The sequence below is a fragment of the Catenulispora sp. GAS73 genome (assembly GCF_041262085.1).
Lineage (GTDB): Bacteria > Actinomycetota > Actinomycetes > Streptomycetales > Catenulisporaceae > Catenulispora.
This window is the reverse complement of sequence record NZ_JBGCCM010000008.1, coordinates 1-57,533: the sequence shown is the minus strand read 5'-3', so window position 1 is coordinate 57,533 and position 57,533 is coordinate 1. Positions and strand designations below refer to the sequence as shown.

At 71.1% G+C, this 57,533-nt stretch carries 51 protein-coding genes and 1 pseudogene (1 of these 52 running past the window's edge); 24 read left to right on the top strand and 28 right to left on the bottom strand.

Features of this window, described 5'->3' with window-relative positions:
• The 4 genes from ABH935_RS13845 to ABH935_RS13830 form a co-directional block, all read right to left on the bottom strand.
• Positions 1-405: the start of a PDZ domain-containing protein gene (locus ABH935_RS13845; protein WP_370378268.1), read on the bottom strand. It extends 666 nt beyond the left edge of the window; the window shows 405 of its 1,071 coding nt (coding positions 1-405); its start codon is at positions 403-405; its stop codon lies off the left edge, out of view.
• Positions 406-500: 95 nt separating this feature from the next.
• Positions 501-689 (bottom strand): hypothetical protein, encoded by a 189-nt coding sequence (locus tag ABH935_RS13840; RefSeq protein ID WP_194910167.1) that lies wholly within the window; start codon positions 687-689, stop codon positions 501-503.
• A gap of 40 nt (positions 690-729) precedes the next feature.
• Positions 730-1,209 carry a molybdenum cofactor biosynthesis protein MoaE gene (locus ABH935_RS13835; RefSeq protein ID WP_370378267.1) on the bottom strand — a complete coding sequence of 160 codons (480 nt, stop codon included), beginning with the start codon at positions 1,207-1,209 and terminating at the stop codon, positions 730-732.
• A complete protein-coding gene (locus tag ABH935_RS13830; protein WP_370378266.1) occupies positions 1,206-2,312 on the bottom strand; it encodes an NAD-dependent epimerase/dehydratase family protein in 1,107 nt (368 codons plus the stop codon). Before ABH935_RS13830 ends, ABH935_RS13835 begins: the two co-directional genes overlap by 4 nt.
• Before the next feature lie 97 nt (positions 2,313-2,409).
• Here ABH935_RS13830 and ABH935_RS13825 point away from each other — a divergent pair, with 97 nt between their 5' ends.
• On the top strand, positions 2,410-3,990 hold the full coding sequence (locus ABH935_RS13825; RefSeq protein ID WP_370378265.1) for a zinc-dependent metalloprotease: 1,581 nt from the start codon (positions 2,410-2,412) through the stop codon (positions 3,988-3,990).
• 80 nt (positions 3,991-4,070) lie between these two features.
• Here the strand turns inward: ABH935_RS13825 and ABH935_RS13820 are convergent, their stop codons facing one another.
• Positions 4,071-4,613, bottom strand: a complete 543-nt coding sequence (locus ABH935_RS13820) for a M48 family metallopeptidase (RefSeq protein ID WP_370378264.1) — start codon at positions 4,611-4,613, stop codon at positions 4,071-4,073.
• Positions 4,614-4,777: 164 nt separating this feature from the next.
• Positions 4,778-5,581 carry an enoyl-CoA hydratase/isomerase family protein gene (locus tag ABH935_RS13815; RefSeq protein WP_370378263.1) on the bottom strand — a complete coding sequence of 268 codons (804 nt, stop codon included), beginning with the start codon at positions 5,579-5,581 and terminating at the stop codon, positions 4,778-4,780.
• Between the two features lie 105 nt (positions 5,582-5,686).
• On the opposite strand from ABH935_RS13815, the gene ABH935_RS13810 reads away from it, so the two are divergent.
• The 3 genes from ABH935_RS13810 (at position 5,687) to ABH935_RS13800 (ending at position 9,543) form a co-directional block, all read left to right on the top strand.
• On the top strand, positions 5,687-5,845 hold the full coding sequence (locus ABH935_RS13810; protein WP_015796484.1) for a DUF5679 domain-containing protein: 159 nt from the start codon (positions 5,687-5,689) through the stop codon (positions 5,843-5,845).
• 158 nt (positions 5,846-6,003) lie between these two features.
• Positions 6,004-7,257 carry a hypothetical protein gene (locus ABH935_RS13805; protein WP_370378262.1) on the top strand — a complete coding sequence of 418 codons (1,254 nt, stop codon included), beginning with the start codon at positions 6,004-6,006 and terminating at the stop codon, positions 7,255-7,257.
• 141 nt (positions 7,258-7,398) lie between these two features.
• The gene (locus tag ABH935_RS13800) at positions 7,399-9,543 is read left to right on the top strand and encodes a hypothetical protein (RefSeq protein ID WP_370378261.1); all 2,145 of its coding nucleotides are present in this window, start codon (positions 7,399-7,401) and stop codon (positions 9,541-9,543) included.
• Between the two features lie 60 nt (positions 9,544-9,603).
• On the opposite strand, the gene ABH935_RS13795 is transcribed toward ABH935_RS13800, so the two are convergent.
• The 5 genes from ABH935_RS13795 to sigE form a co-directional block, all read right to left on the bottom strand.
• The gene (locus ABH935_RS13795; protein ID WP_370378260.1) at positions 9,604-10,689 is read right to left on the bottom strand and encodes a hypothetical protein; all 1,086 of its coding nucleotides are present in this window, start codon (positions 10,687-10,689) and stop codon (positions 9,604-9,606) included.
• 107 nt (positions 10,690-10,796) lie between these two features.
• Positions 10,797-11,591, bottom strand: a complete 795-nt coding sequence (locus tag ABH935_RS13790; RefSeq protein ID WP_370378259.1) for a hypothetical protein — start codon at positions 11,589-11,591, stop codon at positions 10,797-10,799.
• 6 nt (positions 11,592-11,597) lie between these two features.
• Entirely contained in the window at positions 11,598-12,029 is a 432-nt protein-coding gene (locus ABH935_RS13785) for a sec-independent translocase (RefSeq protein ID WP_194916008.1), read from the bottom strand.
• Positions 12,030-12,227: 198 nt separating this feature from the next.
• Positions 12,228-12,770, bottom strand: a complete 543-nt coding sequence (locus ABH935_RS13780; protein ID WP_370378258.1) for an anti-sigma factor — start codon at positions 12,768-12,770, stop codon at positions 12,228-12,230.
• Positions 12,767-13,573 carry an RNA polymerase sigma factor SigE gene (gene sigE / locus ABH935_RS13775; RefSeq protein WP_370378257.1) on the bottom strand — a complete coding sequence of 269 codons (807 nt, stop codon included), beginning with the start codon at positions 13,571-13,573 and terminating at the stop codon, positions 12,767-12,769. The genes ABH935_RS13780 and sigE overlap by 4 nt, the downstream gene beginning before the upstream one ends.
• A 358-nt stretch (positions 13,574-13,931) precedes the next feature.
• On the opposite strand from sigE, the gene ABH935_RS13770 reads away from it, so the two are divergent.
• Positions 13,932-14,567, top strand: a complete 636-nt coding sequence (locus tag ABH935_RS13770; RefSeq protein ID WP_370378500.1) for an O-methyltransferase — start codon at positions 13,932-13,934, stop codon at positions 14,565-14,567.
• 223 nt (positions 14,568-14,790) lie between these two features.
• On the opposite strand, the gene ABH935_RS13765 is transcribed toward ABH935_RS13770, so the two are convergent.
• Positions 14,791-14,958, bottom strand: coding sequence for a DUF3117 domain-containing protein (locus ABH935_RS13765; protein ID WP_015796491.1), 168 nt, complete (start codon positions 14,956-14,958; stop codon positions 14,791-14,793).
• Positions 14,959-15,145: 187 nt separating this feature from the next.
• Here ABH935_RS13765 and ABH935_RS13760 point away from each other — a divergent pair, with 187 nt between their 5' ends.
• Positions 15,146-15,931: an enoyl-CoA hydratase-related protein gene (locus ABH935_RS13760; RefSeq protein WP_370378256.1), complete on the top strand. Its 786-nt coding sequence runs from the start codon at positions 15,146-15,148 to the stop codon at positions 15,929-15,931.
• Positions 15,932-16,067: 136 nt separating this feature from the next.
• Here ABH935_RS13760 and ABH935_RS13755 read toward each other — a convergent pair whose 3' ends face one another.
• Entirely contained in the window at positions 16,068-16,580 is a 513-nt protein-coding gene (locus ABH935_RS13755) for a DivIVA domain-containing protein (RefSeq protein WP_370378255.1), read from the bottom strand.
• A gap of 175 nt (positions 16,581-16,755) precedes the next feature.
• Here ABH935_RS13755 and folP point away from each other — a divergent pair, with 175 nt between their 5' ends.
• Complete coding sequence (gene folP / locus ABH935_RS13750; RefSeq protein WP_370378499.1) at positions 16,756-17,571, top strand: dihydropteroate synthase; 816 nt, start codon at positions 16,756-16,758, stop codon at positions 17,569-17,571.
• A 280-nt stretch (positions 17,572-17,851) separates the two neighbouring features.
• Positions 17,852-19,804, top strand: coding sequence for a cell wall-binding repeat-containing protein (locus tag ABH935_RS13745; RefSeq protein WP_370378254.1), 1,953 nt, complete (start codon positions 17,852-17,854; stop codon positions 19,802-19,804).
• Positions 19,805-19,943: 139 nt separating this feature from the next.
• Here ABH935_RS13745 and ABH935_RS13740 read toward each other — a convergent pair whose 3' ends face one another.
• From ABH935_RS13740 to ABH935_RS13725, 4 genes are all read right to left on the bottom strand, one after another.
• Positions 19,944-20,717 carry a TIGR00730 family Rossman fold protein gene (locus ABH935_RS13740; protein WP_370378253.1) on the bottom strand — a complete coding sequence of 258 codons (774 nt, stop codon included), beginning with the start codon at positions 20,715-20,717 and terminating at the stop codon, positions 19,944-19,946.
• Positions 20,718-20,822: 105 nt separating this feature from the next.
• The gene (locus ABH935_RS13735; RefSeq protein WP_370378252.1) at positions 20,823-22,001 is read right to left on the bottom strand and encodes an alpha/beta hydrolase; all 1,179 of its coding nucleotides are present in this window, start codon (positions 21,999-22,001) and stop codon (positions 20,823-20,825) included.
• Positions 22,002-22,167: 166 nt separating this feature from the next.
• A complete protein-coding gene (dapE, locus tag ABH935_RS13730; RefSeq protein ID WP_370378251.1) occupies positions 22,168-23,283 on the bottom strand; it encodes a succinyl-diaminopimelate desuccinylase in 1,116 nt (371 codons plus the stop codon).
• A gap of 20 nt (positions 23,284-23,303) precedes the next feature.
• Complete coding sequence (locus ABH935_RS13725; RefSeq protein ID WP_370378250.1) at positions 23,304-24,155, bottom strand: 2,3,4,5-tetrahydropyridine-2,6-dicarboxylate N-succinyltransferase; 852 nt, start codon at positions 24,153-24,155, stop codon at positions 23,304-23,306.
• 91 nt (positions 24,156-24,246) lie between these two features.
• Between ABH935_RS13725 and ABH935_RS13720 the strand changes: the two genes are divergently transcribed.
• From ABH935_RS13720 to fxsT, 7 genes and pseudogenes are all read left to right on the top strand, one after another.
• Positions 24,247-25,191 carry a hypothetical protein gene (locus tag ABH935_RS13720; protein ID WP_370378249.1) on the top strand — a complete coding sequence of 315 codons (945 nt, stop codon included), beginning with the start codon at positions 24,247-24,249 and terminating at the stop codon, positions 25,189-25,191.
• A gap of 16 nt (positions 25,192-25,207) precedes the next feature.
• Positions 25,208-25,831 (top strand): annotated as a pseudogene (locus ABH935_RS13715) (HAD family hydrolase); the annotation flags it as partial.
• 136 nt (positions 25,832-25,967) lie between these two features.
• Positions 25,968-26,720, top strand: coding sequence for a hypothetical protein (locus ABH935_RS13710; protein ID WP_370378248.1), 753 nt, complete (start codon positions 25,968-25,970; stop codon positions 26,718-26,720).
• Positions 26,721-27,042: 322 nt separating this feature from the next.
• Positions 27,043-27,240 carry a hypothetical protein gene (locus tag ABH935_RS13705; RefSeq protein ID WP_370378247.1) on the top strand — a complete coding sequence of 66 codons (198 nt, stop codon included), beginning with the start codon at positions 27,043-27,045 and terminating at the stop codon, positions 27,238-27,240.
• 14 nt (positions 27,241-27,254) lie between these two features.
• A complete protein-coding gene (locus ABH935_RS13700; RefSeq protein ID WP_370378246.1) occupies positions 27,255-29,630 on the top strand; it encodes an FxsB family cyclophane-forming radical SAM/SPASM peptide maturase in 2,376 nt (791 codons plus the stop codon).
• Positions 29,631-29,744: 114 nt separating this feature from the next.
• Entirely contained in the window at positions 29,745-30,917 is a 1,173-nt protein-coding gene (locus ABH935_RS13695; RefSeq protein WP_370378245.1) for a TIR-like protein FxsC, read from the top strand.
• The gene (gene fxsT, locus ABH935_RS13690; RefSeq protein WP_370378244.1) at positions 30,907-34,890 is read left to right on the top strand and encodes an FxSxx-COOH system tetratricopeptide repeat protein; all 3,984 of its coding nucleotides are present in this window, start codon (positions 30,907-30,909) and stop codon (positions 34,888-34,890) included. The genes ABH935_RS13695 and fxsT overlap by 11 nt, the downstream gene beginning before the upstream one ends.
• A gap of 396 nt (positions 34,891-35,286) precedes the next feature.
• On the opposite strand, the gene ABH935_RS13685 is transcribed toward fxsT, so the two are convergent.
• Positions 35,287-36,186, bottom strand: a complete 900-nt coding sequence (locus ABH935_RS13685) for an alpha/beta fold hydrolase (RefSeq protein WP_370378243.1) — start codon at positions 36,184-36,186, stop codon at positions 35,287-35,289.
• A gap of 97 nt (positions 36,187-36,283) precedes the next feature.
• Here ABH935_RS13685 and ABH935_RS13680 point away from each other — a divergent pair, with 97 nt between their 5' ends.
• The gene (locus ABH935_RS13680; RefSeq protein WP_370378242.1) at positions 36,284-37,006 is read left to right on the top strand and encodes a hypothetical protein; all 723 of its coding nucleotides are present in this window, start codon (positions 36,284-36,286) and stop codon (positions 37,004-37,006) included.
• A gap of 101 nt (positions 37,007-37,107) precedes the next feature.
• Here the strand turns inward: ABH935_RS13680 and ABH935_RS13675 are convergent, their stop codons facing one another.
• The 5 genes from ABH935_RS13675 to ABH935_RS13655 all read right to left on the bottom strand — a co-directional run bounded on the left by ABH935_RS13675 (position 37,108) and on the right by ABH935_RS13655 (position 41,523).
• On the bottom strand, positions 37,108-38,307 hold the full coding sequence (locus ABH935_RS13675) for an ATP-grasp domain-containing protein (RefSeq protein WP_370378241.1): 1,200 nt from the start codon (positions 38,305-38,307) through the stop codon (positions 37,108-37,110).
• 235 nt (positions 38,308-38,542) lie between these two features.
• Positions 38,543-39,640 (bottom strand): succinyldiaminopimelate transaminase, encoded by a 1,098-nt coding sequence (dapC, locus tag ABH935_RS13670; RefSeq protein WP_370378240.1) that lies wholly within the window; start codon positions 39,638-39,640, stop codon positions 38,543-38,545.
• Positions 39,641-39,695: 55 nt separating this feature from the next.
• Positions 39,696-40,025, bottom strand: coding sequence for a ferredoxin (gene fdxA / locus ABH935_RS13665; protein WP_194913919.1), 330 nt, complete (start codon positions 40,023-40,025; stop codon positions 39,696-39,698).
• Between the two features lie 111 nt (positions 40,026-40,136).
• Complete coding sequence (locus ABH935_RS13660; RefSeq protein ID WP_370378239.1) at positions 40,137-40,841, bottom strand: phosphatase PAP2 family protein; 705 nt, start codon at positions 40,839-40,841, stop codon at positions 40,137-40,139.
• A gap of 103 nt (positions 40,842-40,944) precedes the next feature.
• Complete coding sequence (locus ABH935_RS13655) at positions 40,945-41,523, bottom strand: TetR/AcrR family transcriptional regulator (RefSeq protein WP_370378238.1); 579 nt, start codon at positions 41,521-41,523, stop codon at positions 40,945-40,947.
• Positions 41,524-41,751: 228 nt separating this feature from the next.
• On the opposite strand from ABH935_RS13655, the gene ABH935_RS13650 reads away from it, so the two are divergent.
• The gene (locus ABH935_RS13650) at positions 41,752-43,125 is read left to right on the top strand and encodes an MFS transporter (protein ID WP_370378237.1); all 1,374 of its coding nucleotides are present in this window, start codon (positions 41,752-41,754) and stop codon (positions 43,123-43,125) included.
• Between the two features lie 56 nt (positions 43,126-43,181).
• On the opposite strand, the gene ABH935_RS13645 is transcribed toward ABH935_RS13650, so the two are convergent.
• From ABH935_RS13645 to ABH935_RS13635, 3 genes are read right to left on the bottom strand one after another with little or no spacing between them, the layout of a single operon-like run.
• Positions 43,182-43,772 carry a 2'-5' RNA ligase family protein gene (locus ABH935_RS13645; protein WP_370378236.1) on the bottom strand — a complete coding sequence of 197 codons (591 nt, stop codon included), beginning with the start codon at positions 43,770-43,772 and terminating at the stop codon, positions 43,182-43,184.
• A 2-nt stretch (positions 43,773-43,774) separates the two neighbouring features.
• Entirely contained in the window at positions 43,775-44,815 is a 1,041-nt protein-coding gene (gene trpS, locus ABH935_RS13640) for a tryptophan--tRNA ligase (RefSeq protein WP_370378235.1), read from the bottom strand.
• 4 nt (positions 44,816-44,819) lie between these two features.
• Entirely contained in the window at positions 44,820-46,397 is a 1,578-nt protein-coding gene (locus tag ABH935_RS13635) for a hemolysin family protein (RefSeq protein ID WP_370378234.1), read from the bottom strand.
• Between the two features lie 153 nt (positions 46,398-46,550).
• Between ABH935_RS13635 and ddaH the strand changes: the two genes are divergently transcribed.
• From ddaH to ABH935_RS13615, 4 genes are all read left to right on the top strand, one after another.
• Positions 46,551-47,393, top strand: coding sequence for a dimethylargininase (gene ddaH / locus ABH935_RS13630; protein ID WP_370378233.1), 843 nt, complete (start codon positions 46,551-46,553; stop codon positions 47,391-47,393).
• A gap of 122 nt (positions 47,394-47,515) precedes the next feature.
• Positions 47,516-48,697, top strand: a complete 1,182-nt coding sequence (rocD, locus tag ABH935_RS13625) for an ornithine--oxo-acid transaminase (RefSeq protein ID WP_370378498.1) — start codon at positions 47,516-47,518, stop codon at positions 48,695-48,697.
• 206 nt (positions 48,698-48,903) lie between these two features.
• Positions 48,904-50,178: an MFS transporter gene (locus tag ABH935_RS13620; RefSeq protein WP_370378232.1), complete on the top strand. Its 1,275-nt coding sequence runs from the start codon at positions 48,904-48,906 to the stop codon at positions 50,176-50,178.
• A gap of 9 nt (positions 50,179-50,187) precedes the next feature.
• Positions 50,188-50,628: an Lrp/AsnC family transcriptional regulator gene (locus ABH935_RS13615; RefSeq protein ID WP_370378231.1), complete on the top strand. Its 441-nt coding sequence runs from the start codon at positions 50,188-50,190 to the stop codon at positions 50,626-50,628.
• 117 nt (positions 50,629-50,745) lie between these two features.
• On the opposite strand, the gene ABH935_RS13610 is transcribed toward ABH935_RS13615, so the two are convergent.
• Entirely contained in the window at positions 50,746-51,735 is a 990-nt protein-coding gene (locus tag ABH935_RS13610; RefSeq protein ID WP_370378230.1) for a malate dehydrogenase, read from the bottom strand.
• Between the two features lie 279 nt (positions 51,736-52,014).
• On the opposite strand from ABH935_RS13610, the gene ABH935_RS13605 reads away from it, so the two are divergent.
• Positions 52,015-52,812 (top strand): VOC family protein, encoded by a 798-nt coding sequence (locus ABH935_RS13605; protein ID WP_370378229.1) that lies wholly within the window; start codon positions 52,015-52,017, stop codon positions 52,810-52,812.
• Between the two features lie 60 nt (positions 52,813-52,872).
• A complete protein-coding gene (locus ABH935_RS13600; protein ID WP_370378228.1) occupies positions 52,873-54,096 on the top strand; it encodes a M20 family metallopeptidase in 1,224 nt (407 codons plus the stop codon).
• A gap of 89 nt (positions 54,097-54,185) precedes the next feature.
• On the opposite strand, the gene ABH935_RS13595 is transcribed toward ABH935_RS13600, so the two are convergent.
• Positions 54,186-56,201, bottom strand: a complete 2,016-nt coding sequence (locus ABH935_RS13595; protein ID WP_370378227.1) for a PIG-L family deacetylase — start codon at positions 56,199-56,201, stop codon at positions 54,186-54,188.
• A 139-nt stretch (positions 56,202-56,340) separates the two neighbouring features.
• On the opposite strand from ABH935_RS13595, the gene ABH935_RS13590 reads away from it, so the two are divergent.
• Complete coding sequence (locus ABH935_RS13590) at positions 56,341-57,411, top strand: hypothetical protein (RefSeq protein WP_370378226.1); 1,071 nt, start codon at positions 56,341-56,343, stop codon at positions 57,409-57,411.
• The last annotated feature ends 122 nt before the right edge of the window (positions 57,412-57,533 follow it).

The following is a 57,533-nucleotide window of genomic DNA, read 5'->3' as shown; positions in this document are numbered from 1 at the left end:
GGTGATCGCCTGGTCCTCGGAGTCGTCGAACATCGCGGTGTTCTGCTGGGTCGCCTCCTGCGCGGTCTGGCCCGCAGGGTAGATGACCGTGCGCGGGACGACGATCTTGTCGCTGGACAGCCAGCCGGACAGGACCTCGACGCTGTTCGGCTTGTAGTCCGCGCGGGACACCTCGACGGTGACCATGCGCAGCTGCCCGCCGCTGCTGTGCGGGAAGGTCTGGGTGCCGCTGATGTCGATGACCGGCTTGGCCGGCTGCCCGGAATCCGTGGAGTAGCTGCCCAGCGTGTCGTACGTCGGTCCTGGCGACATCTCCGCGTAGGGCGTCGGGATCAGGAATGCCGACGCCGTGAGCAGGGCGACCGTCGTTCCGGCAAGACTCAGGGTGAGGGCACGGCGCTGCATTCCACAGATGCTATCTGTTGCAGTCTGAAGCGGCGCTGAGACCGGGGTCACGGCCTGCGCGGCAGCGTGCGCACTGTCCACACGGGACGCGCGGCCTACACGGGAGGTGCGGCCTCAGCCACCGCGATCGGGTCCTCGTTGGAGATGGCCTCGCGGAAACGCCGGTAGGCGTGAATCGTGTCGTCGTCGCTGGGCCGTCGCACGCGACGGGCAAGGGCGGACACAGCCGCCGCCAGGACCACGGCGCCGACCGGGATCGCCCACCAAGCCAGGATCGACAGCACACCGTGACTTTAACCTACGGATCCGTCACCCGCAGTGAACCTAGCAGCCGACCCACTCATGGTCGCCGTCGGCGAACTCCTCGCGCTTCCAGATCGGCACCTGCTCCTTGAGCGTGTCGATGAAGGCGCGACAGGCCGCGAAGGCCTCGGCCCGGTGCGGCGCGGAGGCCCCGACCACGACCGCGAGGTCGCCGACGTCCAGTGCGCCCACTCGGTGGATCGCGGAGAGCGCGACTACGTCCGGATGGGCTGCGGCGACGTCCTCGGCGACTTTCCTGAGCAGTTCCGCGGCGGAAGGATGCGCGCTGTAGTCCAGAGAGGTGACGCTGCGGCCATGGTCGTGGTCGCGGACGACCCCGAGGAACAGCGCGATGCCGCCGGCGGTCTGGTGCGAGACCGCGGCGACGACCTCGTCGACGGACAACGGCTCCTCGCGGACGTCGGTGTGGATGGCGGTGTTCAGGGCGGTGCCTTCCGCCGCCACGGCCGATTCCTTCTCGTCGATCACGTTGTCGATCACGTCACTGATCCTCCCCCACGGCGCTTGCGCCGTGCCCGCCGCACCAGCGCCGCGGTGCCGACCAGCGCGACGGTGGCGCCGGCCGCGCCGAGTCCGGCCGCGGCGTCCTTCTTGCCCAGGCGCCGGGCCAGCGCGGCGTGGTGGCCGTCGATGTCTTCGAGCAGCTGGCCGAACGCTTCCTCGTTGGTGAAGACAGGTTCCCACCCGGCTTCACGGAGCTTCTTGTTCGAGACTGCCCAAGGATGCATCACGTACTGCAGGTCGCTCGCGGGAGCCGGAGTGAGGTGCAGCCGGTGCAGTCGCTCGGCGGCGCCCACCGCGAGGCCTTCGGGGAGCTCCATCCGGCGCATCCCGGAGATCTCCTCGATCTCCTCCTGCGTGAGCCAGCCGTCGGAGGCGACCGGGACGACCCCGTTCACCTTGCCCAACGCCGCGTACTCCAGGGCCGAGAGCAGGTCGTCGATGTGGCAGAACTGCCAGACCGGCTTCGTCCCGCGCACCACCAGCAGGCGCGGCGCCTCGAAGTGCCGCGTCAGATAGGTGTCCACGCCCGGACCGACTATGGCCGCCGGGCGCAGCACGGTGACGGTGAGGCCGGGGTGTGCGCGGGGGGCGATCGCCGCCAGCCGCTCGATCTCCAGCAGGTCGCCGACCAGGGTGCCGTCCGGGGTGGCGCGCAGCGGGGCGTCGTCCTCCAGCGGGAGCGGGTTGTCCGGCAGCGCGCCGTAGACCATCGCGGTGGACAGCAGGACCACATGGTGGACGCCGGCGGCGGCCGCCGCGGTGATCGCGGTCTGCGCGGCGCGGACGTTGCGCGCGGTCCGCTCACGGGGTTCGGAGTTCAGGTCGGAGTCCACCGCCAGGTGCACCAGCGTGTCCACCCCGGACAGGCGTTCGGCCAGGTGGGGGTCGGTGACGTCGCCCAGGCGCCAGGTCGCCGGGGCGGCCCCGCGCTCGGCGTCCAGCCCCACCACGCGGCGCACTTCGCCGCCGAAAGCGAGCTTGCCGGTCAGCGCCTCGCCCAGCCGGGCGGCCGCGCCGGTGACGGCGATGGTGGGCTTGCTGGTGCGGCCGGGGCGCTTGCGGTCCGGCGAGGAACTCACTGAGGCTCTCCTGTGGTTACGTTAGATGTATAGAGGAAGTCAGTCTCCGCGCTGTTAAACCGATCCTTCTCCCCCGTCGTCCGTGAGGTCGCCCGCCGTGAACAAGAACCCCGAAGACCACAACCCCTCGGACGACGACGAGTCGCAGAACCAGGGTAAGCGCCCCGACGGCCCCGTTGATCCGTTGGGGGCCATGTTCCAGCAGATGTTCGGCGGAACCGGGGCGCAGTCCCCGGGTTCGAACATCCCGGGCATGCCGGACCCGCAGATGCTGCAGATGGTGTTCAGCCAGATCCAGGCCCTGATGACCGGCGGCGGCGACGGCGCCGTGAACTGGGACCTGGCCAAGACCATGGCGCGCAACGCCGTGGCCTCCGCCGGCCCGGACCCCTCGCCCACCGACGGCGAGCAGCGCACCTACGACGGCGCCGTCCAGCTCGCCGAGCACTGGCTGGACCAGGTCACCTCGCTCCCGGCGGGCACCGCGGGCACCCGCGTGTGGTCGCGCGCGCAGTGGATCGAGGAGACCCTCCCGGTCTGGAAACAGCTGGTCGAGCCGGTCGCCGAGCGGATCACCGCGGCGATGGGCGAGGCCGTCGGCGGCGCGGTCGGCGAACTCGGCATGCCGGAGAACCCGGAGGCGGCGGGCCTGCCGCCGGGGATGGGCGACATGCTGGGCAACCTGTTCGGCGGCGGCACGGCCCCGGGCACCGGCTCCGAGGCCGGCCAAGCCGGCGGCGCGAACCCGCTCGGCGGCATGCTCAAGCAGATGGGCACCGCGATGTTCGGCTCCCAGGTCGGCCAGGCCCTGGCCTCGCTGGCCGGCGAGGTGGTGTCCGGCAGCGACATCGGCCTGCCGCTGGGCCCGGAGGGCAAGGCGGTCCTGCTGCCCGCGAACGTCGACGCCTTCGCCGAAGGCCTGGAGATCGACATCGAGCAGGTCCGCCTCTACCTGGCGCTGCGCGAGGCCGCCTACCAGCGCCTCTTCTCGCACGTCCCGTGGCTCAAGCCCCGCCTGCTCGGCGCGGTCGAGGAGTACGCGCGCGGCATCACCGTCGACGCCTCCAAGTTCAGCGAACTGGCGCAGCAGGCCGAACAGATGGACCTGACGAACCTGGACCCCTCCCAGCTGGAGAACATGCTGGGCGGCGGCGGCCTGTTCACCCCGGTCGACTCCCCGGCCCAGAAGGCGGCCCTGGCCCGCCTGGAGACCCTGCTCGCCCTGGCCGAGGGCTGGGTGGACGCGGTGGTGCACGCCGCCGCGGCCCCGCAGCTGTCGGCGGCGGACGCGCTCCGCGAGACGCTGCGCCGCCGCCGCGCGGCCGGCGGCCCGGCGGAGCAGACATTCTCGGCCCTGGTCGGCCTGGAACTGCGGCCCCGGCGACTCCGTGACGCGTCCCGCCTGTGGGCATCCCTGACCGACGCCCGCGGCCTGGAGGGACGCGACGCGGTGTGGTCGCACCCGGACCTGCTGCCCACCTCGGCCGACCTGGACGACCCGGACGGCTTCGTGCACGGCCGGGACTCCGAGGACGGACTGGAGTTCGACTTCTCCGGGCTGGACGAGCTGCTGGGAGGCGGGACCGGGGACGAGGGCGAGGCGAAGGGCGACGACAAGGAGTCGAAGGAGTCGGACGAGGGCCCCGGCGCGGACGGCGAGGACAAGCCGAAGCAGTAGACGAGCCCGCCCAACTTAAAGACTGAGCTTAAAGACTGAGCGCGCGACGCCGACCAGACGGCTTCGCGCGCTCGGTTGCGTCAGTCCGCGTCATCCCCAGCCGCCCCGCCACCCGCGCTCGCGAACCCCTCCAGAAACCCGCGAGCCCGCTCCGTCTTCGGATACACGCTCATCAGCCCCCAGAACCGCGGCCCGTGGCTGGGCACCAGCAGGTGCGCGAGCTCGTGCAGCAGGACGTAGTCCAGGACGTACTCCGGCATGCCGCGTACCCGGTCGGAGATCCGGATGGTTCCATCCACAGGTGTGCACGAACCCCACCGGGTCTGCTGGTTCGCGACCCAGCGCACGCTCGAAGGCACGGCGCGGCCGTCGAAGTAGCGGATCGACAGGTCACGGGCGCGGCGGGACAGCTCTTCGTCGTCCGGCCTGCGTTTGCGCTCCTGGCCGGCGAGGCGGGCGAGCATCTTGTCGACCCACTGCTTCTCCTCCGCGCGCGTCATCTGCGCGGGGATCAGCACCACGGTCTTGTCGCCGTCGCGGTACGCGGTGACGGTGCGCCGCCGCCGGTTGCTGCGCCGCACCTCGATCTGGGCGCCCTGGTGGGGGGCTTCGTCGAGTCCCACGGCAAGGGACCCTAGCGTGTGGCACCCCCTCATGGCGTTACCGGAATGACATCACGGGGCGTCGGGAACGGCGGAAATCGGATTGTCCACATGCCATGCACAGGTTATCCACAGAGTTATCCACAGGGAGCTCGATGCTGTGGGTTTCCTAACACAAAGGGTGGTCACCGGCCGGTGAAGCGTGGCGCCCGGCGCTCACGCTGGGCCGCGAGACCTTCCTGGAGGTCCTCGGTGGCCATCGTGATCGGCTGCGCCAGAGCCTCCCAGCGCAGCGCCGCCTCGAAGGACTCGTGGCCGGCGCCGATCAGCGCCTGCTTGGTGAGCTTCACCGCGACCGGGGCGCCGGCGGCCACGTCGGAGGCGATCCGCTCGATCTCCCCAGGGAAGTCCCCGGCCGGGAACACCCTGTTGTAGACGCCGAGCGCGACCGCTTCGGCCCCGCTCACAGCGCGGTTGGTGTAAAGCAGTTCCCGTGCGTTGGCCATCCCCACGACCTCCGGCAGCAGCCACGTCGCGGCCATCCCCGGGTGCATGCCGAGCTTGGTGAACGGCACCGCGAACTTCGCGGTGTCCACCGCGTACCGCAGGTCGCAGGCCAGGGCCAGACACGCGCCGGCGCCCACCGCGGGCCCGTTCACCGCCGCGACGGTCGGCACCGGCAGGTCCCGCAGGCTCAGCCAGATCCGGTAGAACGGCAGCATCTTGTCGCGGAGTTTTTCCACAGGCGCGCCCGGCTCCGCGCCGATCCACCCGAGATCGCCGCCCGCACAGAAGGCGGAGCCGGAGCCGGTGACGACCACACAGCGCACTTCCTCGTCCTGCGCGATTTCCTGCATAAGCCGCTTCCACGACTCCGTCATCGGCGCGGTCATCGCGTTGCGCCGGTCCGGGTCGTCCAACATCACGGTCAGCACACCATCCGACGTGCGGTTAACGGCCAGGAGGGGATATTCGCGCGACTCAGGCATGGCGTCAGCGTAGCGGTGCGGTTTGGGCCCCTCGCTGCCGTATGGTGTTCCGCGTTCGGGGTGAAAGGTACGTATGGCCTCAGATACGGAAGGTAGTGACAAACCATGGCGGAGTCGTACACCGGGGACGCCTACTGCGTGAAGTGCAAGGAGAAGAAGAACTTCACCGGCGAGGTGAAGGTCAGCGACTCGGGCCGGCGGATGGCACAGGGCATCTGCCCGACCTGCGGGACCAAGCTCAACCGGATCCTGGGCAAGGCCTGAGGTTCGGCGCACGCAGGCGGCGGCCGGTCCACCGGCCGCCGTACGGGTGAATTAGAGAGCTGACAGGTGCGGGGACCGGGGCGGGTGCCGCAGGCTGGAAGGCAGCGGGTGAGTACGGCGAGGCGAATGCTTGGACTGGCACGGTGGGAGGTCGGGGCGTGCGTCCGGTGCTGAAGGCGGGGCTGCGCAGACTGTGGCGGCCCGGCGGCGCGCTGCAGGTGGGGGTGACGCCGGGGCGGTCGTTGCTGCTGAACGGACTGGGCCCGGCCGCGACCGCGTTCGTGGGCGCGCTGGACGGCCGCCGGGACATCGCCGGGCTGCTGGCCCTGGCCGAGGAGATCGGGCTGCCCGGGGCGCAGGCCACGACGCTGCTCGACGTGCTGGCCCGGGCCGGATTCCTGGACGACGCCGGCTACGATCCGGGCCCCGCGCTGCGCGCCCTGGACGTCGCCGAGACCGACCGGCTGGCCCCGGACATGGCGGCGCTGGCACTGGGCTACCTGGTCCCGGGCGGCGCGGTGCGCGCGATGACGCGGCGGCGCACGGCGGTGATCGCCGTGTACGGATGCGGACGCGTCGGCGCATCGGTCGCGCACATGCTGGCCGCGGCCGGAGTCGGGTGCGTGGTGCCGATCGACGGCGGAAGGGCACGGCCCGCGGACGCGGCGCCGGCCGGGTTCGGCAATCCGCGAGGGCTGAGTCACCGGGACGAACGGGAGGTTCCGGGTCCGCGGCGGGGACGTACGACACAGGCGTCCGGCAGGACGGCCGCCTCAGCAGAAGCTGACACCAGCCCTGGTCTCGCCGCCGAATCCGCTGAATCCGCCGAATCCCCCCTCGCCGCTCCCCCACCGCGTCGCCAGGATCTCGTCCGAGCCCTGATCCGCGCCACGGCCCCCTCGACCCGGACCACGCTGCCGACCAACCGCCAGCACCCCGACGTCGCGATCCTGGCCCCGATCGCCGACGGCTACCCCGCGCTGGCCGCCTCGCTCCAGTCCGACGGCGTCCCGCACCTGTCGGTCGAGGTGCACGAGACCACCGGCGTGCTCGGGCCGTTCGTGCAGCCGGGGCGGACCTCGTGCCTGCGCTGCCGCGATCTGTACCGCACGGAGCGTGACCCCGGATGGCCGCGCGCGATGGTGCCGTTCGGCGGCGTGGACGCGGTGCCGGCTGTGGAGGACCGCGCGTGCGACGTCATGCTGGCCACGCTGGTGGCGGTCCAGGCCGCGCTGCACGTCCTGGCCTTCGTCGAGGGCGACCCGCCGCCGACGGTGAACGCCACGCTGGAAGTGGTGCCGCCGTTCGGCGCGCAGACCCGGTACGACCGGCCGCCGCATCCGGACTGCGGGTGCCTGGTCACCGGAGCCGACGCGGCGTCGGCCGCGCCCACGCCGCTGGTCCACCGATGACGCGGTTCACTCGTCCACAGTTGCCAGGGAATTCATCTCGCCGCAGTAAGTGGACACCTGTCAGTATCTGAGCCCTGTCATTACTCTCCGACGTGTTCATGGTCCGACTCAGGCACTTCGCGACGGAGGGGAAAAACACAGATGCGCAGAAAGCGCAGCTACGCGGCCGCGGCCGCGCTGGCCGTGGTCGCGGCGACCGCCGGCAGCACGGCGGCGATGACCGGCACGGCCCAGGCACACACCATCGGCGGGGGCGGGGCCGGCGGCTGCCAGCTCGGTGCCGGCGGCTCGGCGGTGAAGCATGTGATCTACCTGCAGTTCGACAACGTGCACTTCACGCGGGACAACCCGAACGTCCCCAGCGACCTGGAGCAGATGCCGCATCTGCTGAACTTCCTGGAGTCGCAGGGCACCCTGGACGACAACCACCACACCCCGCTGATCGCGCACACCGGCAACGACATCCTCACGTCGCTGACCGGCGTCTACGGGGACAAGCACGGCCAGCCGATCGCGAACTCCTACCGGTACTACAACCCGGCCGGGGTGTCGCAGGCCGCTGGGACGTTCGCGTACTGGACCGACGGTGTGGACGACTTCAACACCAGCAATCCGACGGACACCACGCCGACGATGGTCGACCAGAACGGCAAGATCGCCCCGGCTCCGTGGGCGGCCTACACCCGCGCCGGCTGCGACTTCGGCGCGGTCGCGACGGCGAACACCGTGCTGGAGAACACCGGGCCGGACGTGCCGAAGGTGTTCGGGGCCAACTCCCCGGAGGCCGCCGAGGCCGCCGACTCGACCAACAAGAACCTGGCGCAGACCGACTTCGTGGGCGTCGGCGTGCACTGCGCGAAGGACTCCAAGCTGTGCGCCGCGGCCGGCAAGAACGCCAAGCCGGACGTGCTGCCCGACGAGCCCGGCGGCTACACCGGCTACGACGGCCTGTTCGGGGCGAAGTACACCGACCCGGTGATCGACCCGAAGGGCCCGGTCAAGGACGTCTCCGGCGGCACCACGATCGCCGACAGCCTGGGCCGTCCCGGGTTCCCCGGCTTCGACGGCATGTCGGCGGCGAACTCGCTGGGCTACGTCGCGCAGATGCAGGAGGCCGGGGTCCCGGTCACGTACGCCTACATCTCCGACGCGCACGACAACCACGCGGTCGGCGGCAGCGCCTACGGGCCCGGCGAGGCCGGGTACGTGGCGCAGCTGAAGGCGTACGACACCGCGTTCGGCCAGTTCTTCCAGCGGCTGGCCAAGGACCACATCAACGCCTCGAACACGATGTTCGTGGTCACCTCGGACGAGAACGACCACTTCGTCGGCGGCAAGCCGAGCCCGGCGAACTGCGACGGCGTGACCGTGCCGTGCACCTACACGCAGACCGGCGAGCTGAACGCGAACGTCAAGGGGCTGCTGGCGACGCAGACCGGCGACAAGACCGTGTACGGCATCCACGCCGACTCGGCGCCGAACTTCTGGGTGAACGGGAACCCGGCGGCGGACGCCCCGCAGACCCGGAGCTTCGAGCACGACCTCGCCGGGCTGACCGCGGACAACCCGCTGACCGGCAAACCGCAGATCATGGCGAACTACCTGGCCGACCAGACCGAGATGAAGCTGCTGCACATGGTCACCTCCGACCCGCTGCGCACGCCGACCGTCACCGAGTTCGCCGACCCGAACTACTACGTGTACTCCGGCGCGCCGAACTGCTCGTCGCCGTGCGTGCAGGAGGAGAAAGGCTACGCCTGGAACCACGGCGACTTCTCGCCGGACATCAACACGACGTGGGCGGGCTTCGTCGGGCCGACGTTCCGGAAGCTGGGCGTGACGAACGCGGTGTGGTCCGACCACACCGACCTGCGCCCGACGATGCTGACGGCGCTGGGGCTGCGGGACGACTACGTGCACGACGGGGTCCCGCTGGTGCAGTTCATCCGCGGCAACGCCCTGCCGAGCGGCCTGCACGGCGACAAGGTCACGGACCTGGAGGCGGCGTACAAGCAGCTGGACGCGAGCGTCGGCGCCTTCGGCTCGGACACGCTGAAGGCGGCGACCGCGGGCATCGAGTCGACCACGCCGAACGACGCGAAGTTCAAGGCCACCGAAGCGGCGCTGACGAAGCTCGGCGCACAGCGCGACGCACTGGCACAGCGCATCGCGGACACGCTGGACCGCGCGGCGTTCCACCACGGGCGCGTCAACGGCGCCGAGGCGTGGGTGCTGACGGCGCAGGCGGAGTGCTTGCTGGCGCAGGCGCACACGCTGGCCGGCTGAGCTCGCTGAGGAAGTAGCGAGGGCCCCGCTCCGGGTGGAGCGGGGCCCTTCTTTGATGGTCTAGAGGACACCGCCGACGACGAGGACACCGATGACCAGGAGCGTGGCGGCGGTGAGAAGGGTGGCGCGCTCCTCGATCCAGGGCGCTGTGAGGCGGCGGGCCCCGGTGGCGGCGGCGAGGGTGAGGCCGACCATGACGGCGACGGTCGCGAGGGCGAAGGCGGCCAGGACGCCGAGCGCGGGGCCGACGCCGAGCGCGCCGGCGGTGAGGAAGAGCGGGAGGATGGTGAGGTCGGGGCTGGCGGCGGCGCCGAAGGGGGCCAGGGCGGTGAGCCGGTGGCGGCGGCGGGGCGGGGCGAGGGCGGCGGGGCTGGTTGGTGCGCTGCGGTAGCGCGGCACTTCGGGCAGGAAGTCGGCTGAGGCGCGGGGCAGGGTCGGCAGGGTGCGGCGGCGGTGGGGGTCGGCGGCGAAGGTGACGGCTGCGCCGGGTGAGGGCGACAGGGAATCGGTCGCGGGCAGTGCCGGAACGGGTAATAACGGCAGGTCGCGGCGGGGTGCATGGTCCACAGAGCGCGATGCCCGGCCGGGCAGTGGCAGCAGGCTGCGGCGGGGTGCGCGGGTCGCGGAGTGTGCTGCCGGGCCGGGCAGCAGCAGCGAGCTGCGGTGCGGTTCGGGTTCGGGTTCGGGTTCGGGTTCGGGTTCGGGTGTGGCGATCGGTCGTTCGAGCACTGCGGTGCTGCGGCCGGATCGGTGAGCGGCTTGGATTGGCAACTGCAGTGCCGCGGTAGCGGGCGCGTCGGCGTGGTCGTGCTCGTCGTCGCAGGTGTGCGCATGCTGATGCCCGTGCCCCACAAACTCCAGCACCGCCAGCACCACCCCCGTCGCCACCAGTACCCCGCCGACCGCCAGGCCGGCGTGGCGCGCCACCGTTTCGCGGAAGCGCAGACCTACCGCGGCCAGAGCGGTGCCGAGCAGGACCGACACCACCACGTGCGTCACCGCCGCGGCCAAGGCCAGGCGGGCTGTGCGGCGGGGTGGGTAGTTCCTGGTGCGGGCGAGGAGTGCCAGGGGCATCCAGTGGTCGGGGAGAATCGCGTGGCCGATGCCGATGCCGGTGGCGGCCAGGAGCATGGGGAGGATCGTCACGGCTGCCCCTTGGTGGTCGTCTTCGCCTGGGCGGGGACGCGATGGCGTGCGGGATCGGGAGTCGGGAAACTGGTCCCGGCAGTGCGTAGGCGTCGGGCCGCGCCGGGTCAGCGCGGCAGCGCTTCGTACGCCTCCCAGGCGTCCAGGGTGACTTGTTCGAAGCCGAGGCCGTAGGCCGTCACGCCGCGGCCGTAGGCGCCGAGCCAGCATTCGCGCAGCTCCGCCGCCAGGACCCAGCCGTATTCGCTCTCGCGGTAGCGGAAGCGGGTGGGCTTGCCGTCGACCGGGAGTTGGACCGCGCGCCAGGGGGCGTCATCGAGGTTCTCGGCGACTTCGTAGGCGAGTTCGGTCTGCTGGTGCAGCCAGTCGCCGCGCAGTGCCTTGTCCACGGCCCAGGGCCAGGCGTCCGACAGCAGGCCCAGGCCCGCGACGGCGGCGAGGGTGGACAGGGTGGTCGGCTCCAGGACGGTCGCGCCGCCTCCGGGGCGGCGGTCCAGGCGGGCCATCGTCACCACGCCGCAGAAGCGGCGGGGGGACAGGTCGTCGGGGCGGCGGGCCGGGTGGTCGCCGTGGCCCAGGGTGCCGTATTCGGCGACGCCGTCGGGGCCGAGCATGATCGAGCCCAGCCAGCGGTCGCCGGACCAGGCCTCGTCCAGGCCGTACCACGGGACCGCGGTGCGCTGGCCGGGCCAGGCGTCGGGTTCGGTGGCGGCCAGGGCCGCGGCGGAGATGGAGGCGACCGGCGGACCGGGGACGTAGTCGTCGTCGTCGGCGGCGGGCGTCGCGCGCTCGGCGCCGCGCTCGGCCGGAACGCCCGCGCCAGCGGCCGGCGCCACAGAGCCCGGCTGCGAGGCCGGGCCGACGGGGTTGGGGAAGTCTTCAGTTGAGATGGTGCTGCTCATGGAACCTCACGTCGCATCCGCGTCAAACGGCGGGCGCTCGCCCGCGGCCAGGCGCGGGGCGGGGGCCCGGTAGAGGGCATCGTCCGGGGTCGCGTCGTCCGCGGCGAGGGGCCGTCGGGCTCCCTCGGCCGCACCGCGTATCTCGCTGTTGAGCGAGTCGGTGATGTCCCTGATCTCGCGGAAGTCGCCGTCTTCGGGTCCGAGCACGTGCTTGCGCACGAAGTTCTTCGGGTGCAGGTCGGTCAGCTCCAGGTCCTGGAACTCCGGACCCAGTTCCTTCTTCAGGTCGTTCTGCGCGTTGCGGGTGAACTCCCGGAACTGCCGCAGCGTGCGTGCCAGGCCCTGCACCGCGCTGGGCAGCTTGTCCGGGCCGAACAGCATGACGGCCAGGGCCAGCAGCGCGATCAGCTCCAGCGGGCTGATGTCGAGAAACGGCACGGTGGGGGGCTCCTGCTCTGGCGGGCGCGGCCGGGGGCTTTTCCGGCGCTAGCGCTAGCGTAACTCCCGGCCGGGCGGATGCTGGACCCCCGGCGGGTGGATATTCGTCGATCCTTACACGTCAAGGCTCGGCAATGCCGAGCCTTGACGTCAAGAGCTAGCGCTCGATCGCGGTGAGGGCGCGACCCGAGTGTCCGGCTAGTGGGCCGGTCCGTACCTCACGACCTGAGCCGGTGCCGGCTGGGCCGGCGGGTGCGAGGGGCCGGCGCTGGCGCTGAAGTCGCCGACCAGCCACACCCCGGTCCCCAGCGCCGCCAGCGACACCGCACCGATCGCCGCGGCCCGCAGGCGCTGCGGGCGCACCGGGGAGCGGCCGGCCGTGGGGCGGCCGGCCGCCGGAGCCGCCGGCGGGCGGATCGGCACGGTCTGGAACGAGAACGGGGTCGGGGCGTTGCCGGGCGCGCCGGCCGGCGTTCCGCTGCCGCCGCCGGGCAGCTGCCCGGCGGCCGCGCCGGCCCCAGTGCCGCGGTTGGTGTCCAGGCTCAGCAGCCCGAGCATCAGTTCCACCGGAACCTGGGGCGCCGCCATCGTGCCGAGCCGCGACTTCACCTGTCGTTCGGCGTCGGCCTCGGCCCGGCACTCGTCGCATTGCGCGAGATGGCCGAGCATGCGGTCGCGGGTGCCGTGGTCCAGTTCGCCGTCGATCAGCGCGGTGAGGCGGTCTCCGAGGTGCCTGGTCACCGGCGGCCCTCCTTCCCGCCCGCGGCCGACGCCGCCCCGCCGGGAGCCCGGTGCTCCAGGGCCGCGCGCAGCTGCGAGCGGCCGCGGTGGATGCGCGAGCGCACGGTACCGAGCTTCACGTCCAGGGTGGCCGCGATCTCCTCGTAGGACAGGCCCTCGATGTCGCACAGCACCACGGCGGCCCGGAACTCCGGCGCCAGCGCGGCCAGCGCGGCCTCGATGTCGGCGTCCATGTGCGAGTCGACGAAGATCCGCTCCGGCGACGGCTCGCGGCCGGGCAGCCGGTCGTCGGCGTCCTCGCCCAGGGAGTCGAAGCGGATGCGGGCCCGGCGGCGCACCATGTCCAGGAACAGGTTCGTGGTGATCCGGTGCAGCCAGCCCTCGAAGGTGCCCGGCTGGTAGCTGGACAGCGAGCGGAAGACCCGGATGAAGACCTCCTGCGTGAGGTCCTCGGCGTCGTGCTGGTTGCCGGTCAGGCGGTAGGCCAGCCGGTAGACCCGCTGCGAATGGGTCCGGACGATGTCGTCCCAGCTGGGCGGCTCCCAGCCGACGGCCGCGGCGTCCAGGGGCTGGGTCTCCCCCACGCTCGCGACGGCCTCGGCGGGCGTCGTGGTATCGGGGATCGCCTCGCTCCGGCGGTTCTTTTCCAGGGCGGCCTTGCGGGCCGCACGCCGACGACGAAGTTCCCCGAGATCGATCCGCGGTCCAATGGTGTTGACCGGGACGGCTCCAGGATTGCGGGCGCTGTTGGCGTCAGCCACGACGTCCCCACCTCCTATTTCCAGTACCGCACTCATCACCATAGACGCCTGCCTCGCTGCTAAAGGCTGAAAGGAACCTGAGATCGGTCTAAGATCTCCCGGCTCTCCAGACCGTGAGCCACTGTCGAGGACAGAACGGCCGGTCACCGACATGAAGTTCCCGGGGTACGGGTTCCCCCTCGGTGTCCGCTTAGAGCGATCAGACAACCCGATCCCCCTGGCACGGGAACCGTCCGGCCGCTGCGGCGCGCCCGCCGCCGAGCGCCCTCGGACTGTCCGGCGGACAGTCCGACGTGGTATGCGCGCGGCCGGGTGGCTACGCTCTTGATGCCCAGTAGCAACCAACCGACCAGATCCCGGCCGACCCCGGCTCCGGGACCCGCGACCCTCGGAGGCCGTCATCCCCAGTCACCGGCACGCCAGCCTGGCGTATGCGGAGGGGTACGTCGCCGAGGACGACGTCCTGGTCTCCGCGCGCCGCGAGGCGCGGCGGCTGGGCATCGTCCCGGTCGAGCCCGGCACCGGCGCGGCGCTGCGCCTGCTGGCCGCCACGCTCGCCGCCCGGTCGGTGGTCGACGTCGGCACCGGCGCCGGCGTGTCGGGGATATACCTGCTGCGCGGGATGCGCCCGGACGGGGTGCTGACCACCGTGGACGAGGACACTCAGGGCTCGCAGGCGGCCCGCCGGGCCTTCGCCGACGCCGGCTTCGCGGCCAGCCGCACCCGGGTGATCGGCGGCGCGTCCGGCTCGGTGCTGCCGCGCCTGGCCGACGGCGGCTACGACATGGTGTTCTGCGGCGGCCCCGGCAGCGACCACCTGGCCGGTTACGAGGAAGCGCTGCGACTGCTGCGGCCCGGCGGGCTCGTGGCCTTCGACGGGGCGCTCGGCCAGGACCGGGTGGTCGACCCGTCGATCCGGGACGCCCGCACCTCGGCGTTGAGGTATCTGCACCGCCAGGTCGCCGAGGACACCCGGCTGCTGCCGGCACTGCTGCCCACCGGCGACGGGTTGCTCTGCGCCGTGAAACGCCCGTAGGAAACCGAGAACCCCGCAGGATGCCGCAGCGCGGCCCGGCGGGGAAACCCGGGAAACCGGCGTCGGCACCCAACCCGACACGGAAGGCTCTGACCGAGTGGGGCTCGGTCCGGCGGGGTGCGGAGTGAGAAGGAACACGTGATAGGGGACGCCGGACCCCGGCCGTTCGGGGGCCAGACGTCACTGGTGGGACGAACGGGGTGGCACGAATGGCGGCGCCGGGCTAACCGACGACGCCCTTGATCGCCTCGCCGAGCGCCGCGGCCTCCTCTGCCGACAGCTCAACCACGAGCCGGCCGCCGCCTTCCAGCGGAACCCGCATCACGATGCCCCGTCCCTCTTTGGTCACCTCAAGCGGGCCGTCACCCGTCCGCGGCTTCATCGCCGCCATGCTCGTTCCCCTTCCTAGGAGCCAGCTCTCAACCAATCCATTATCCCGCACGCGCCCGGATTGGGTTCCGGTGTCGCCGCGGGAGGCCCGACTGAGTAGCTTCGTCAGAGTCTGCAAACAGTTCTACCGGACGCGACCAACACTGGTACATGCCTGGAAGCCGATAAGGCGGAGAGTGGGACCCCCTATGTCCGACAACGTTGTCTACGACGTCACCGAGGGTGTCGGCACCATCACCCTGAATCGCCCGGACGCGCTGAACTCGCTCGACAGTGCGACGAAGGCGGCGCTGCGGGACGCGGCGACAGCGGCGGCGGCGGACGACTCCGTTCGCGTGATCGTGCTGCGCGCCACCGGGCGCGCCTTCTGCGTCGGACAGGACCTGCGGGAGCACGCGGCCTCACTGGAGGCCGGCACCGGCCTGGCGGACACCGTGCGCGAGCACTACAACCCGCTGCTGCGGGCTCTGACCTCGGCGCCCAAGCCGGTGATCGCCGCGGTGAACGGCGTGGCGGCCGGCGCCGGCGCGGCCCTGGCCTTCGCCGCCGACCTGCGGATCGCCTCCGACAAGGCGGCCTTCAACCTGGCCTTCGCCAACATCGGGCTGACCGCCGACTCCGGCGGCTCCTGGACGCTGCCGCGCCTGGTCGGACCGGCCAAGGCGCTGGAGCTGCTGATGCTGCCCGAGACGATCGGCATCGAGCGGGCCGCCGAGCTGGGACTGGTGCACCGGGTGGTGCCGGCCGAGGAGTTCGACGCGGCGGTCGACGAACTCGCGGCGCGGATGGCGGCCGGGCCGACCGCGGCCTACGCGGCGTTGAAGAAGGCGGTCGGCTTCGCGCTGACGCACACGCTGGACGAGACCCTGGACCTGGAGGCCGACCTGCAGGACGCGGCCGCGGCCACCGAGGACCACCGCAACGCGGTGCGGGCGTTCCTGGCCAAGGAGAAGCCGACCTTCACCGGGCGCTGACCGGCGAGACCAGCACGGGCACCACCACAGACACGGGCAGCACCACAAATACAGACACAGACCTCAACACCGAACACTGCGACGGCCGGTCCCCCACGGGGACCGGCCGTTCTGTCGAGCTGAAGAACCGAAGAGCCTATTGACCGCTCTCCGGCCGCCGGTACCAGGCCGCCAGCGGGTTGTCGTCCTCAGGGTTCTGACCGTCCGCCGGACCAGGCTCGCCCGCGCCGGGCGCCACACCCACGCCGGGGCCGAAGCCGGGTTGCACCACCGCCGTCGCCGTCGCCGCGCCGGCCGCACCCTCGGCACCGGGTACCGCGTCCTGGGCCCGCGCCACCGGCTCGTAGCCGACACCCTCGCCGAACCGGCTGTCGGCCGGCCGCGTCAGGTCGGCGATCAGCCGGTCCCGGTGGTCGATCTCGGCGGCGAGGCGGTCCAGCAGCCGGTCGACCTGGTCCATGCGGTAGCCGCGGAAGCCGACGGCGAAGCGGGCCCCGTCGATGTCCTCCCGGCCCAGCTGCCGGTCGTCGGCCAGCGCGGGCTCGGGGCGGTCCTGGCGCGGGTCGTCCAGACCCCCGCCGCGGCCCGCGGCCACCCACGCGATCGCGCCGAACACCGCCGCGACGACCAGAAATTGGAAGTACAGCACGCGGACATCGTGCCATGCCCGGCCCCGCGCCGTCGCCGTTAGGCTGATCTCCATGTCATCGAACGCGGACGGCGCCGCCGGCGACCGCACCGAGATCGCCCCGCCGCCGGCCGCCGCCCCGCAGGGCACGCTGCGCCTGGGACCCTACGAGTACCGCCCCGACCAGCGGCTCGTGATGGCGATCGTGAACCGGACCCCGGACTCGTTCTACGACAAGGGCGCCACCTTCGGGGACGCCGCCGCGCTGGACCGCGTGGAGAAGGCCTTGAGCGACGGCGCGGACCTGGTGGACATCGGCGGCGTGAAGGCGGGCCCCGGCGACGTCGTGGACACCGCCGAGGAGATGCGCCGGGTGGTCCCGTTCGTCGCGGAGGTCCGCAAGCGCTTCCCGGAGGCCGTGATCTCCGTGGACACCTGGCGCGCCGAGATCGGGGACGCGGTGTGCGCCGAGGGTGCGGACGTGCTGAACGACGCCTGGGGCGGCTGGGACCCGCGGCTGGCGGAGGTCGCGGCCCGGCACGCGGTGGCATTGGTGTGCACACACGCCGGCGGCGTCGAGCCGCGCACGCGCCCGCACCGCATCGGCTACCCGGACGTGATGGCGGACATCCTGGAGCGCACCGTCCACGGCGAGGCCGAGCGCGCGGCCGCCCTGGGCGTCCCGCGCGACCGCATCCTGATCGACCCCGGCCACGACTTCGGCAAGAACACCCGTCACTCGCTGGAGGCCACGCGTCGCCTGGCGGACATGACGGCTACGGGATGGCCGGTGCTGGTGTCGCTGTCGAACAAGGACTTCGTCGGCGAGACGCTGGACCGCCCGGTGAAGGAGCGGCTGATCGGCACGCTCGCCACCACCGCGGTCTCGGCCTGGCTCGGCGCGCGGGTGTACCGGGTGCACGAGGTCGCCGAGACCCGGCAGGTGCTCGACATGGTGTCGGCGATCCAAGGGCTGCGGGAGCCGGCGGTCGCCAAGCGCGGTCTGGCCTAGGGCCCGGGAGCACCACGCCCGAGAGCCCCGCACTTTCCGGGCGAAACCGACACATCACCCTGTCATCAACCCATTGACAGGAAAGTCCCAGCTCAGAGATCGAATCGTTACACCTTTTCGGCGATCTCAAGGTATGGACGCCGTTTAGGCTGATCATCGGCGTCACCGCCTCCAGGGGGAATCGAGAACATCGAACCGAGGGGGAATAGCGCGCCGCCGTATCGGACGGCGGCGCGAGGAGACGTCCTCTTCCTTCTCGGTCGAAAGAGCACCGCTACTCATGGCTCACTTCAGCCTGCGCAAGTCCCTTGCGCTCACCGCCGTCCTGGCCACCTCGGTCGGGGCCGTGCTGGCCGCCTCCGCCTCGGCGAACGCCACCACGATGGGCAACCCGGGCAGCCCGGTCACCGTCACGACCGACGGCGTGATCAACGTCGTCGGCGGCGGGACCGTCAGCCTCCCGGCCGGCGCGCACGACGTCTCCTGGGCCGGGCAGGCCGGCCGGTTCGCCTTCATCGGCGCCGACAACGGGATCTACACCGCCGACTACAACGGCGCGAACATCATCAAGATTTCGCAGGGCTTCGCCCCGTCGCACACCGTGTGGGACGCCTCCGGCCTGACCGTCTACTGGACCGAGGGCAGCGGCGTGAACGCGCGGATCGTCGGCGTGCCGGCCAGCGGCTCCGCCGCGAACTTCCCGTTCCCGGTGGACGGCGTGATCCAGAACCGGCCGGCCGACACCGGCCTGAGCAACGCCGACGTGGCCGGGGACTTCAACACCTCGATGGTGTTCCAGACGACCGAGGTCATGAACCACGACGGCATCTCGGTCGCGTCCTACAACGCGCAGGGCCAGCAGGTCCTGACCCAGATCGTGGCCCCCGGCGACCTCTGGACCGGCGGCACCACCCCGACCATCTCCCCCGACGGCCGCACCGTGGTGTTCGTCCGCGACGACGCCACCAACAGCAAGCAGCTGTTCGCCTCGACGCTGAGCAACGGCGCGTGGTCCGCGCCGAAGCAGATCACCTGGGGCCCCGGCGACCACACCGCCCCGATCTTCGAGGGCGACAACGCCACCGTCGCCTTCGAGGCCGCAGGCGCGACGTTCCAGATCACCGTGGCGGCGGGCCTGGCCTCGACGCAGGCGAACCCGACCCCGGAGACCAAGATCTCGGACCTGTCCGGCGGCCTGGCGGTACGCACCGACAGCCCGGCGTTCGTCCACCGGCTCGGCGGCTTCGACCGGTTCGCGACCGCCGTGCAGGTCTCGCGGCAGCAGTTCCGCACCGCCGGCGACGGCTCCGACCAGCGCTCCCAGGCGCAGGCCGTGGTGCTGAGCCGCTCGGATGAGTTCGCCGACGCCCTCGGCGGCTCGGCGTTGGCCGCGCACAAGAACGCGCCGCTGCTGCTGACCGAGACCGCCTCGCTGAACGCCGCCAGCCGCGGCGAGATCCAGCGCGTGCTGCCGGCCGGTGGCACGGTGTACGTGCTCGGCGGCGAGCAGGCGATCTCGCCGAACGTCGCGAACCAGCTCGCCGGGCTCGGCTACCACGTGCAGCGCATCGGCGGCCACGACCGCTTCGAGACCGCGGTGGACATGGCGAACGTCTACGCGCCGAACGCCACCCAGGTGCTGACCGCCACCGGCATGAACTTCCCGGACGCGCTCTCGGCCGGCGCCGTGGCCGCGCAGGCCAACGGCATGGCGGTGCTGCTCACCGACGACACGACCATGCCCGCGGTGACCGAGGGCTACCTCGCGAGCCGCATCAACGGCCACACCCTGACCTACCTCGCCGCGGTCGGCGGCCAGGCGGACAAGGCGCTGGCCGGCGACGGGTTCGGCGGCTACGACAAGCTGGGCGGCGCGGACCGCTACGCCACGTCCTACAACGTCGCTTCCCACCTGTTCTCCGGCTTCTCCGCCGTCGGCATCGCCACCGGCACGGACTGGCCGGACTCGCTGTCCGGCGGCGCGCTGATGGGCCGCTACGGCGGTCCGCTGGTCCTGGTCGACCCGACCTACGGCATCAACCCGGTCGAGTACACGCTGTTCGACGCCAACCGCGGCTCGGACAACTACGGCTACGTGTTCGGCGGCGACCTGGCGCTGCCCTCGCGGATCGACGACCAGCTGGCCTCGGCGATCGACACCGCGACCGGCAGCTCGCACCTCGCCGCCGGCGGCGTCGCGAAGCTGTCGACGCCGAACCTGACCACCAAGTAGGACCGGCGCTCAGCACGCCAAGGCAACGCCACAAACAAACGCCACAGACAAACGCCACAGACAACGGACTCGGCCGCCGGAGCGGGATGCTCCGGCGGCCGAGTCCGTTGTCGAAGAATCCGTCGGCGAAGAAGGAGCCTCAGCCCCGCTCCCCCGGCTTCCCCATGATCGCGACCGCCTCGTCCGGGTCGTCGACGAGGTGGATCAGGTCCAGGTCGCGGGGGGCGATCTTGCCCGCCGGGACCATGGTGTCGCGGATCCAGTCCACCAGGCCGCCCCAGAAGGCGCGGCCGACCAGGACCACCGGGAAGGACGTCACCTTGTGCGTCTGCACCAGGGTGAGGGCCTCGAAGAGCTCGTCCATGGTGCCGAAGCCGCCGGGCAGGACCACGAAACCCTGCGAGTACTTCAGGAACATGGTCTTGCGGACGAAGAAGTAGCGGAAGTTGATGCCCTGGTCGATGTAGCTGTTCAGGGACTGCTCGAAGGGCAGCTCGATGCCCAGGCCCACGGAGCGGCCGCCGGCGTCGAAGGCCCCCTTGTTCGCCGCCTCCATGGCGCCCGGGCCGCCGCCGGTGATGACGGTCCAGCCGGCCGCCGCCAGGCCGCGGCCGATCTGCTCGCCGACCAGGTACTCGGGGCTGCCGTTCGGGGTCCGGGCGGAGCCGAACACGGTGATGGCCGGGCCGGTGCGGGCCAACGAGTCGAAGCCCTCGACGAACTCGCCCTGGATGCGCAGCACGCGCCAGGGGTCCTCGTCCTTCCAGTCCTTGCCGTAGGCATGGTCGAGCAGCTTCTGGTCGGCAGTGGCCGCCGGCAGCTGCTCCTGTCCCCGCCGCCGGGTCACCGCCCCCACGAAGCGCTCGGTGAACTTGCTGCCCGTCCCGTGTCCGTTGCCGCTGCCTTGACTCATAGTCGGCACACTACCGGCCGGGGTTGACCGGACGACGGCGGACAGGCGACGAGCACGCCGCGCCCGGCCGACGTGCCGTGGCCTGCGGCGGGAGCCCGGAACCGGTCAGGACTGCGGGTGCGCCTGCTCCAGGTGCTGGCTCAGCCAGCCGTAGGCCTGCGGCAGCCACTGCTTCCACACCGCGGTGTTGTGCGAGCCGTGGTCTTTCTTCAGCACGTCCACCATGTCCGGGGCCACATGCTGCAACGACAGCGCGTCGGAGAGCACACTGCCGTGCGCGTCCTCGGCGGAAGCCGCGGCCAGCAACGACACCGGCGGGTTGGGCTTGTGGTTCTGCAGAACCCACAACGTGGAGTTCTGGTCGGCGAAAGCCGGACCGTACTTGGAAACGTAGCCGCCGGGTTTCACGTCGCCGCTCATCTGCACCGCGGCGCTGAACAGCTGCGGGTTCTGCACCAGCAGCTTGCCGGCGCACAGGCCGCCTTCGGAGTAGCCCATCATGCCCCAGCCGGTGCGGTCGGTGGTGACCCGGAAGGTGCGCTCGATCATGTTCTTGACGTCGTCGGTGATGTAGGTCGCCACCTGCGGACCGCCGGGGATGTCGGTACAGTCGGTGTTCACGCCCTTGATCGGTGTGATGTTCACCGCCACCAGCACGAACGGCGTGGACGCGCGCTGCTGGACCAGGGTGCCCAGCTCCTTCTGCCCGCCCATCTGCCCGAACCAGGTCTGCGGGGTCCCGGGGTAGCCGGGGAACAGCAGGACGACCGGGAAGGCGGTGTTCGCGTACGCCGGGTCGTTGTACTGCGGCGGCAGCCACACCAGCACGTCGTTCTCGCCGCCCAGCCCGGACTTGGGCCCGGTGAAGCTGGCGGCCAGCGCGTCGTCGCCGTACTTCTTGAACGCCTGCACCGGCCCGGCCGGCCGCTGGCGCGGCACCACCGGCACCACCTGGCCGCGGCCGCCCTGGGCCCGGCCGTCGGTCAGGTCGCCGCCGGCGATCGGGGTGCCGGCGGCCGCGGTGTTGTCGTGGATGATGACGCCCGGGCTGCCGGTGTCGCCGAGCAGGTCGTCCCAGGACGCGTAGAGCCCGTAGTAGTTGTTGACGATCACGCCGCACAACAGGATCGCCATGACCTGACTCACGCCGATCATCGACAACCGGGCGGCGGCGCGCACCGGGCGCGGGCCGCGGATGCGGTTCCACAACAGATACGTGCCGATCGGCGCGGCGACCGCCAGAAGGATCGCCGTCACCGTCATCGGCCAGCCGGTCGGGCTCATCGAAACTTCGGACCTCTCGGAACTTGCCTGGACAGCCGGGGCGTTCACGGGCTCCCATGGTCGTCCGGGAGCTCCTCCGCCGCTGGTAAGACGCTATTGAGTCCCAACCGGTTGCCTCCGGCGCGCACCTGTTGTGACAGGGTGCGCGCCGCCGCGGGGCGTCAGGTCACGAGGCGGAGCCGAGCCAGCTTCTCATCCGCTCCGCGCATCGAACAACTTGCCCCAAGTCCACTGATTCATCGGGTTTGTGGGCCAGGGATCCGTCTCCCGGGCCGTAGTTCACGCCCGGAACGCCAAGTTCGGCGAACCGCGCGACATCGGTCCATCCGAATTTCGCCGTGGGTTCGGCGTCCATTCCCGCCATCACCGCGCCGACGAACTCCGCCGCCAACGGCAGGTGCAGTCCGGGACGCGCGGCCGGGGCCGAGTCCGTGACGAGGATCTCAGCGTCCAGATCCGCGAAGACCTCCCGGACGTGACGTTCCGCGTCAACCTGAGCGCGGTCCGGCGCGAAGCGGAAGTTCACGGTCACCGAGCACTCGTCGGGGATCACGTTGCCGGCCACGCCGCCGGTGATGCCGACGGCGTTCAGGCCCTCGCGGAATTCCAGGCCTTCCACCTCGACCCGGCGCGGCTGGTACTCGGCGAGCCGCCGCAGCGCCGCGCCGGCCTTGTGGATCGCGTTGTCGCCGAGCCAGGAGCGCGCCGAGTGCGCGCGGGCGCCGCGGAAGGTCAGCCGGGCCCGCATCGTGCCCTGGCAGCCGCCCTCGACGACGTTGTTGCTCGGCTCCAGCAGCACCGCGAAGTCGGCGGCGAACCACTCCGGCCGGGTGCGGATCAGCCGGCCCAGGCTGTTGCGCTCGGCCTCGACCTCCTCGCACTCGTAGAAGACGTACGTCACATCGCGGTTCGGCTCGGCGAGCGTGGCGGCCAGCACCAGCTGCACCGCGACGCCGGCCTTCATGTCGGAGGTGCCGCAGCCGCGCAGCGTGCCGGTCTCCCAGTCGCCTTCCAGCAGCGAGGGGACGTTGCGGCGGCCGGTGCCGTCGACCGCGATCGGCACCGTGTCCAGGTGCCCGGCCAGGATCACGCGCTCGGCGCGGCCGAGGTTCGTGCGCGCCAGCACCGAGTCGCCGTCGCGCAGCACCTCCAGGTGCGGATGGGGGCGCAGCGCCTCCTCGATCGCGTCGGCGAGCGCCTTCTCGTTCCCGCTCTCGGATTCGATGTCGACGAGCGCCGCGGTGAGGCGCGCCGCGCTCTGTGTGAGGTCCAGGCCGGACATCTGTCGGTCGCTCCCCGTCCTCAGCCGGTGAACCCGTTGTCCCGGAGCATGTCGTTGATCTGCAGCTTGTCGTGCGTCTCGCCGGGCTCCAGGCGGCGCAGCACCAGCAGGCAGGGGGTGGTGAACTCCCCGCCCGGGAACTTCTTCACCCGGGTCGAGCTGACGCACACCGACCAGGCCGGGGCCTCGCCGCGCGGCAGTTCCTCGCCGGTCTCGGCGTCGAACACGCGCATCGACTTGGTGAGGTTGGTGCCCGAGCCGAGCTTCGCGCCCTGGCGGACCCGCGCACCCTCGACCACCATCGAGCGGGAGCCGATGAAGCAGTCGTCCTCGACCACGACCGGGACCGCGTTCGCCGGTTCCAGCACGCCGCCGATGCCGACGCCGCCGGAGAGGTGGACGTTCTTGCCGATCTGCGCGCAGGAGCCGATCGTGGCCCAGGTGTCGAGCATCGAGCCGGTGTCGAGGTAGCCGCCGATGTTGATGAAGCCGGGCATCACGATCGAGCCGGGGGCCAGGTAGGAGCCCCAGCGGACGATCGCGCCGGGGACCACGCGGGCGCCGTTGAGGTCGCTCTTGAGCGGCATCTTGTCGTGGTACCGGAAGTCGCCGGCGTTCGACTCGACCATGTCCAGGACCTTGAAGGAGAGCAGGATGGCGCGCTTGGCCCGCTCGTCCACCACGACCTCGTCACTGGCCCGGTCCACGAACGCCGCCCGGGCGGTGCCGGCGTCGATCAGGTCCACGGCCTCCACCACGGCCTTGCGGGCGTCGGAGTCCGCCGGGCTCAGCTCCGCGCGGCGCTCCCACAGCTCGTCGATGACGGCCGAGATCGGGGAGGCGAAATCCTGGGGGGTCGGTGCGTTCGTCATGGCCACCACGATATGTGTTTCAGCTACGGTGGCCTGGCGGCGTTCACACCGCAGGACGGATATCGGACATTAGCGGACGGAAAAGGACGGTATGGGTCAGAGGGGCCGCCCCCGGGGCAGGCAGGAACAGGCGCCGCGCAAGTCCCGGCACATCGGCGCGTGGGTGGTGACCGTGCTGCTGGTGGGCGTGCTCGGCGCCGGAGGGCTCTTCGTGTACCGCGCCTTCACCGGCGGGCTCTCCTCGGAGAACTGCACCGCCACCGGCGCGGACGGCCAGTCCTCGCAGATCTCCAACGAGCGGATGGCGAACGCGGCGACCATCGCCGCGGTGGCGCGGGCCAAGAGCCTGCCGGAGCGCGCGACGATAATCGCTCTGGCCACGGCCGAGCAGGAGTCGAAGATCCAGAACCTGACCGGCGGCGACCGCGACTCGCTCGGGCTGTTCCAGCAGCGGCCTTCGCAGGGCTGGGGCACCAAGGACCAGATCATGGACCCGGTCTACTCCACAGGGCAGTTCTTCCACGCGCTGCTGAACGTGAACAACTGGGAGAGCATCTCCGTCGGCAAGGCCGCGCAGGACGTGCAGCGCAGCGCGGACGCCTCCGGCGAGTCCTACGGGCAGTGGGAGGAGATGGCCACGGTCCTGGCCACCTCGCTGGACGCCAAGTCCGGAACCTCGCTGACCTGCAGCTACAACGATCCGAAGGCCGCCGCCGAGACCCCGGGCTCGAACGGCCTGACGCCGCGCGCCACGGCCGTGGGCCAGGCGCTGGTGAAGCAGTTCAGTGCGAACGGCGCCGGGTCGGCGCCTCAGTACTCGCACACCGGCGACGGCCTGACGCTGCGGATAGGGTCCAGCAACGGGCTCTTCGACCCGCACGTGGTCGCCGACTGGGCGGTCGCCTCGGCGAAGAATCTGACGGTGGACAAGGTGCAGTACGCGGACCAGGTGTGGACGCGTTCCTCCGGAAAGTGGAAGTCGGCCTCCCCGGTGGCCGCCGGGACGGTCGAGGTCTCGGTGGTGAAGGGCGGCTGAGGCCTGGCACGCTGGGGCGATGACATGGATCGTGTTCGATTACGGCGAGGTCATCGCCCAGCGGCCGACGCCGGAGGCCTTCGCGCGGCTGGCTGAGTCCGTGGGGGCTCCGGCCGCGGATTTCCTGGACGGCTACTGGCGGTTTCGCGACAAGTTCGACCGCGGCATGGACGCCCTGGAGTACTGGCAGGCGGTCGGCGACCGGGCCGGGGTCGAGGTCGGGCCGGCCGAGGCCGAGCAGCTGACCGCCGCCGACGTCGAGCTGTGGAACACCCTCGACCCGCGGTCGGTGGCTCTGCTGGCGGAACTCGCCGCGACCGGGCGGCGGCTGGCGCTGTTGTCGAACGCCCCGATCGCGCACGGCACGGCTTTCCGGTCCCGGGAGTGGGCCGCGCCGTTCGAGCACTTCGTGATCTCCGGCGAGGCGGGAATCGCCAAGCCGGATCCGGCGATCTGGCGGACCCTGCTGGACCGGCTCGGCGCGCCGGCCGGAGAAGTGCTCTTCCTGGACGACCGCGAGGTGAATGTCGCCGCGGCGAAGGATGCCGGGATCAAAGCTTTCGTGTTCACCGGTGCCGACGACGCCCGGCGGCACATCGAGGAATTCGACGAAGAATTCCACTCTCCGACCGGGTTCTGATATCCGACGACCCGATCATTGTCGGCAGATATTACATTCCCTTTACTCCCATCAGCGTTTCCCGGAGCGGGGTTCATCCGTTGGGCAGGGAGCTGTCGCGTCGACGTGGCAGCCCCGATCCTAGGAGAACCAGGCAATGAGCACCTTGAGCACCACGGTCCGGCGCGGCCTGGTCGTCACGGCGGCCGCGATGGCCGCCGGTCCCGTCGTCGGCGGCGTCGCCTCCGCGGCGACCGGACCGACGACCAGCGCCCCGCTGGACGCCGCGCCGATCTCGACCGCTGCCGCAGACGCCTCCCAGTTGGCCACAGCGCCGCTGCCGGTGACCCGCTCGGCCCTGCCGCTGGCCGGCGGGCTCGGCTCGATCATGCCGCTGAACGGCGGCCTGGCCGCCCCGGTCGGCGGCCTCACCGGCGGCCTCCCGCTGAGCAACCTGGCCGGCGGTCTGCCGGTGAGCGGCCTGGCCGGCCAGCTGCCGGTGGTCGGGCCGATGGCCCAGAACCTGCCGGTGGTCGGCCAGCTGACCGGCGACCCGGCGCCGACCTCGCCGAACGCCGCCGCGGTCGGCGAGCAGGCGGCCTCGGACCTGAAGGCGTCCTTCCCGCCCCCGCACATGCCGACCCCGCCGGCGCTGATGACGCCGGCGCACGCCGGCACCCGCAGCCGGACCGTCTCGCCGGTGGCGCCCGCGGTCACCGCCCCGGCCACCGCGCCGGTCGGCGGCTACGCGATCCCGGCCGCGCCGGCCCAGCCCGCCGCGGCCGCACCCCAGCCGCAAAGCTCGCTGCCGCTCATGGGCCAGCTGCCGACCGGCAACCTGCCGGTGGTCGGCGGGCTGACCTCGGGTCTGCCGGTGGGCAGCCTGACCGGGCTGCTCGGTCACTTCTAAGCCGGATCCGGGCCGATTCCCGGTCCGCTCCGGCCGACGGCGGTGATCGGCGCGGCGAAAGCCGCAGCGACTTCTGAAAGCCTTCCCTAAGACCCCTGGCATGCGCAGAGCGTGCCAGGGGTCTTTCGCGCGCCGGCGGTGCGGCCATACGGGGGATTTCCGCCTGTCCGCTTGATCGGCGCGCTCTGATGTCACATAACCTGATGACAAGAGGAATCCCTCCTAGGAGCGATTATCCGCAACTCTTCGCATGCCGGCGCCGCGAAGGCGCAATGAATCGCCATGCCTGACAACGTGTGAACCGCCCCACCGGGAGCCACGGATGAAGCACCGCCACGGCAAGACGACAGGTGTCAGCTCGGGTCTGGTGGACCTGGCCGAGCAGTCCCTGGCCGACGTCTCGCGCTCGGTCTCGGCCGGCGAGGTGCGGTCCGAGGACGTCGACCGGCGGATCAGCCCGCCGCCCGACGGGGGGACCGCGACGGTGCCGGTGGCCGCGTCGTTCAACTCGGCCGTGTGACGGAGGGCGGCGCCATGGTGTCCGCGCCCGCGTTCCGGCAGTTCGTGCTGAAGGTCGCGAGCCGCTGCGACCTGGCTTGCGACCACTGTTACGTGTACGAGGCCGCCGACACCTCGTGGCGTCGCAAACCGCGGTTCATGTCCGAACAGACTGTGCGTCGCACTGCCGAGCGGATCGCCGAGCACGCTGCCGCGCATCGGCTTCCTACTGTCGCCTTAGTCCTGCACGGCGGAGAGCCCCTGCTCTTAGGACCGGCACGTATGCGGGAAACGCTAAGGACGCTGCGCGAGGTCATCGAGAGCGCGGGTTGTGCAGTAGATCTGCGTCTCCACACCAATGGGGTTCGGCTCACCGACGAATACTGCGAGCTGTTCCGCGAGCACCACGTCCGCGTCGGCGTGTCCCTGGACGGTGACCGTGCCGCGACCGACCTGCACCGGCGGTTCGCCAACGGAGCGTCCAGTCATATGCAGGCACTGCGCGCGGTATCGCTATTGCGCGACGACTACCCGGACATCTACGCGGGAGTCCTGTGCACCATCGACGTCCGCAACGATCCGGTGGCCGTCTATGAGGCGGTCCGTGATGCTGGTCCGCCGCGCGCCGATTTCCTTCTCCCCCACGCCACGCATAGTGATCAGCCACGGAGAGCGGATCCCAGCCGGGCCGAATACGCGGACTGGATGCTCGCGGTGTTCGACCGCTGGGATGACGAGGGCCGTCCGTTCCCGATTCGCTCGTTCACCTCTGTCCTGGACGCGTTCCGCGGCCTGCCGAGCGGAACCGAATCCCTGGGCCTGAGCCCGGTCGACCTTGTGGTCGTGGAAGCCGACGGGGCGCTGGAACAGACGGACTCGCTGAAGGCGGCGTATGACGGTGCGCCTGATACGGGCTTCACTGTCGCCGAGCACTCTTTCGACGAGGCTTCCGCGCATCCCGGCTTCGAGGCGCGGCGTCACGGTTTGGCGGATCTGTGCCAGACCTGCCGACAGTGTCCTGTGGTCGCCGTGTGCGGGGGCGGACTGCGCACACATCGCTATAGCGCTCCCTCTCAGACGGCTCCGCAAGCCGACCCCTTCAACAACCCGAGTGTCTACTGTCGCGATCTCAAGGAGCTCATCTTGGGGATCAGGACCCGGACCCAGGCATCCGTCGTCGCGCGGGTCCCCGCGCAGCGAGCCCTTGGGCTGCCGGCGGATGTGCTGCATCAGCTGGCGCACGGATACGGCGACGCTAAAGCGATCGCCCACCTGAATCGCTTCCAGCGCTCACTGCGCATACTGCTGCTCGCCAAGGTGTTCGCCGCAGCGGACGGCGCCAGCGGAGCACGGCAGGAACTCGTGGACGCCGCGGTCGCCACGCTGACGACGCTCGACGCCGGCCACAAGAACGCCCTGCACGAGGTTCTCGGGCATCCCTACACGTCGGTCTGGGCTCTGCGCTGCCTGGACGACGCGCAATCCGGCCGGGCCGATCCCGAGGACTTCGCCCACCTGGCCGCGCTGGCCGCCGCGACCGCCGTTCGCGCGGGTGTCGACGCGGAGGTCGAGGTGCCGGTCCGGCGGGGCGCTGTGTACCTCCCCACGCTCGGTCGCCTGGTGGTCGGCGCCGACGCGGGCCGGTCCGTCAGGCTGCGGATCTCCGGCGGCGAGTGCGACGTGTTCGGTATGCAGGGGTGGCAGGGCGTCCGACGCGTGGCCCTTTCCATGTTCTCCGGAGGCGGTATCGCTTTGGAGGACACGGACCCGTTTCGCCGGTGTCATCACTGGGAGGTCGCGCAGCGGCTGCCCGATACCGAGGCGGCTGCATGGATGCGCACCGTCCCCGCGGCGTGGGACCTTCTCGCGCGGGACCACCACTCCTACGCTCCGGGCATCGCCGCCGGGCTGTCGACGATCGTGCCGTTGGCTCCGTCGTTGTCCGGCCGGGCCGTCAGTTCCACCGCGCGCCGCGCTTATGGAGCGATTGGTGCGGCCCTGCCTGTACTGCGCACGGATGCCACTGATCGGTCCGCCTCCGCATTGGCGCTCCTGATAATCCATGAGTTCCAGCACGTAAAGCTTGGCGCGGTCCTGGACATGGCAGACCTGCACGATCCGCACGACACCCGTCTGTTCGAGGCGCCGTGGCGGCAGGACCCGCGTCCGCTGGAGGGGCTTCTGCAGGGGACGTACGCGCATATCGGCGTCACCGACTTCTGGCGGGTCCGCCGGTTCACCGCGCCGAACGCCGAGCAGCGCGCGCACGCGGAGGCGGAATTCGCACTCTGGTTCGGGCACACTCTGCGCGCCACGCACGTCCTGGCCGACTCCGGCTCCCTGACTCCGCTCGGCCTGCGGTTCGTGGACGCGCTGCGAACCACGCTGGAAGCTTGGACGTCCAAGGTCTGACCGCGACACGCAACGTTGACGCCACCGATTACCCCGCGCAATCCTTCAAGAGACGCAGTGTGAGAAATCAAGCAGTGAAGGTCACGGGGTGACCCGCCGGGTGCAAGGGGGCGGATGGCTGTGCCGAGTCGGACGCCGAAGGGCGCCGAACACGGGTCGGCCCCGGTCTTCTTCCTCAGCTATGCCAGGCACCACCGCGCCCCCGAGGACAAGTCGGGAACGGCCGAGGACCCGGACCGCTGGACGCTGCGGTTCTTCGACGACCTGACGTTCGAGGTCGCGGAGCTCACCGCGCTCCCCCGGCACGCCCGACCCGGGTTCATGGACCGCGAGCTGCGGGTCGGCCAGGAGTGGCCGCGGCGGATCTCCGAGGCGCTGGCGGCGTGCCGGGTGTTCGTGCCGCTCTATACGCCGCGCTACTTCACGTCCCTGAGCTGTGCCAGCGAGTGGTACCTGTTCCAGGCCCGGCAGAGCGCGCACGAGCTGAACTCCGGCACCCGGCCCGAGGCGATCATCCCGGTGTTGTGGCTGCCGATGCCGGACACCGAACTCCCGCCCGCCGCGCAGGCACTGCAGTTCGACCACCACACACTCGGGGAGGCGTACGCGCGCCTGGGCTTCTTACAGTTGATTCGGCTGGCGCGCTTCAAGGACGAGTACCAGTTAGCGATCCACGCGCTGGCGCGGGAGGTCGTGCGGGTCGCGCTGAGCGGCGCGCCACAGGCGGCGCAGCCGGTGGACTTCACGTGGCTGCGCGGCCGCTTCGAGAGCGCCGAGGGGCTCTTCGAGGCGGCCCGGGAGTTGGTGCGGCGGGTCGGGGGCCGCACGGCGCTGTCGCTGCCGGGGCGGCGGCCGCTCGCGTTACCGGCCGGGACGGCGGCCGTGGACAAGCTCGCCGCCCCGCTCACAGACCGGCTCTCGGGTCCGCTCTCGGACTCGCTCACGGACTCACTCACGGACTCGCCCGCCGAACCTGTTCCTGCGCCTGTACCTGGTCGCGCGCCCGATCATCCCGAGGGCCCGCGCGGCTCGGCGGACGAGGCCGTGGCCGCCTACGTCCGCGCCGTACAGGCGAAACTCACCGAGTGGTTCGCCGGCCGGCCCCACCAGATCGCGTCCTCAGACTTCGACGACTTCTACTTCCGAGAGGTGCATCCCGCCGCCAAAGCGGCACTGGTGCGCCACCTGACACCCCACGCACCGGACGGACCCTCCGCGCGGCCGCCACGTCTCCGCTCACTGCCCACCGCAGAGCGACCGCAAGGAGAAGCGCCCGATGTCCTCTGACCCGGACGGCACCGTCATCACCTTCTACTCCTACAAAGGCGGCACCGGCCGCACCATGGCCATGGCGAACGTGGCGTGGATCCTGGCCGCGAACGGCCGGCGGGTGCTGGCCGTGGACTGGGACCTGGACTCGCCGGGGCTGCACCGCTTCTACCACCCGTTCCTGCCGCCCTCGGCGTTACAGTCCGCCGGCGGGGTCATCGACCTGATCGTCGACTACGCGTGGCAGGTGCACCAGCACCGGGAGGACCGGCCGACGGACTGGCACCGGCAGGCGGCGGAAGTGGCCCGGCACACTGTGGCCATCGACTGGCCGTTCCCCGGCGTCGGGACTCTGGACTTCCTTCCGGCGGGCCGCCAGAACCGCGACTACGCCTCGGCCATGGCGCCGCGCGGCTGGGACGACTTCTACGAAGAGATGGGTGGCGGGCTGTTCTTCCAGGCGATGCGCGAGGGGATGAAGGCGGCGTACGACTACGTCCTCATCGACAGCCGCACGGGGCTGTCGGACATCGCCGACATCTGCACGCTCCAGCTGCCCGACGTCCTCGTGGACTGCTTCGCGCTCAGCGACCAGAACATCGACGGGGCGCTCGGTGTGGCGCGCCGGGTGCGGGAACACTGTCTGGACCGGCCTATACGGATCCTGCCTGTGCCTATGCGGGTGGACGAGGCGGAGAAGGCGAAAGCGGACGCCGGGCGCGCGGTGGTGGCGTCCCGGTTCGGCGGGTTCCCGGCCGGCATGGACGACGAGCGCCGGACGCAGTACTGGGCCTCTGTAGAGATCCCCTATAGGCCCTTCTATGCCTATGAAGAGACCCTTGCGGTCTTCGGGGATACTCCAGGCCTGCCGACCTCGCTGCTGGCCGCCTTCGAGCGGTTGACCGCTGAGATCACTATGGGCAGGGTCACTGGTCTTCCCGCTATGGAGGAGAACCGACGGCAGCGGATTCTGGAGGGGTTCACCAGGCGACAGACTACGAAGGTCCGTCCGTTGATCCACTACGTCGCCGAAGATCGTATGTGGGCCGACTGGGTCCGAGAGATCCTGGCGCAAGTGGAGGTTCCTGCGGATCTTGTGGGAGTGGGAATCGCTATAGCGAATTCCGACACAGCGTCCCCTGTAGAAGAACCTGCAGAGCCTGAAGGGGACCGACAGGTACTCGCCATTGCGTCGCACGCGTATCTGCGTTCTGCCGAGGTGCACGCCGACTTACGTCGCCTTGGCGCAGCAGCACTGTCGACCGAGGGACGCTCGCCACGACGGATCACCGCAGTTCGCGTGGCAGACGTCCGGTTGCCGGCGCAGTACCAGGCCAACTCGCCGATCGACCTGGCGCGGCTCAGTGAGCCGGAAGCTGTGGAGACGCTGCTGCGCGCTGTGGACCGGAACGCTTATGCGCAGTGGCGCGCTCGCTCTCCCGACGCGCTGCCTTCCGCTCGCGCGCACGGCCCACGCTTCCCCGGCGTCGATCCACGTGTCTGGAACCTGCGCGGCCGCAACGCCACCTTCACCGGGCGCGACGACGTCCTGGAGCATGTCCGCGACCGGCTGCTGCACGGCTCGGCAGCCGGTTCCGCACCGCCTCAGGCGCTGCACGGGTTGGGCGGCGTCGGCAAGACCCAGGTCGCGCTGGAATACGCGCACCGGTTCAAGGGCGACTACGACCTGGTGTGGTGGCTGTCGGCGGATCAGCCGGAGCTGATCCCCACCGAGCTGGCCCGCCTGGCCCGGCCGCTGGGCCTCGGCCCGCGCGCGGACAGCGGCATCGCCGAGACCGCGGCGGCGGTCCTGGAGGCGCTGCGGCGCGGGGATCCGGTGCGCCGCTGGCTGCTGGTCTACGACAACGCCGACGAGCCCGGCGCGGTGCGGCCGTACCTGCCGGAGAGCCGGCACGGGCACGTGTTGATCACGTCGCGGAACCCGGCGTGGGCGCAGGAGGCGGCACCGCTGGAAGTCGAGGTGTTCACCCGCGCCGAAAGCGTGGAACACCTGCGACGCCGGGTCCCGGGACTGGCGGTGGAGGACGCCGGCGCCTTGGCCGTCGCCCTCGGCGACCTGCCGCTCGCCATCGAGCAGGCAGCGGCGTGGCTCACCGAGACCGGCACACCGGTCGGCGAGTACCTCGCGGAACTTCAGCGGCAGGCATCGGCGGTGCTGGCACTGAACCAGCCCGGCGACTACCCGGTCCCCGTGGCCACGACGTGGACGATCTCGTTCGAGGCGCTGCGCGACCGCTCCCCGGCGGCCGTACGCCTGTTACAGCTGTGCTCCTTCCTGGCGCCGGAGCCGGTGTCGATGTCCTTGCTGCGCTCGGACGAGATGATCCAGGCCCTGATCCCCTACGACGAGGCGCTGCGCGACCGGATGATGATCGGACGAGTCGTGCGCGAAGTCGGGCGCTTCGCGCTGGCCCGCGTCGACGCCGCGTCGAACACGCTGCAGGTGCACCGTCTGGTGCAGTCGGTCATCCGCGCGCAGATGAGCGAGGAGGAGCAGGAGCAGGCGTGTCACGAGGTGCACCGCGTGCTGGTCGGTGCCCGGCCCCGCACCGGGGACACCGACGATCCCGAGAACTGGCCGCGCTACGACCAGATCTGGGCGCACCTGGGGCCGAGCCGCGCACGGCTGTGCGCCGAGGGCGAGACGCTGCAACTGCTGATCGACCGGGTGCGGTATCTCTGGAAGCGCGGGGAGTTGGGGGCGGCCTTAGCATTCGCCGAAGAGGTGGCCGCCGTCTGGATCTCGCGAGGGCGTCCGCCGGACAAGGACCCGGATTTGCTGTCGTTGCGGTTCCATACGGCGAACGTCCTGTGGTCGATGGGGCGCTTCGAGGAGGCGCGTGGGATCAACGCGGAGGTGCTGCGGGCGCAGGCTGCCGCATTGGGCAACGACCACCGGCACACGCTGATGACCGCCGGCGGCCTCGCCGCGGCACTGCGCGGGCTGGGGCGGTTCGACGAGGCGTTGGCTCTGGATGAGCAGACGTATGCGCGGTTCGCAGAGAACTTCGGAGTGGACTTCCCGCAGGCGCTGTCCTCGGCGAACAACCTGGCGATCTCCTATCGGCTGGTCGGGGACTTCTCCCGAGCGGCCGAGATCGATCGGGAGGTGTTCGCGCGCCGGCGCGACGTCCTGGGGACGGGGCACCCGTACACCCTGAGCTCGGCCGGCTCCCTCGCCCGGGACATGATCGACGCCGGCCGCTTCGCGGAGGCGGTGGAACTGCTGCGGGCGACGTTGGAGACCTACCGCGACATCCTGGGCGACGACTTCGCGGAGACGCTCCGGACGGCGAAGAGCCTGGCGGTCGCGCTGCGCAAGTGCGGGCGGCTCGAAGAAGCCCAAGAGTTGACAGAGGCGACGTATGAGCGCTATCTGCAGCGGTTCGGCGCACGCCACCCCGACACCCGGGCCTGCGCCCTGAACCGAGCCGCAGACCTGGCGGCCCAGGACCGGGACGCGGAGGCGGTGGCGATCAGCACGGACTGCCTGGCCCTCTACGAGGCGGAGTTGGGCGAACGCCACCCCTACACGCTCGTAGCGGTGAACAACCTGGCGGTCTACGAACGCGCGGCAGGCAACGTGGCACGCGCCCGAACGCACGCCGAGCGAACCCTGACAGGCTTCGACACAGCACTCGGCGCAGCGCACCCCTTCACCCTCGCCGCAGCGGGCAACCTCGCGAACTGCTTAGCGGACGACGGAGAACTCGCGGCAGCGCTGTCCCTGGAGGAACGAGTCCTGGCAGGTTCGCGCGACCGCCTCGGCGACGGGCACGTCTACACGCTCACCGCGGAGGCGAACCACGCAGCAACCCTGCGCGCAACCGGCCGCGCCGCCGAAGCCGAGATGACGACGGCACGGTGCCTCGACCGCCTCGGAGCCGCGCTCGGCGAAGGCCATCCGGTGTGCACGCGGGTGCGGGGCGGGGCTCGGGTGGGGCGGGATCTGGAGGCTGCGGCTTACTGAGGCTGGCGCTCGCAAGAACCGCGGTCGCCAAATCACCCGCACACCGACACACAGACACATGGAAAACCTCGCACACCAGCCCACCAACACACCGGCTCACCGGCTCACCGACACACGGAAACCCCGCACACCAACCCGCTAAGGCCGCGGCGCGCCAGAGCGCCTACTCACTAACGCGCCAACTCGCCAAAGCCCCGGTGCACCAGCGCGGCAATGCGGCCGATCTGCGCGGCCGAATCGCCCGCACACCAACGCACCAAAGCCCCCACTCACTAATCGCTAATGCCGCAGTGCGCCAATGCGGCCCAGGCACCCACGCACCAACCCGCCAATGCCCCGGCTCGCCTCCGCACCAAGACACCAACCGCCACCGCACCGCCGCCCCCACCGTCCGTCCTACCCCCCAAGCGCGACCGCCGCGTCCCACGACACCCGCGCGCCCGACCACACGATCACCTGGGGCATCCGCAGCAGGGCGCTGAAATGCGATGCGCGCGGTTCCAGGTCGACCGTCGCGCGGGGGATGCGTTCTCCCAGCCATGTCGTGTGGCTGGCTGGGGAGAAGCGGTCTTCGGCGCCGTGCCATAGGTAGACCGGTGCGTGGATGTCCGCCGGGTCGAAGCCCCAGGGGGCTGCTAGGGCTAGGGCGTCGTCGTACCAGCCGTCCGCGGAGCGCGCGACTGCTGCGGCGTAGGCCGCGACGAGTTCGTGGCGGATGTTCGCTTGGCGGATTACTGCTCGGTCCGCGGGTTCCAGGCCTTCGTCGATGTTCGCCAGGAGGCTTGTGGGGTCTGCTCGGATGCGGGCTGCGCGGTCGTCGAGGGTGCGGCGGAGGGCTTCGGGGTTCGTGAGGGCTTGGGTGTAGGCCTCGACGTTGCCGGGTGTCATGCCGGCGAACCAGGCGGTGCCCATCGCGTCGCGGGGGGCGAGGGCGACCATCGCCGCGGCCTTCGTCACGCGCTCGGGGAGGAGTGCCGCGCACGCCAGGGCGTGGGGGGCGCCGCCGGAGCGGCCCAGGACGGCGAAGTGTTCGACGCCCAGGGCGTCCGCGACTGTGCGGGCGTCCTCGGCCACCGATGCGACGGTGCGGCCCGGCTGGCGGTCCGACTCGCCGAAGCCGGGGCGGTCGAAGGTCAGGAGCCGGATGCCGGAGGCGTGCAGGGTCATCGGGCGCGGGACGGGCCCGAGTCTGCTGCCGGGGGTGCCGTGGAACAGCATCACCGGTGCCCCGTGGGGGTCGCCGCGCTGGGAGACTGCGAGACGGCGGCCGTCCGGGGTGCGGACTGTGCGGATCATGGCTCTCCTCCGTTGGGCGGCTACCCGGCGGATCCGCGCCGGAAACCGCCGCCTCCGGCGCGCCAGGGGGCGGACGGAGGCGGGGTAATGTCGGGGCATGCCGCTGTTCGGGGCGCGCCCGCCGGTCGAGGACCGGGAGCGCCAGTGGATCGAGAAGATGCTGGGTTGGTGCGTCGAGCAGTTCGGGCGCGCTGCGGTGGAGGCGGAGGTGCTCACACCCACACCTTCGTTCTTCCCCGGGAGTTATCGGGGCACTCCGGACGATGTGCTCGGCATCGTCGACCTCGTCCGCGCCCACCTGCGTATCGATCCGGCGGAGATCGCGGTCGCCCTGTACGACGGCCGGCCCCCGGCGCAGCCCGCCCCCGGCGGCGGCATCGTCGGATCCAAGAGCGTCGCCGGCCACTACAGCGTCCGCGAAGGGCTCGGAGTCATCGCGATAGGGATGGACAACGCCCCCGACCCCCGCCGGGTCGTGGCGGTCGCAGCCCACGAACTGTGCCATCACAAACTGCTCTACCGAGGGCTGTCCAGCTCGGACGAAGGCGACCACGAGCCCTTGACCGACCTGGCCACGGTGTTCTTCGGCCTCGGGGTCTTCACCGCCAACGCCGCCTTCACGTTCTCGCAGGGCCGGGGCGGGTGGCGCCGCCAGCAGCTCGGCTACATCAACCAGCCGATGTTCGGCTACGCGCTGGCCCGGGTCGCGTGGATGCGCGGGGACCGGGATCCCGCGTGGGCGCGGTATCTGGACACGAACCCGCGCGGATACTACAAGCAGGCGATGCGGTACTTCGAGAAGGAGCCGCCGGCCGCCTGAGGGTCCCGCGGTGGTCGGCGTCCGGACCGCACAGGTCGCGCAGGCCGGACGCCGGACGTCAGGAGCACGTCAGGAGCACGCCAGAAGACGGGCTCAGCCGCTCACTCCGGCCCCGTGACGACCTCGATCAGCGCGGCGGCCGCCATGGCCAGGCGCAGCGCCTCGGCCGGCGTGTCCGCGGTCACCGCGGCGAACGCGGGCCGGTCGCCGGAGCTGCGCAGCTCGTTGAGCCGGTCGCCCACCTCCACGATGGTGTCGGCGTAGAAGACCCCCTCGGCCTCGCGGGCCGCCTCCAGCCCACGGATCTCGGTGACCATGCCCGGCAGGGCGACGCTGTAGTGGATCGACGCGGCGCGCTTGGCCTGGGTCGGCAGCTCGACCGAGATCTCCCGGCCGGCCAGGATGTCGATGTAGGCGTGCAGGATGTCGACCGGGTAAGCCTGGCGGATCATGTCGAGGATCCCGTCCCCGGCACCACGCCCGGCGCACTCCACCAGGTGCGGAACCCCGTCGGCGACGATCCACTCGCAGTGGACGATCCCGTCGGCGAAGCCCACCGCCTCGACCACCCGGCCGGTCTGCCGCACCAGCAGGTCGGTCAGCTCCGGGGCGATGTCCGCGGGGATCACGTGGCCCTTCTCCACCGGCCGCGGTCCGGGATACAGGATCTTGCCGGTGACGTTGGCGAACACGCCCTCGCCGCCCCGCACGAGCATCTCGACGCTGAGCTCGTCGCCGGCCACGAACCGCTCGGCCAGCATGCGCGCGCTGGGCCCCAGCGACGCGTCGTCCTCGTCGCGCAGTCCCTGCCAGGCGTCGTCGATCTCGGCGGGATCGTGGACCACGAGCGTGGCCACCGAGCCCTGCCCGGCGCCCGGCTTGATCACGATCGGGCCGGTCCCGGCCGCCATGAACGCCCGCGCCTGCGCGGCGTCGGCCACCACGGCCGACTCCGGGTTCGGTATCCCCGCGGCCCGGGTGATCCCGCGCAGCCGGTACTTGTCCCGCAGCGCCTCCGCCGCGCCGAGGCCCGCGCCGGGCAGGCCGTAGCGCTCGGCCAGGCGGGCCGCGAACAGGACCCCGGCCTCAGTCACCGGGACGACCGCAACCGGGTCCAGGTCGCGGTGCGCGAGGAAGAACTCGTCGGCCTTGCCCGGCTGCTCGTGGTCCCACTCGACGACCTCGCGGACCAGCGGCGACCAGCTGACGGACGCCTGAGCGTCGCGTTTGCGCGCATACTCCTGCTCCTCGACGACGATCACCGATTTCGCCGGGAGCACTTCGCCGTAGGCGAACAGCATGATGGCGCTGAAACCGCAGAAGATGACAGGTCTGACTGCTTGCTCCGTTGGAACCGGCTCCTCAGTTGGCATTACTCCCCCTCGGTGGCGGATGTGCACGGGTACAGAGCGAACCGGGCCCCATCCATGGGACCCGGTGGTCAGACTACTGAGGCATATGCGGGTTCGTACTCAGTCCGGTACGACAGTACGAAAGTCGTGATGTTCGCCCGCGCAGGCGACGGTCAGCCGGCCGTCACGGCGCGGTCAGGCGTGCGGCCGCGGCGGCGACCCGCTCGTCGGTCGCGGTCAGCGCGACCCGCACGTGCCGCGCCCCGGCCTCGCCGTAGAAGTCTCCGGGAGCCACCAGGATGCCGCGCTCGGAGAGCCACTCGACGGTGCTCCAGCAGTCCTCGTCGCGCGTGGACCACAGGTACAGCCCGGCCTCGGAGTGGTCGATGCGGAAGCCCGCGCGCTCCAGCGCCTCGCGCAGCACCTGGCGGCGCTTGCGGTAGCGCTCCTTCTGCTCGGCGGCGTGGACGTCGTCGGTCAGGGCGACCGTCATCGCGTCCTGCACCGGCCGCGGCATGATCAGGCCGGCGTGCTTGCGCACCTCCAGCAGGTCGGCCACGACCGCGGGGTCGCCGGTGACGAAGCCGGCGCGGTAGCCGGCCAGGTTCGAACGCTTCGACAGGGAGTGCACGGCCAACAGGCCCTCGTGGCTGCCGCCGCGGATGTCCGGGTGCAGCAGCGAGACCGGCTCGGATTCCCAGGCCAGCTCGATGTAGCACTCGTCGGAGACCACGACGGTGCCGGACTCGCGGGCCGCTTCGACCACGGCGCGCAGTTCGGCGGCGGGGGCGACCCGGCCGTTCGGGTTGGCCGGGGAGTTGAGCCAGACGAGCTTCGGGCGGTGCGCGCGGATCAGGTCCGCGGCGGCCTCCGGGGCGGCCACGAGCGTGTCGGCGCCGGCGATGCGCGCGCCGACGTCGTACGTCGGGTAGGCCACCGACGGGATGGCCACCTGGTCGCCGGGGCCCAGGCCCAGCAGCGTCGGGAGCCAGGCCACCAGTTCCTTGGTGCCGATCACCGGCAGCACCGCCGCCGGGGCGATGCCGGTCACGCCGAGCCGGCGCGCCATCCAGCCGACGGCCGCCTCGCGCAGGGCGGGGGTGCCGTGCGTGAGCGGGTAGCCGGGGGCGTCGGACCCGGCGCGCAGCGCGTCTTGGACGACGGCCGGCACCGGGTCGACAGGCGTGCCGACGGACAGGTCGACGATCCCGTCCGGGTGTTGGCCGGCTCGTGCCTTGGCGGGCGCGAGCCGGTCCCACGGGAAGTCAGGGAGCTTCCGCATCGTGAAGGATTTCCTCTGGTGGAGCGGGATGTCGCCGGCGGGAGAGCTGGTGCTCTCAGCTCTCGCCCTCCGCCTGCGGCGGCAGGGCGGACACCAGGGGGTGGTCCTTCTCGATCAGACCCATCTTGGAGGCGCCACCGGGGGAGCCGAGGTCGTCGAAGAACTCCACGTTGGCCTTGTAGTAGTCCTTCCACTGCTCCGGGGTGTCGTCCTCGTAGAAGATCGCCTCGACGGGGCACACCGGCTCACAGGCGCCGCAGTCGACGCACTCGTCCGGGTGGATGTAGAGCATGCGCTCGCCCTCGTAGATGCAATCGACAGGGCACTCCTCGATGCAGGCCTTGTCCTTCACGTCCACGCAGGGCAGGGCGATGACGTAAGTCACTTTCTCCGGTCCTCCTGTTGATGCGGTGGGCGACGCAGCGGTGCGGGCTGCAAAACCCTATGCTCGTCCGCCCTTAGTATCACGCGTGAACGGCTGGTTCTCCTAAGCGGGTCAGCCAGCGGACGGCCGGTCCCCCCAAGGCCGCAGCACGGAGGCGCACAAGAGCGTCCAGCCGGCGCCCAGCGCGGCCCCCGCCAGGACGTCGGTCGGGAAGTGGACGCCGAGGACCGGACGCGACACGGCGATGACGATCACGTACAGCACCAGCACGGTCGCGGCGGCCCGGCGGGCGGCCGGGCTGACCAGCAGCGGGACCGCGGCCAGGATCAGCACGGCGGCCAGCGCCGAGGTCCCGGTGGCGTGGCCGGACGGGAACGAGGCGCCGGATTCTGTGGAGATCGTGTGCGCGGCGTCCCAGACCGGCCGGTGGCGGTCGACGCCCTTTTTGGCGACGTACGCGATGGCGTAGGCGCCGATCACCGAGGACGCGGCGAAGTATGCCGAGGTCCGCATCCGCAGCACATAGAAGGCGACCGCGACGAGGAGCCCGAGGCCCAGCGTCACGGTCGGCGAACCCGCGTTGGTGACGGCCTTGAAGAAGTCCGCGACCCCGGTGTCGCGCAGCGCGAACCGGTTCAGCGAGTCGTCGATCGACTGGTCCGTGCTGCGGGACGCCTTCGTCGCGACGATGATCGCCAGCAGGACGAAGACGCCGAGAGAAACCGCTCCCGACCAGCGCAGCGCGGACACTCGGGGGCGGTCGTCGGTGGCGTGCGCACGGTGCTGGACGACGGCGTGCCGGGGTTCGGTGAGCATGCCTCACCGTAACTTAGTCACCTGAAGTTCGTCTTGCGTTCACTACTCATTCACTTAACTTCGGGTGCGACAGCCCTTCTGGGACGACTGTCGGGATTAACCCCTATGCGTCCTGCTTGCGCAACCCCCGCAGCACCACGTCGAGCAGCAGATACGGGTTCACCGGCGGCACACCGGAATCGACCGGCTTCTCGGCGCGGCGCTCCACCGCCGTGACGATGCCCGAGCACAGCGACATCACATCCCAGAAGTTGACGTCGGAGCGGAACGCTTCGGCCCGCTGGCCGCGCTCCAGCAGGCGGGTTCCGGCGTCCATCATTTCTTTACAAGTCTGTCCGAGCGCGGTGCTCTGGTCGTGGATGGCCTCTTTCACCGCCAGCGACAGGCCGCGGTAGATCGCCATGTGCTCGATCAGCAGCGTCAGCCACTCGGTGAACGCCGCGTCGGCGTCCTCGCGGCACTCGGCGAGGGTCTGGGCACATTCGGCGAGCTTCAGGTAACGCTCGGCCAGAACGGCCGCGATGAGATCCTCGCGCCGGGGGAACCGGCGGTAGAGTGTCCCGATTCCCACGCCCGCCTGGCGCGCGATCTCCTCCAGGGACGTCTCGATCCCGTGGGTCGCGAACGCCGACTGGGCGACCTCGACGAGGCGCTCGCGGTTGCGGAGCGCGTCAGCCCTCACCTTGTCATCGTCCTTTCACCTCGTTGAGCAGGGCTTCCCCGAGCCCCGCGGAATTCCAGTTGCCGCCATGCGTACCGGCACTCTACGCTAAACGGAGTTAGCCTCCGCTTAAATGCTCGCCGTCAGGTGAAGGACACCATGTCTACTGCGTCCATATCCACAACACCTTCCACCGGGAAAGTTGTTCCAAAGCGCGAGCCCAAGCCGGGACTCATCCTCGCGACCATCGTGACCTGCCAGTTGATGCTGGTACTCGACGCCACCATCGTCAACATAGCCCTGCCGAAGATCCAGACCTCGCTCAAGTTCTCCGACGCGAACCTGTCGTGGGTGCTGAACGCCTACACGCTCGCCTTCGGCGGCCTGCTGCTGCTCGGCGGCCGCGCCGGCGACATCTTCGGGCGGCGGCGGATGTTCGTGTCCGGAGTCATCCTGTTCACCGTGGCCTCCTTCGTCGGCGGGCTCGCGGTCGACTCCACCATGCTGCTGGCCTCGCGGGCGTTGCAGGGTGTGGGTGCGGCGATGGCCGGACCGAGCATGCTGGCCCTGATCATCACCACCTTCCCCGAGGGCGCGCCGCGCGTGAAGGCGATGAGCCTGTTCACCGCGGTCTCCAGCGCCGGCGGCTCGGTCGGCCTGCTGCTCGGCGGGATGCTGACCACCTGGGGCTCGTGGCGGCTGGTCATGTACATCAACGTGCCGATCGGCGCGGTCGCCGCGATCGCCGCGGCCCGGTTGCTGAACGAGTCCCCGCGCGTGCAGGGCAAGATCGACTACCTCGGCGCGATCACCTCGGTCACCGGTATGGGCAGCCTGGTCTACGGCTTCATCAACGCCTCGGAGCACGGCTGGAGCAACGGAACCACCATCGGGGTGTTCGTCGCCGCGGTGGTGCTGTTGAGCGCGTTCGTGTTCATCGAGTCCCGCGTCGAGTTCCCGGTGTTCCCGCTGCGTCTGCTGCGGAACTCCACCAGGGCCCGGAGCTACGGCTCGTACGTGCTGCTGGTCGGCGCGATGTTCTCGATGTTCTTCTTCATGCCGCAGTTCATGCAGGAGGTGCTGGACTACTCGCCGATGCGCGCGGGCCTGGCGTTCCTGCCGCTGACCGCGACGCTGTTCGCGGTCTCGCGCTTCATCCCCAAGCTGCTCCCCCGCTTCGGCCCGCGTCCGCTGATCGTCCTCGGTACGGCGCTGATCGCCGGCGCGCTGCTCTGGCTGTCGCAGGTCTCGGTCCACACCGGCTTCGTCAGCGGCCTGCTGGTGCCGTTCCTGATGTTCGGCCTCGGCGGCGGTATCGCGTTCAGCCCGATCGCGCTGAACATCATGAACGGCCTGGCTCCGCGCGACTCCGGCGCCGGCTCCGGGCTGATGCAGGCGTGCCAGCAGATCGGCGGCGCGCTGGGCATCGCGGTGCTGGTGACGATCTTCACCTCGTCGATGAAGGGCAGCCACGACCCGAACCCCAAGGTGAACTTCACGCACGGCCTGGGCACCGGTCTGACGGTCGGCGCGGGGATCGCGCTGGCGGTGTGTCTGATCTCGATGACGCTGCGGCCGAAGCCGGCGGCGGCGCCTTCGGGGCCGGCGCCTGTGCTGGAGTAGGCGAGTCTGTGCCAGGGCGGCTTCCGGTGAGTGCCACTGGGGGCCGCCGGCGCGAATCAGCGCCCGTAGGGGAACAACCGCCGAACCCGCCACACCCCGTCGTCGCCGTGCAGGTACAGCGCGAACCCGGTGACCGGGAAGCGGGCCTCGTAGCCCGCGAGCGTTTCCTGGGCGCGGCTGAGCGCGTCCTCGGGGAGTTCGTGGGCGACCGTGACGTGCGGGTGGTACGGGAAGCGCGCCTCGCCCGCGAGTATGCCGGAGCGGACCAGGGCCTCGGTGGCGGCGCACTCCTCGGCGCCCTGGGCCACCCGGACGAAGGTCACCGGGGAGATCGGGCGGAAGGTACCGGTGCCCTGCAGCAGCATCGAGAACGGCCGGCCCGAGGACGCCGCCTTGGCGAGGTGGTCCTCGATACCGGGGAGGTCCTCGCGTTCGACCTCGCTCGGCGGCAGGAGGGTCACGTGCGTCGGGATCGCCAGGGCCATCGGGTCGTGGAACGACGCACGCCACTTCTGCAGTTCGGTGCCGTAGGGCTCGGGGATCGGGACCGCGACGCCGATGGTCACGGTGTCCGCCCCCCGGGCTCCGGACGCGAAGGGGTTGGCCCCGGCGAAGGTCGCCGCGAGCGGATCCGATACGCCGCCCACCGTCAGTTCCCCGCCGCGGGGAGGAACCCGACTCGGTCGTAGACCTCGGACAGGGTCCGGGTCGCGATGGTGCGGGCCTTGGCGGCACCCTCGGCCAGGACCGCGTCCAGCTTGTCGGGCTCGGCCAGGATGGCCTGCGTGCGCTCCCGGAACGGGGTCACGAAGTCGACGAAGACCTCGGCGAGGTCCTTCTTCAGGTCGCCGTAGCCCTTGCCCTCGTAGGCGGTCTCCAGTTCGGGGATGCTCCGGCCGTCCAGTGCCGCGTAGATCGACAGCAGGTTGGAGATGCCGGCCTTGTTCACCTCGTCGTAGCGGATCTCGCGCTCGGTGTCGGTGACCGCGGAGCGGATCTTCTTGACCGAGACCTTCGGGTCGTCCAGCAGCTCGATGATGCCGGCCGGCGAGGAGGCCGACTTCGACATCTTCGCGCCCGGGTCCTGCAGGTCGGTGATCTTGCCGGTGGCCTTGATGATGTACGGGTCCGGGACCGTGAAGTAGTCGCCGTAGCGGCCGTTGAAGCGCTGCGCCAGGTCCCGGGTCAGCTCCAGGTGCTGGCGCTGGTCCTCGCCGACCGGGACCTCGTCCGCGTTGTACAGCAGCACGTCGGCGGCCATCAGCATCGGGTAGGTGAACAGGCCCACGTTGGTGTTGGTCGTGCCCTGCTTGCCGGACTTGTCCTTGAACTGGGTCATCCGGCCGGCCTCGCCGAAGCCGGTCATGCAGGTCAGAACCCAGGCCAGCTGCGCGTGCTCAGGCACATGGCTCTGCACGAACAAGGTGCTGCGCCCCGGGTCGATCCCGGCCGCCATCAGCTGCGCGGCGGCGACCCGGGTGCGCTGGCGCAGCAGCTTCGGGTCCTGCTCGACGGTGATCGCGTGCAGGTCCACGACGCAGTAAATGGTCTCGTGGGTCTCCTGCAGGGGCACCCACTGCCGAATCGCGCCGAGGTAGTTCCCGACGTGGAAGGAGTCGGCGGTCGGCTGGATGCCGGAGAAGACGCGCTTGCGACCGGAGGACTGGGGAGCGGCTGCCATGGGCCCCATTCTCTCAGATCCGCGGCTCGCTTTGATCGGGTTCTCCCGGGATCTCCTCACCCGCACCGGCCCGGCCGACCCCTTCGCCACCATCAGTATTCGAATGATCACTGGAGGTGATATCTGTGGCGGATTCGGGGCTGCCGACGGGCGCCTCGGGCGCGGGCGCCTCCGCGGCTGGCGCTTCGGCGGCGAGAGCATCGACGGGAGCATCGGCGGCGGAGGCCTCCGCCGCCCCGCCCTCGGGCAGCCGCGTGATCCGGATCCGCGCGATGCGCCGGCCGTCCATCTCGGCGACCCGCAGCTGGGAGCGGTGGATCTCGCGCTCGACGTCCTCGGCGTCGTCCTCCGGGCCGGCGCCGTGCCGGCCGGGGACGGCCTCGAAGGCGACCACCACCTCGTCGCCGAGCGCCGGGAGCCGCCCGAGCTGGGCCACCATGAACCCGGCCGCGGTCTCGTACGGGCCGTCGGGCAGCTCGATCCCGGTCTCGTCCATGAAGTCGTCCAGGTTCAGCAGGCCGTCGACCTCCATCACCCCGCCGACCAGCCGGGTGGTGCCGGCCTGGCCGACGTCGTACTCGTCCTGGATGTCGCCGATCAGCTCCTCGATCAGGTCCTCCAGGGTGACGATGCCGGCGGTGCCGCCGTACTCGTCGACGACGATCGCCAGGTGGGTGGACTCCGCGCGCATCTCCGAAAGCGCCGAGAGCACCTGCTTGGAGGTCGGCAGCATCTTCACCGGCCGGGCGATCTCCTCCAGCCGGATCGAGCGCCCGGCCAGCTCCGGGTTCAGGAAGTCGCGCACGTGCACGAATCCGATGACGTTGTCCGCCGAGCCCTCGATCACCGGATAGCGCGAGTGCGGCTCGGAGGCGGCGATCCGCGCCGCCTGCCGGATCGGCAGCTGGCCGTCCAGGAACGTGACCTCGGTGCGCGGCACCAGCACCTCGCGCAGCTGCCGGTCGCCGGCGTCGAAGATCTCGTCGATCAGCTCGCGCTCGTCGCTGTTCAGCGTCTCGTTCCCGGCCACCATCAGGCGCAGCTCCTCGGAGGAGACCGCCTCGCGGCCCACGTCCGGGTCGCCGCCGAACAGCCGCACCACGCCGTTGGTGCACACCGAGAGCAGGAAGATGAACGGCCGCACCACAGCGGCCATCCGGTTCAGGAAGGGCGCGACCGCACGCGCCGTGGGCTCGGGCCGTTGCAGCGCCAGCCGCTTGGGCGCGAGCTCGCCGATCACCAGGGTCACGAAGGTGATGACCAGCGTGACGCCGACGACCCCGACGAACCCGGCCAGGCCTTTGCCGAGCCCGGCGCTGATCAGGCCGCGCTTGGCACTCTCGGACAGGGTGATCGCGCCGTAGGCGGAGGACAGCAGCGCGGTCAGCGTGACGCCGATCTGCACCGTGGCCAGCCAGCGGTTCTGGTCGCGCACCAGTTTGGCCACCACCTGGCCGCGGCGGCCCTGCTGGGCCATGGCCTCCAGCTGGCTCTCACGCAACGAAACGAGCGCGATCTCGGACGCGACGAACAGCGCCTCGATGAGGATCAGCGCCAGGACGACCAGGATGGACACGAGAATCGGGCTCACCCCGTTGATTGTAGGGAGCGCGGGTCTCCCGCCGTTGGGACGCCAGTGGCGCAATGAAACACCTGTGACTGCCCGATCTTCGCAACGATCGCGCGACGACACGCAACGAAGGTTCCTTGAGCAGGGAAAACACCGTACTTATGCTCAGGTTGCATGATCCCCGAGACACTCCTCGCGCCTTCGGCGGCACAGCGCGTGGCGATCCCGCGCCGGTATCTCATGTGCCCGCCCGACCATTTCGCGGTCACCTACTCGATCAACCCCTGGATGGACCCGGACGAACCGGTCGACGCCTCGCTGGCCGCGCGCCAGTGGGAGGCCCTGCGTGACGCGTACCTGGACCTCGGCCACCAGGTGGAGACCATCAAGCCGATCGAGGGCCTGCCGGACATGGTGTTCGCGGCCAACGGCGCGACCGTCGTGGGCGGCAAGGTGCTCGGCGCCTCCTTCCGCAACGAGGAGCGCCGGGCCGAGGGTCCGGCGTACATGGAGTGGTTCCGCAAGAACGGCTTCGCCGAGGTCCACGACCCGCAGTTCATCAACGAGGGCGAGGGCGACTTCCTGTACGCGGGCGACTGGATCCTGGCCGGCCACGGCTTCCGGTCCGACCCGAACGCGCACCTGGAGGCGCAGGAGTTCTTCGGGATGCCGGTGATCGGGCTGCGCCTGGTCGACCCGCGCTACTACCACCTGGACACGGCGATCGCGGTGCTCGACAACCAGACCATCGCCTACTACCCCGAGGCCTTCTCGCCGGGTTCGCAGGCCGTCCTGCGCACGCTGTACCCGGACGCCGTCCTGGCCACCGCCGAGGACGCCGCCGTCTTCGCACTCAACGCGGTCTCCGACGGCCTGCACGTCCTGCTGCCGCAGGCCGCCACGGGCCTGGCGGCCCGGCTCGCCGAGCGCGGCTACCAGCCGATCGGCGTGGACCTGTCCGAACTGCTCAAGGCGGGCGGCTCGGTCAAGTGCTGCACGCTGGAGCTCAGAAGCTGAAAGGGGTCCGTACCGTGACCACGATCTCTGACACCGGCCGCGACACCGAGCCGGGCTCGGGCACCTTCAAGGCGCAGGCCGGCGCGGGGCCGCGGAATCCGCCCTCGGCCCGGGCCCAGGAGCTGATCGCGCAGTCCGACGCGCACACCGCGCACAACTACCACCCGCTGCCGGTGGTGATCGCCGAGGCCGACGGGGCCTGGGTGACCGACGTCGACGGCAACCGCTATCTGGACATGCTCGCCGGGTACTCCGCGCTGAACTTCGGGCACCGCAACCCGGTGCTGCTGGCCGCGACCCGCGACCAGCTGGGCCGGGTGACGCTGACCTCGCGGGCGTTCCACCACGACCAGTTCGGGCCCTTCGTCGCCGAGCTGTCCGCGCTGTGCGGCAAGGAGGCGGCGCTGCCGATGAACTCCGGGGCCGAGGCCGTGGAGACCGCGCTGAAGACCGCGCGCAAGTGGGGCTACCAGGTCAAGGGCGTCCCGGAGGACCGCGCGCAGATCATCACGTGCGAGGGCAACTTCCACGGCCGGACGCTGTCCATCGTGTCGTTCTCCACCGATCCCGACGCGCGCAACGAGTTCGGGCCGTTCACCCCGGGCTTCGTCTCGGTCCCCTACGGCGACGCCTCGGCGATCGAGGCGGCCATCACCGATGACACCGTCGCGATCCTCCTGGAGCCCATCCAGGGCGAGGCCGGCGTCCTGGTGCCGCCGGACGGGTACCTGGCGGCGGTCCGCGAGATCTGCACCCGGCGCGGCATCCTGATGATGGCCGACGAGATCCAGTCCGGGCTGGGGCGGACCGGATACACCTTCGCCTGCGACCACGAGGACGTCGTCCCGGACGTCTACATCCTGGGCAAGGCGCTCGGCGGCGGCATCCTGCCGGTGTCGGCGGTGGTCGCCGACCGCGACGTGCTCGGCGTCTTCCACCCCGGCGAGCACGGCTCCACCTTCGGCGGCAACCCGCTGGCCTGCGCGGTCGGCCGCGCGGTGGTCGGGCTGCTGGCCACCGGCGAGTACCAGGAGCGGGCCCGCACGCTCGGCGCGCACCTGCACGAGGCGTTGGCGCGGCTGCCGAAGGAGATGGTGCGCGAGGTCCGCGGACGCGGGCTGTGGGCAGGCGTCGACATCGACCCCTCGTTCGGCACCGGCCGCGAGATCTCCGAGCGCCTGATGGCGCGCGGGGTCCTGGCCAAGGACACCCACGGCTCGACCATCCGCATGGCGCCGCCGCTCGTGGTGACCGCCGAGGACCTGGACTGGGCGGTGCTTCAACTACAGAGCGCTCTGGGTTGATACTGTCTGTCGGTCGCGACGGACCCGGCCTCGGCGGCCGGGTCCGCGCGGCGTGATCGGCCGCGCTCGCGGCGGGGGTACGGCCCGCTGCGGGCGCGGCTTCGTTTCCTTAGACGCGCGCTGCGGCGTTTTAGTCGCACTGGAAGCCGGTTTTCTCAGGAAGCGCGGTCCGCGCATAGACCGCCGGGGTCGTCTTCAATGAACTGATGACGTCACCCCTTCGCCACAACCGCTCGTTCCTCGTGCTGTGCGCGGACCAGCTGGCCGGATCGGTGGGACGGCAGGTCACCGCGGTCGCGCTGCCGTTGACGGCCGTGGTGCGGCTGCACGCCGGGCCGTTCGGGGCGTCCGCCCTGATGGCTTTGACGTTCCTGCCGGGCGCAGTGCTCAGTCCGTTCGTCGGGTTGATGGTGGACCGGTCGCGGTTGCGACAGCTGCTCGTCGCGCTGACGGTCGCACAGGGGCTGCTGCTGGCGGCGGTGCCCGTCGCGGACGCGTCCGGGTGGCTTTCCTGGACTGTGCTGTACGCGGTGGCTCTGGGGTCGGGGACGCTCGCGACGACGCTGACTGTCGCGTTGCAGGCGGCGTTGCCGCGCGCTGTCGCAGCGGATCAGTTGCTCGACGCGAATGTCGGGCTCTCCGGGGCGCGGACCGCGGGGCAGATCGGCGGGCCGGCGATCGGCGGATTGTTCGTGGCCTGGTTCGGGACGTCCGACGCGTTGTTGGGCGACAGCGTGGCCTTCGCGGTGGAGGCGGTGCTGCTGTGCTTGCTGCCCGCGGCGTTGAACGTCGCAGGAGTGCGGAAAGCGCAGCAGGAGCCGTGGTTGCAGGGCGTGCGCGAGGGATTCCGCGTCATCGCCGACGACCACGTTCTGCGGCGCCAAGTCACCGCGGCTGGAGCGCTGAACTTCGGCGGTGCGGTGACCGGAGGCTTCTTCGTGTTCTACGCCACCGACAAGCTGCACCTGCGGAGCTGGCAGCTGGGCGTCACGTTCGCGGTGTTCGCGACCGCGTCGGCGCTGGGTGTACTGGTGACCAAGCGGGTGGCGAAGGGCTTCGGGCTGGCGGAGTCGGTGAAGTACTGCGCGGTCGGCGCGGCAGCGGCGCTGTTCCTGATGCCGGCCGCGGCGTTGGGACTGCCGTTCGAGACGTTGATCGCGTATCAGCTCGCGTTCGGACTGCTGGCGACGGTGTGGGCCATCGCCATGACCACGGCGCGGCAGCTGGCGGCGCCGCCGGAGTTGCAGGGGCGGGTCGCGGCGTTCCAGCAGGCCGCGGTGACCGGGGCGATCCCGGCCGGGGCGCTGCTCGGCGGGTTCGCCGCGGGCCGGATGGGTGTCGCACCGGTGCAGGTGGCCGGGGCCACGGTGGCCCTGGCCGGCGCCGGGACCCTGTGGCTGCCGAGCGGAGGTCTGACCGCGCGCGCCTGGCGGCGGCGTCCGGGATCAGGGGTCCGGGGCTGCGAGGCCGCGGACCGCTAATCTCAGGGCATGGACAGCCTCGACCGCGCGATCATCGACGTTCTGCGGCGCGACGCGCGCGCCTCGTTCGCCGAGGTCGGGACAGAGGTGGGGTTGTCGGCGTCGGCGGTGAAGCGGCGCGTCGACCGGCTGCGGGCGGACGGCGCGATCCGCGGATTCTCGGTGATCGTCGACCGGACCGCACTCGGCTGGACCACCGAGGCCTTCGTCGAGGTCTACTGCGGGGACCGGACGTCGCCGGATGTGATCAGGGAGTGCGTCGCCCGGCATCCCGAGGTGGTCGCCGCCTACACGATCACCGGGGACGCCGACGCGCTGCTGCACCTCGTGGCCGAGGACATGCGGCATCTGGAGGAGGCGCTGGAGCGGATCCGGCGGGAGCCGGAGATCCAGCGGACGCGGTCGGCGCTGGTGCTGACGCGACTGTTGGCGCGCGATCCGACGGTCTGAGGCCGCGGCTGAAGCACAGAACGGCCCGGTGTCCACACCAGGACACCGGGCCGTCGAATGCTCGGATCAGGCCGCGCGGATCAGATCGTGCCGATCAGGCCGCGCGGATCGGACCGCTCAGATCAGGCCGAGCTGCTTCACCGCGTCGCGCTCCTCGGCGAGCTCGTTGACCGAGGCGTCGATGCGGGCCCGCGAGAAGGCGTCGATGTCCAGGCCCTGGACGATGCTCCACTCGCCGTTCTTCGTGGTCACCGGGAAGGAGGAGACCAGGCCCTCCGGCACGCCGTAGCTGCCGTCGGAGACGACGCCCATGGAGGTCCAGTCGCCCTCGGCGGTGCCGTTGACCCAGGTGTGGACGTGGTCCAGGGCCGCGTTGGCGGCGGAGGCGGCGCTGGAGAAGCCGCGCGCCTCGATGATCGCCGCGCCGCGCTTGGCGACGGTCGGGATGAAGTCCTTCTCGATCCAGTCCTGGTCGTCGATGACCTCGGCGGCGTTCTTGCCCGCGATCTTGGCGTGGAACACGTCCGGGTACTGGGTCGCGGAGTGGTTGCCCCAGATGGTCATGTTCGTGATCTCGCTGACCGGCACGCCGGTCTTCAGCGCGAGCTGGCCCAGGGCGCGGTTGTGGTCCAGGCGGGTCATCGCGGTGAAGCGGGACTTCGGGACGTCCGGGGCGTGCGCGGCGGCGATCAGGGCGTTGGTGTTGGCCGGGTTGCCGACCACCAGGACCTTGATGTCGTCGGCGGCGTGCGCGTTGATCGCCTCGCCCTGCGGCTTGAAGATGCCGCCGTTGGCCTCCAGCAGGTCGCCGCGCTCCATGCCGGCGGTGCGGGGGCGGGCTCCGACCAGCAGCGCCACGTTGGCGCCGGTGAAGCCGTCCTTGGGGTTGTCGTGGATGTCGATGCCGGCCAGCAGCGGGAACGCGGAGTCGACCAGCTCCATCGCCGTGCCCTCGGCGGCCTTGACCGCCTGCGGGATCTCCAGCAGATTCAGCTTCACCGGCACGTCCGGGCCCAGCAGGTGGCCGGAGGCGATGCGGAACAGCAGGGCGTAGCCGATCTGGCCGGCCGCGCCGGTCACGGTGACGTTGACGGGGGTGCGGGACATCGCTTGTGGCTCCTGCGTTTATGTGAAGGTTCCGTATGGATGTGTTGCCAGCCCACAGGCTACTCCTGGAGTACCTGCGTGGTTTCTCTCCGGTAGGGCCGACGCCTGTGAGAAAGCAGACATGTACCGGAAGCGGGTGACTCCATTCCGTGTACGGTTCGTGGCTGTCAGTGGCGAGTGGAAGACTCGGGCATAACGACGTGATGCACCTCACAACGGTATGTGCGGTGTACGGCGCCGTCGCCCCACCGCACGCCCGAGAACGAGGAAGGCCCGCTCATGATCACCTCTGACGACACCCCGAACCTGCCCGGCTGGATCGATCTCGGCTCCCCCGATCCCGGCGCCTCGGCCGCGTTCTACGGCCGGGTCTTCGGCTGGACCTCCGAGCAGCTGATGCCGGACTCCCCGGACGGCCCCGGCTACTGGTCGCTGCGCAAGGACGGCAAGTCGGTCGCCGGACTCGGCGGCCTGACCGATCCGGCCGCCAAGCCGGACTGGACGACGTACGTGCGGGTGGCCGACGCCGCCGCGTCCGTGGCCGCCGCCGAGAAGGGAGGCGCCAAGGTCCGCGTCCCGGTCATGGAGGTCCCCGGCGAGGGCTCCTTCGCCCAGCTCACCGACCCCAGCGGCGCCGAGTTCGCGGTCTGGCAGCCCGGCGGGACCACCGGCTTCGAGGCGTGCTGCGTCGAGGACACGATGCTGTGGGCCGAGTTGTGGACCCGCGACCCGGCCGCTGCGAAGGCCTTCTATCCGGCGCTGTTCGGCTGGAACGTCGAGCCGTACATGGAGGGCGCGCCGGAGGGCGGCGGCTACGACATGTGGACGACCCGGCCCGGCGACCCGCTGGCCGCGTTCGGCGGGATCATGACGATCACCGACCAGGTGCCGATCCAGGACGAGAAGTGGATCCCCTACTTCATGGTGGCCGATGCCGACCAGACCGTCGAGCGCGTGACGGGCTCCGGCGGCGCCGTCCTGATCCCGGCCGCCGACGCCCCGCCCGGACGGCTGGCGGCGCTGACCGACCAGTTTGGCGCGCGGTTCAACATCCTGCAGCCGGCGCCGATGGCGTAGGGGTCACCCGCCGGGACCGGCCCTCACCCCACGTCTGGACAGGCGGTGCAGGATGGCAGCATGACCTACACCGATGACGCCAAGGGCCTGCAGGAGGACCTGGTCCGGCTGCGCCGCGACCTGCACCGCATACCCGAGATCGGCCTGAACCTGCCCCGCACCCAGGAGCGGGTCCTGGCCGCGCTCGACGGCCTGCCGCTGGAGATCACCCTGGGCACCGAGCTGAACTCGGTGACGGCCGTGCTGCGCGGGACCGGGCCGGCGGCCGGGGGTGCCCCGGACTCCGGGACCGCCCCCAAGCAGGCTGTGCTGCTGCGCGGCGACATGGACGCGCTGCCGGTGGTGGAGAAGACCGGCCGGGACTTCGCCGCCGCCGGCCCGAACATGCACGCCTGCGGCCACGACCTGCACACCGCCATGCTGGTCGGCGCGGCCAGGCTGCTGAGCGCGCACCGCGACCGGCTGGCCGGCGACGTGGTGTTCATGTTCCAGCCCGGCGAGGAGGGCGACGACGGCGCCGGGCACATGATCCGCGAGGGCGTGCTGGACGCCGCCGGCCCGCGCGTGGTCGCCGCCTACGGCATGCACGTGATGTCCGACCGCCTGCCGCGCGGCCACTTCGTGTCCCGCGCCGGCACGTTCATGGCCGGCGCCGACGAGATCGCGGTGACGGTGCGCGGCGCCGGCGCCCACGGTTCGCGGCCGCACACCGGCAAGGACCCGGTCCCGGTGGCCTGCGAGATGGTGGTGGCGCTGCAGTCGCTGGTGACCCGCAAGTTCGACATCTTCGACCCGGTGGTGATCACCGTCGGCGAGTTCCACGCCGGCACCGCGGCGAACATCATCCCGGACGACGCCACCTTCCACGTGACGATGCGCTCGTTCTCCCGCGAGTCCCGGACCCGGCTGCTGGAGGTGGTGCCGGAGCTGTTCCAGGGACTGGCCGCGGCCTACGGCTGCGCCGTGGAGATCACCTACAAGGAGCAGTACCCGCCGACCGTGAACCACGCGCCGGAGGTCGACTTCCTGGAGGAGGTCGTGCGCGAGGTGCACGGCGAGGAGCGGTTCTCCCGGATCGCCAACCCGAACCCCGGCGCTGAGGACTTCTCGCGGGTGCTGGAGGAGGTGCCGGGGACCTACGCGTTCCTCGGCGCGTGTCCCAAGGACGATTACACGAGCGCGCCGTCGAACCACAGCCCGCTGGCCGACTTCGACGACTCGGTGCTAGGCGACGGCGCCGCGCTGCTGGCCGAACTGGCCGAGCGGCGGCTCGCGCGCGGCTGAAGCCGAACACGGCGCGACCACAACCGCGACCACAACGCAGAGCAGCCCCGGACGAGAGCGTCCGGGGCTGCTTCATGGCGAGGGGAGAATCAGCTGCCTGCCAGTTCCCACGCCCCGTACGGACTGGCCGCACCCGGCGCGGACTGCCGCGCCGCATGCAGCCCGGCGTCCCGCTCAAAGGCCAGCACGACCTGGCGGCCGCGCCCGTCGAGCACGACGACCGGGGCGCCGAGGACCACGTTGCCCAGGTCCGGGAACGTGCTGAAGCCGATGTTCGGCTTGTCCTGGACCCCCAGGCTCACCCCGCCGCCGCGGTTGCGCGTGGCCAGCGTCATCCGGCCGTCGCTGCCGGCGTTCGCCGAAACGCCTTCGAGCCCGACCGTGCCGAGGGAACTCGACCAGGTCGTCCAGAAACCGGTGGTCCGCTGCCACTGCGACGCGACCGCCCCGGTGCCCGCCTGCACGTAGAAGATCTGCATGCGGCCGTCGGCGTTGCGGGTGAAGCTGACCGGCCCGGCCGTCGCCGGGCCCACCGGTACCGCGTCGATCGGGTAGGCGCCGGTGTTCGGGTTCTCGCTCCAGTGCAGCAGGCCGTTGACCGACGGGGCGAACAGCTCGACGTGCCCGTCCAGGGGAGACACCCCCGCGGTCAGGTCGTCGCGCACCAGGTAGCCCTTGAGGTCGGCCCAGTCGGACGGCCAGGTCCCGTTCGGGTTCTGCTTCAGGGCGCTGACCCCGCTGCCCCAGTTGCGCACGAACACGGTCAGCCGGCCGTCGCGCTCGACCACCACGGCCGGGTTGCCGGTCAGCGCCCGCTCCCGCGCGATGTTCGGGTTGCCCAGCTCGGTCCACGGGCCCCAGGTTCCCGAGGCGGCCCGGGTGGTGGTGAGGATCTGCTCGTCCGACAGCCGGATCCCGACGATGTGCAGGAGGCCGGAACCGTCCTTGATCAGCGTCAGATTCGAACCCATCGGGACGCTGCCGGGCACCGGGGTCGGTCCGGTCCAGCCGCCGCCCGAGGCGTTCTCCCGCCAGACCTGGACCTTGTTGTCCAGCATCGCCACCGCGTTCAGCCGGCCGGCGGAGTCCAGGGCCGCCCACGACACGCCGTTGGTCCAGCGCGGGTACTCGCGGCGGACCCACGCCCCGTAGAAACGCGGGTCGCTCGGGTTCGGCTCGGGGTCGTACCGCCCGTGATAGTGCCCCGGGGTGTCGCCGCGGTCCGGTCCGAGATAGGTCAGGAACTCGTCCTCCTTGTCGGCGGCGTTGACGGGGTCCAGGTTCGCGGGGTCGACCGTGATGGTGTAGGTCCGGTAGTCCCGCAGCAGGAGGTGACCCTTGCCGCCGGGGCCGTGCCAGCCCCGCGAGGCGGCGCCGACGAACCGGGCGACGCCGATGTGGTCGATGTTGAACACGTAGTCGTAGCCGACGTTCGGGTCCAGCGACAGCACCGTGCTGGCCTGGTAGCGCGCCATCAGGTCGGTGAGCGTCTTGAGCAGGTCGTCGTGGGTGTAGCGCTGGTTGGCGTAGAGCGGGTCGCAGTCCTTCCCGCCGTCGCGGATGTCGGTGCCCTCCGACTTCTCCTCCAGCCCCGGCTTGGGGTTCTCGAAGAGGTCGTAGATGTTGGAGAAGCCGTCTCCCCCGGACTTGAAGTGCCCGTTCCCGGCTTCGTGCAGGCGCAGGAAGACGAGCTTGGTGGTGGGGCGCTGGTCGAGGGTGTCCTCCTCGATGGTCCGCCCGTTGACCCTGATGGCGGTCCGGGTCCACGTCGCGCCCTTGACACCCCGGGAGTGCGCGGCCCGCAGGCCGTCGAACCTGCTTTCCGAATACGCGCACGGATCGGGGAACTCGGTGTCCTTGTCCTGATCGCCGTGGGTGGTGGAGTCCCCGGCGGTGACGTAGACGGTCGTGCTGGGGAGGTCGTAGTCCTGCTTCAGGTCCGGTTCCATGAACAGCAGGTCGTCGTCCGGATGGGCGAGGATCGCGAGCACCGACGGCGATACCGCGGGGGTGTCCGCGAACGCCGGCGGCCCCCACACCGCCGCCATGGCGGCCGCGGTGAGGAATGAGGCCAGGCCGGCCGCGGCCTTCGTTCGAATGCGCATATAAGACACCAGTCTGCCCAGGTCAGGGAGCCGTTCGGCGCCAATCGGTATTTTCACGGCGAAATGTACATCAAAGCACCGATACTCCGTCGTATCGTTGCGTCGCGATATCAGCCATCAGGGATCGGAAGGCACACCCGTGGAGCAGCACGCACCCCGCCGCCGCGCGCGCCGGAGGATTTCCCCCTCGACAGCGCTCACGGCCGTCGCCGTGACCGCCCTGGCCGGAACCGTCGTCCTGCTGCCGGCAGCCGTGGCGCGCGCCGCCGCGGGTCAGCCGCAGACCGACATGTTCACGGATAACGGCGTGTTCACCGTGCCGGCCGGCGTCACCCGGGTCGAGGTGACCGTGGCCGCGGCCGGTGGCGGCGGGGGCGGGGACAGCACCGCCCCGGGCATGCAGGCCTGGGGCGGCGGCGGGGGCGGCGAGGGCGGTCTGGTGACCTGTCGGCTGACGGTGACGCCGGGAGCGAAGTACGACGTCGTGGTCGGCGGAGCGGGCGGCAGCGGAGGAAGTCAGGGCACTCCCGACACCGACGCGACGGCGGGCTACGGCGACGGCGGCGGCCAGGCCGGCGCCGATCGGTCCGGGAACGCGGCCGGCGGTAGCGCCGGCGGCCCGAAGGGCGGCGGCGGAGGAGGCGGCGGTATCGGGGCCTCCTCACCGAACCGGATTCCGAGCGGTTCCGGCGGCCCGGGCGGCGGCGTGGTGCCCGGTTCCGGCGGACCCGGCGGCACCGGCACCGCCGACGAGATCCCGGGCGGCGGAGGAGGAGGCGGAGGAGGCGCGAGCAGCTTCGGCAGCGGCAAGACCATCGCCTACGCGTTCGGCGGAGGAGGAGGCGGGGCCGGGCAGCTGGACCAGCACGAGGGCGGCTACGGCGGCGACGGCGGGCTCGGCGGCGCCGGCGGTGTCTGCGAGCAGGACGGCCGGCAGATCGCAGCGGTGCAGAACATCTCCGGTCAGAACGGGACCCGCGGCGCGTCGAACGCCAGCGACTACACCGTGTTCGGCGGCGACGGCGGGGGGTCGCTCGCCCCGACCGGCGGCAACGGCGGAGGCGGCGCGGCCCAGGACGGCGGGGACGGAGGCACCGGGGGCGGCTCGCAACCGCCGAGTTCCTCGGGATCCCCCACACCGCCGGTCAGCGCGGCGCCGGGGTTCGGGAACAACGGGGTCGTGTTCGTGACCTACACGCCGGCGGCTTAGCCCGGGCTCAGCCCCCGGAGAACCGACCAGCCCCGGGAACCCGAGAGGTGGGGGGGGGGGGGGGGGCGCGCCGCGGGGCCGGGGGGGGGCGTGCGGGGGGGCGGGTGGGGGAGGACCCGGCG

Coding starts and splice junctions, on each gene's coding strand:
- ABH935_RS13735 (WP_370378252.1), bottom strand. CDS start 22,001: ATGAGCCCGACCGGCTGGCCGATGACGGTGACGGCGATCCTTCTGGCG.
- ABH935_RS13605 (WP_370378229.1), top strand. CDS start 52,015: ATGATCACCTCTGACGACACCCCGAACCTGCCCGGCTGGATCGATCTC.
- ABH935_RS13815 (WP_370378263.1), bottom strand. CDS start 5,581: ATGCCTGAGTCGCGCGAATATCCCCTCCTGGCCGTTAACCGCACGTCG.
- ABH935_RS13660 (WP_370378239.1), bottom strand. CDS start 40,841: ATGCTCACCGAACCCCGGCACGCCGTCGTCCAGCACCGTGCGCACGCC.
- ABH935_RS13760 (WP_370378256.1), top strand. CDS start 15,146: ATGTCCGACAACGTTGTCTACGACGTCACCGAGGGTGTCGGCACCATC.
- ABH935_RS13680 (WP_370378242.1), top strand. CDS start 36,284: ATGCCGCTGTTCGGGGCGCGCCCGCCGGTCGAGGACCGGGAGCGCCAG.
- sigE (WP_370378257.1), bottom strand. CDS start 13,573: ATGGTGATGAGTGCGGTACTGGAAATAGGAGGTGGGGACGTCGTGGCT.
- ABH935_RS13790 (WP_370378259.1), bottom strand. CDS start 11,591: ATGAGCAGCACCATCTCAACTGAAGACTTCCCCAACCCCGTCGGCCCG.
- dapC (WP_370378240.1), bottom strand. CDS start 39,640: ATGCGGAAGCTCCCTGACTTCCCGTGGGACCGGCTCGCGCCCGCCAAG.
- trpS (WP_370378235.1), bottom strand. CDS start 44,815: ATGGGGCCCATGGCAGCCGCTCCCCAGTCCTCCGGTCGCAAGCGCGTC.
- ABH935_RS13620 (WP_370378232.1), top strand. CDS start 48,904: ATGACGTCACCCCTTCGCCACAACCGCTCGTTCCTCGTGCTGTGCGCG.
- ABH935_RS13685 (WP_370378243.1), bottom strand. CDS start 36,186: ATGATCCGCACAGTCCGCACCCCGGACGGCCGCCGTCTCGCAGTCTCC.
- ABH935_RS13600 (WP_370378228.1), top strand. CDS start 52,873: ATGACCTACACCGATGACGCCAAGGGCCTGCAGGAGGACCTGGTCCGG.
- ABH935_RS13720 (WP_370378249.1), top strand. CDS start 24,247: ATGGGTCAGAGGGGCCGCCCCCGGGGCAGGCAGGAACAGGCGCCGCGC.
- fxsT (WP_370378244.1), top strand. CDS start 30,907: ATGTCCTCTGACCCGGACGGCACCGTCATCACCTTCTACTCCTACAAA.
- ABH935_RS13745 (WP_370378254.1), top strand. CDS start 17,852: ATGGCTCACTTCAGCCTGCGCAAGTCCCTTGCGCTCACCGCCGTCCTG.
- ABH935_RS13710 (WP_370378248.1), top strand. CDS start 25,968: ATGAGCACCTTGAGCACCACGGTCCGGCGCGGCCTGGTCGTCACGGCG.
- ABH935_RS13765 (WP_015796491.1), bottom strand. CDS start 14,958: ATGGCGGCGATGAAGCCGCGGACGGGTGACGGCCCGCTTGAGGTGACC.
- ABH935_RS13700 (WP_370378246.1), top strand. CDS start 27,255: ATGGTGTCCGCGCCCGCGTTCCGGCAGTTCGTGCTGAAGGTCGCGAGC.
- ABH935_RS13800 (WP_370378261.1), top strand. CDS start 7,399: ATGCGCAGAAAGCGCAGCTACGCGGCCGCGGCCGCGCTGGCCGTGGTC.
- dapE (WP_370378251.1), bottom strand. CDS start 23,283: ATGTCCGGCCTGGACCTCACACAGAGCGCGGCGCGCCTCACCGCGGCG.
- folP (WP_370378499.1), top strand. CDS start 16,756: ATGGCGATCGTGAACCGGACCCCGGACTCGTTCTACGACAAGGGCGCC.
- ABH935_RS13740 (WP_370378253.1), bottom strand. CDS start 20,717: ATGAGTCAAGGCAGCGGCAACGGACACGGGACGGGCAGCAAGTTCACC.
- ABH935_RS13810 (WP_015796484.1), top strand. CDS start 5,687: ATGGCGGAGTCGTACACCGGGGACGCCTACTGCGTGAAGTGCAAGGAG.
- ABH935_RS13595 (WP_370378227.1), bottom strand. CDS start 56,201: ATGCGCATTCGAACGAAGGCCGCGGCCGGCCTGGCCTCATTCCTCACC.
- ddaH (WP_370378233.1), top strand. CDS start 46,551: ATGATCCCCGAGACACTCCTCGCGCCTTCGGCGGCACAGCGCGTGGCG.
- ABH935_RS13610 (WP_370378230.1), bottom strand. CDS start 51,735: ATGTCCCGCACCCCCGTCAACGTCACCGTGACCGGCGCGGCCGGCCAG.
- ABH935_RS13705 (WP_370378247.1), top strand. CDS start 27,043: ATGAAGCACCGCCACGGCAAGACGACAGGTGTCAGCTCGGGTCTGGTG.
- ABH935_RS13615 (WP_370378231.1), top strand. CDS start 50,188: ATGGACAGCCTCGACCGCGCGATCATCGACGTTCTGCGGCGCGACGCG.
- ABH935_RS13695 (WP_370378245.1), top strand. CDS start 29,745: ATGGCTGTGCCGAGTCGGACGCCGAAGGGCGCCGAACACGGGTCGGCC.
- ABH935_RS13675 (WP_370378241.1), bottom strand. CDS start 38,307: ATGCTGTTCGCCTACGGCGAAGTGCTCCCGGCGAAATCGGTGATCGTC.
- ABH935_RS13725 (WP_370378250.1), bottom strand. CDS start 24,155: ATGACGAACGCACCGACCCCCCAGGATTTCGCCTCCCCGATCTCGGCC.